Below are 56629 nucleotides of genomic sequence, written 5' to 3'. Positions count from 1 at the left end.
GTCCAGCAGGTTCACCGTCTGAAAGACCCCCTTGTAAAAGACGGCCCAGTTGTTGAACGCGCAGGGCAGCTCCTTGGCCTTTTGCAGGCTGTCCACCTGGATGAGGGACACCGGCAGGCCGTTTTCGCGGCAGTAGGCCTCCACCCGCTCCACGCTCCTCGCAACGTAGGGGCACTGCATGTCGTAGTAGACGGTCAGCTCCTCGCCCTCGATGCGCTCCCTCTTGGCGTTTGGCGCAAAGGAGGGCGCCGTCCCGTCAAAGGAGAGGGCCAGCAATTCGTACCCGCTGGCGGTGGTGTCCACCACCTCAAAGCCAACCCCCTTGGCGAAGGCCTGGTCGAAGAGCCAGGACTTCTGCTTGCTCGCCCCGAGCATGCAGACGCCGGAGCGCCCCCTTTTCCGGGCGTCTGCCAGGCAGTACTCCATCAGGGCGCGCCCGTACCCCTTGCCCCGGTGGGCGCCGGTGACCCACAGGCAGTACAGGTAGTCGTAGTTTTCGCCGACCACCGGGACCCAGGCCGTCTCCAGGGGCGCGTACTCGATGAAGACGGTGGCCTTTGCCTCGTCCAGCTTGCGAAAGACGTGCCCCTCCTTCAGCCGCTGTGCGAGCCACTGCCGCTTCGCCTCCACCCCCGGGTGGACCACCTTGCTGCGAATGATGCAGCACAGGTGCTCGTCGGCGAGGTTTTCCTCCGTTAAATTGATAAAACGCCCTTCCATCTGCGCCCCTCCCCCTTCTCTCGCCGGCCCATCCCTCTCCGGGCGGGCCGGTCTCTTTTGACCAGAATAGCACATCTGCCCTCCCTCCTCAACCCGACTCTCCCCCTTTTTCGACAGGGCGCACAGACAGGCCGGTGCCCTGTGCGCGATTTTATGGTATAATAGCTTTTGTATAGCCGTGAAGCCGGGGCCACCGGGCAGACACACAAATCGCCTCTGTCCCTCGCCCCATGGCCAACACCGCTGCGCACTTTGCACTTGTGGGCTCCTCTGTCCCAGCGCGCCCGCGGATCCGGGGCGGCCGGGCAGCTGGGACAGCCGGGCAGTTATGCGAATCGCATTTGCTCTACATCCCAAGGCCAACTCCAACCCCACCTCGCGTTTGTCGCTCCTGTCCTCCCCCGCCGCAGCGCGCCCGCGGATCCGGGGCGGCCGTGAAGCCGGGACAGCCGGGCAGTTGCGCAAACCGCATTTGCTCCCTGTCCCAAGGCCAATCCCACCCCGCGCTTGTCGCTTGTGGTATAATGGCCTTAAATGACCTTAAACAAACTTTGTCGGCTTTCCCGCCCCGGGGCAGATGGGACTGTTCCCCCCTGCTCCCCTCGCGGGGGCGGCCTCCCTCCCCGCAGGGAGGAGCGCCGCCAAGGGCCATTCTCTTTCCCGCCCCCGCGACCAGTCTCTTTTTGGGGGGCACACATCATCGGGCCCCGGCCCGCCACAATGGGGTATTGACTGAAATGTTAAAGAAAAACGACGAACTGGAACTGCTCATCACCGGCACCACCCACGACGGCAGCGGGGTGGGCCGGCATGAGGGCTTTGCCCTCTTTGTGCCCGGCGCCATCGAGGGGGAGCGGGTGCAGGTGCGGGTGCTCAAGCTGCTGAAAAACTACGGCTTTGCCCGGCTGCTGGCGGTGCTTGAGCCCAGCCCCGACCGGATCGACAGCGACTGCTCCCTCTGGCCCCGCTGCGGGGGGTGTGTCTACCGGCAGATGACCTACCGCAAGGAGCTGTCCATCAAGACGGCGGCGGTGGAGAGCTGCCTGAAAAAGGGGGCGGGGATGGAGCGCACCCTCCCCCCCTGCCTGCCCAGCCCCCGGCGGGAGGGGTACCGCAACAAGTGCCAGCTCCCGGTCGGCCTCGACCGGGAGGGGCGGGTGGTCTGCGGCTATTACGGCAAAAACAGCCACCGCATCGTCCCCCTGCAGAGCTGTTCCCTCCACCCCCCCGTCTTTGACCGGATCGCCGCTTGCTTCTGCCGCTTTTTGGAGAGCCACAAGATTTCGGTCTACAGCGAGGAAAACCAGCGCGGGCTGGTGCGCCACCTCTGCCTGCGCCTGGCCCAAAAGACCGGGCAGATCATGGTGACGGTGGTCATCAACGGGGAGCGGCTGCCCCACAGCGGCCAGCTGGTGGACGCCCTCACCCACCAGTTCCCCGACATCCGCAGCATCCATCTCAACCACAACCGCCGGGCCACCAACGTGATCATGGGGCAGGCGTGCACCCTCCTCTGGGGGGAGGAGCGGATCGTGGACGAGCTCTGCGGCATCCGCCTTGCCCTCTCCCCCCTCTCCTTCTACCAGGTCAACCGGGACGCGGCGGAGACCCTCTACACCCTCGCCGCCAAGATGGCCCAGCTGAGCCGAGAGGATATCCTCCTCGACCTCTACTGCGGGGTGGGCTCCATCGGCCTGACCATGGCCGGCCAGGTCAAAGAGGTGTACGGGGTGGAGGTCGTCCCCGCCGCGGTGGAGGACGCCCGGAAAAACGCCGCCCTAAACGGCATCGAAAACGCCCAGTTTTTCTGCGGCGACTGCAAAGAGGCGGTGGACTACTTTGCCCAAAACGGCATCTCCCCCACCGCGGTGGTCCTGGACCCGCCCCGCAAGGGCTGCGATGTCCACGTCATCGACGAGGTGGCCCGTCTCGCCCCCGACCGGGTGGTGATGATCTCCTGCAATCCGGCCACCATGGCCCGGGACGTGGCCCTCTTTGCCGAGCGGGGCTACGCCGCCCAGCAGATACAGCCGGTGGACCTCTTCCCCCGCACCGCCCACGTGGAGACGGTGGTGCTGCTGACCCAAAACAGCCAGGGGGCAAAATAGGGGTTTCTCCAGCTGTCCACCGCCTCGCTCCACCCGCGACCGATCCACCGCCAAACGAAGGGGGCCCGCCCCCTTCGTTTTTTGTATCTCCGCGCAGTCCAGTCGGATTGCGCCAGCGAGCCCGGCGCAGGGGGGAAAGCGGGTCATCCCATCGCCCTTTGACTTTTGAAAAATCTCTTTGGAGGAGCCTTTCCCCCTCTCCCCGCCAGCAGCGGGGTCGCTTTCGCTCAAAATTCCGGCCTGGTTTTTAGCCCCTTTCCCGCAGTAAAAAATTTCCCCTCTTTCGCGGCGCAATAACTCCAAAACGCCGGAGCTTATGGTATAATTTAAAGGCGAGATAAAAGTGCGCCGACACCTCTGCGCGCACCATCCATTTCAGCAAATGCCAGAGCGCGGAATTTACAAAGCGAGGGAACGTTATGAAGTCACTGCGGAAACTATGCACCGGGGCGTCAGCGGTCGCGCTGTCGCTTCTCATCTTTGCCGGCACTGTGCCGCTGCACACCTTTGCGTCAGACCCCGTGCAGGTCTCTGTCACATCCCAGGTGCAGGCAGAGTACCGTGTCCCCACGGGGACCGCTCTCGAGGAGATCGGCCTGCCCGACTCTCTGCAAATTGCCCCGAAAGCCGAGGGCGGCGCGGCCCCAAACACCGCGCCGGAAGAGGCCGCCCCCAACAGCGGCACAGCGGCCGGGGTGACATGGGTGGGGGACTACGACCCGAACACAGCGGGGACTTACCGCCTGACCGCCACCTTTCTGAACGGCACCTACACCGCCGACAATATGCCGGCGGTGTAGGTGATTTCCAGCGCTCCCCAAAAAACAGGCGCCGCTTTGCCGCGCGCCGCCGACCCCATCGAGGAGGCGACCCTGGAAGTCGACGGCCTCACCTTCACCTTTACCCTGTACCCCGACACCGGCGAGGCGACCCTGACGGATGTGTCCGAACCGGCCGCAGAGGGGACAGCCGTCGCGGTGCCCGACACGGTGCCTTACGGCGGCGCCTCCTACCGGGTGACCGATGTCTTCTGGGCGAAAAACCCGGTGTTTAATTCCAGCTCCCGCCGCAACAATGTGGGGAGCGTCGTTCTGCCGGACACAATGACGACGGTCAACCAGCAGTCGTTCCGAAAATTCCCCAATGTGACGGCCGTCACCATTCCCGGCTCCATCGCCGTCTTCGACGGCAGCTTTCAGTCCTGCGCCAAGCTGGAGGCGCTCACCTTTCAAGAGGGGGTGGAAGAGATCGCCTCCAACCTCATGGTGAGCGGCTGTACCGGCCTGACGCAGATCTCTCTGCCCAGCACGCTGAAGCTCCTCTCCCGGCCGGGGACCTTCTCAAGGGCCACGGCGCTGACGAGCATCGCCCTGCCGGACGGATTGAAACTGGGCGAGGGCTCGACCTTTTCGGGCTGCACCTCTCTGAAAGAGGTGCGCCTCCCCGCCTCCGTCGACACCATCCCCTCCAACACCTTCAGCGACTGCACAAAGTTGACAGCTGTCACGGCAGAGGGGGCCATCACCTCCATCGGTTCAAGCGCCTTTTACGACTGCGCCGCCCTCACCGCCATCCCGAGTTTGTCTGCGGTGACCTCTATCGACAGCTATGCCTTTAGCGGGTGCGATCAACTCGCCCAGGCGGTCGACCTGTCCCAGGTGAGCGCGCTGGGCAGCTACGCTTTTTACGAGTGCTACAACCTCACCTGCGCGCTCGATTTGTCAAAGCTGACCGCCATCCCCGACAAGGCGTTTAGCTACAGCGGCATCTCCTCGGTCAAATTGAGCGACCAGCTGACCTCTATCGGCGTCTGGGCTTTTTTGTACACCGACCTCACAGAGATAGACCTCCCCAGCTCCCTCGCCTCCATCGGCAGCTATGCGTTTTGGAAATGCTCCTCCCTGGAAACCGTCGTCCTGCCCGACTCGGTGACCTCGCTGGGAGAAAATGCCTTTCAGGGGTGCACCGCCCTGCGCACAGCGTATATCGGCAGCGGCGTGGAGACGGTCCCCTCTTCGGTTTTTGCCGACGACACCAGTTTGCAGACGGTCACCTTTAACGCCAGCGCCGACGATGTGACCGTGACCGCCGGGGCCATCCCCGACGGGGTGGAGGTGATCTACCTGGTCAAGTCCATCGGCGACGTGGGCGAGACCATCCGCGACGGGGCCGACGCGCCGACGCTGCAGCAGGCCATCGACGGCGCCCCCGCCGGGGAAGAGACCACTCTCCTCATCCAAAAGGACATCAAGCTCGACCAGGCGGTGACGGTGCCCGCAGGCAAAAAGATCCGCCTGCGCGCCGAGGGAGAAAACGGCTACACCATTACCGCCAACCAGGCCAATGCCCTGACCGACCTCATCGCCGTGGAGAGCGGCGCCACCCTGACCCTGTCGGGCAAACTCAAACTAAGCGGCCACTATCTGACAAGCGCCTACGGCCGCGGTACCATCGTCGACAGGGGCGCGCTGGTCGTGGAGGAGGGCGTCACCATCTCCGACTACAACATCAGCTCGTTCAACTCCGGCGCTGTTTTGGTCACAGGCGAGGGCGCAACCTTTGAAATGAACGGCGGTTTGATCGCCAAGAACAGGATCGTCGACGCGCAGATCGCGGGCGCCGTCCTGCTCCTCGACCGCGCCGAATTTGTCATGAATGGCGGCCGGATCGCGGCCAACCAGTGCTCCGGCGGCAACGCATTTCTGACCTCCTCCGGCGTGATGGTCACCGTCGGCTGCACCTTCTCCCTGCAGGGCGGGGAGATCAGCGAAAACACCGGTTACCGCGGAAGCGCCGTCTTCGCCTATTCCGACAGCGCCGCTTCCAGGGCGACTTTCCGGATGACGGGCGGCACCATCAGCGACAACAAGACCGCCGCCTACGGCCAGCTGACCTCCTCCGGCGCGGTGTTCATCCAAGACGCGGCCGACTTTTCAATGGAGGGCGGCGCCATCAGCGACAACACCGGCGGCAATGGGGCCGGCGTCTGCGTGGTGGACTCGGGGGTGCAATCCCACACCGCCCAGTACAAGACCTCCTTTGTCATGGACGGGGGCGTCATCTCCGGCAACCGGGCGGTCAACGGGATCAACGCCTCCGGCGGCGGCATCTATTCGTTCAGCAACTTCGTCGTCCTGAACGCGGGCATCATCAGCGGCAACTCGGCCGTACAGGGCGGCGGGATGTACAGCGAGGGCAACACCTCCAGCTACAGCACCATGGCCCTGAACAACGCCGTCATCACCGAGAACACCGCCACCTCCCTCGGCGGCGGCATGTGGTTTTGCCAAACCGGCGAAGCGGTGGTCAATGTCAAAAACGGCGGGGCGATATACGCCAACACAGCCGGCGGGGCGGGAGATGATTTTGTCATCGCCACTGTGAACGGCTCCACCGACCAGCACAATGCGACCCTCTCCAAGCGGCTGCTCGGCGGCGGCGCCGTCTCTTGGTACCGGGATGGCGGCGTCTACGTCCCCTCCCCCACGGCGATCACCTCGGTCAGCGCCTCTGTGCCCCGCTATGACCCGGAGAGCGGCGACAGCGAGCCCCTGGCAGTGGAAAACTCCAGCGAAAATCTGGCGCTGAAAGCCGTCGTCACCCCCGGCGCGTCGGCACTCGCAAACCGCAGCGCAAAGCTGTTCATCGTCGGCAACAAGGCGACGCGCGGCGGCGGGATCGGGGCCAACGGCGGCGTCGTGGTGGGCGAATACGACCCCTCATACCTCAAGACCATCACCGTGAAAAAAGTGTGGTCCCCCGCCTCCGCCATATCGTCAGACAGGGTGAAGATCCAGGTGCTGGCAAACGGGTATGCCCTGGATTCGGTGACCCTCACCGCGCAAAACGACTGGACGGGGGTGCTCGCGCACGTCCCCGCCGACCTGACCGACATCGCGGTAAAGGAAGAGGCCGTTTCCGGCTTCCAGATGAGCTACACCGTCGAGCGGGGCCAAGACGGGAACTGGCTGATCGTCGTGACCAACGCCCAAACGCCCTCAGGCGGCGAGACCCTGCTGCCGGCCAGCTACGCCGTCGCCGTGGAAAAACTCCTCGACGGCGCCCCGGCCGAGGACGGCGCCTTTCAGTTCGCGCTGAAAGACGCGTCGGGAAACACCCTTCAAGTAAAGGGCAACGCCGGGAAAGACGTGCTCTTTGCCCCCCTCTCCTTTGACCGCGCGGGTGTCTATACCTACTCTGTCGAAGAGATCGGGGGCGACGCCGACGCCGTCGAATACGACGCGTCTGTGTACACCCTCACCCTCACCATCGGCGAGGGGCAAGGGAGGTATATTGTCTCCTCTGCGGTGTGGTCCCTGGACGGCCGCCCCCTCTCGGAGACGCCGGTCTTCAAAAACTGCACCAAGAAGGGTGCGGACGGCGAAACCGCAGCGCCCGACTCCCCCGACGCCCCCTCTGCGCCGGCCGCGCCGTCTGAAACGGGCGACAGCAGCCGCGCCGGACTGTGGCTCCCCCTGCTCGCCCTCTCGGCCACAGGGCTGGCGGCCGCCGGCATCCGGTCCAAAAAGGCTCAGCGCGGCGGCAGGCGATACCGCCGGTGAGGGGCCCTTTGCGGCCGGGGAAACTCCGTCCAAAAATTGGGGGGAAAATTAGATGAACGCCATCAAAGCGCGGGCCAAGCAGCTAAAGGCCGACATTCCGGCCGTCTTTATCGCCCTTAAAGACAGGGAGACCCCCTTTCTCGCCAGGGCGCTCGCCGCCCTGACGGTGGGCTATGCCCTGTCGCCCATCGACCTCATTCCGGACTTCATCCCGGTGCTCGGGTATCTGGACGACCTCCTCCTGCTGCCGGCCCTGGTGGCCCTGACGGTCCGCTGCATCCCGGCCGACGTCTGGGCGCGGAGCAGGGAGCGGTCGGCAGAGGTCTGGCGGGACGGAAAGCCCAAAAGGTGGTGCTGCGCCCTCCCCGTCCTCCTGTTCTGGCTCCTCATCGCCTGGCTCGTCGTCAAGGCGGTGTGGCGCTAGGACCTTTTCCCGCCGAACCCCGCCCCGCCAAGTGGGCAGAGAGGAGACTTTTATGAAACTTCTGTTCCGACAGCGCTTTTTCTCCTGGTTTGACAGCTACGACATCTGCGACGAGTGGGGCGCCCCCCTCTTCACCGCAAAGGGGCAGCTCTCCTGGGGGCACCGGCTGGAAATTTACGACACCCAAGACCGGTATCTGGGGCAGGTCAAGGAGGAGGTGCTCACCTTTCTCCCCCGCTTCGCCCTCTATCTGGGAGAGCACTGCATCGGCCAAATCAAGCGGGAGTTCACCCTCTTTCGCCCCTCCTACACCCTCAACTGCAATGGCTGGCGGGTGGAGGGGGACTGGCTGGGCTGGAACTACCAGGTGCTGGACGCCGCCGGGCGGGAGATCGCCCGGGTCTACAAAGAGCCGCTGCACTGGACCGACACCTATGTCATCGAGGTGGCCGAGCAGGGGAACGCGCTGCTGGCCCTGATGATCGTGCTGGCCATCGACGCGGCCAACTGCTCAAACGGGTGATGCCGCCCGGCATTTCCAAAACACTTCTTTTCAAAGGAGGGCCCTTCGCCATGTCTCTCAAAAAAACCGCGTCCCTGCTGTGCGCCGCCCTGCTCCTCTTTGCGGCCACCGGCTGCCAGAAGCGGGAGGGGGCCGTAAAGGATCCCGTCGCCTCGATCGATTTTCAGCGCCCTGCCGCCCTCCTTCTAGAACTGGACAACAGCAAACCGGTCAAGCTGACCGCCAAGTGCCCCGGCAGTGTCAGCCTCTCGCCGGAGGACTTTCAGTGGGTCTCCACCAACCCGGATGTGTTGGCGGTGGCGATGGACGACACCTTTGTAAATCTCGTCAAAGGGGTGGCCACCCCCAAGGAGCCGGGCCTGGCGGAAGTCTACTGCCAGAGCGCCGACGGGAAAGTGCAGAGCCAGCCCCAGCTCTTCAAGGTAGTGCAGAGCAAACAGGAGGTGGCCGCCGACGAGGACAGCTGTACCGTCACCGCCCTGCAGTTTGCCGACTCCGAGGCCAGGTGGTTTTCCAGCGACACGGCAGGCCGCTCCGCCTCTGTCACCCTCCAATACGAGGCGGCCTTCCGCGAGGACTACCCCTACATCCAGCTGGAGAGTTCCCACCCCGAAGTCGCCGCCGCCTCTCTCCCCCAAAAACCCGTCCCCCTTCTCTCCGGCACGGGATACCGCCTCTCGGTCGAGCTGCAGATCCTGCAGGACGGCGAGACCGAGATCACCGCCCGCACCCCCGGCGGCGAGGTCGTGAGCATCCCCCTGAAAATCGTGGTGGGCAACAGCTATAACCCCGCCTCCATTGCGAAGAGCGACCTCAACACCTATCTGTTGAGCCACGTCCACTACCCCTCCAAGGGGGAATACGTGGTCAAGGGCGCTCGCCCCTCCTACATTCGCAAAGACCACCTCGTCCTGCGCTATCGCTATGTCGGCCAGGGGAGTTCCGTCACCTTCACCGACTTTGCCGCCGGCGAAGACGGCCGGGTGCTGGCCGACGGCTATATCAGCACCTTCAACGAGTCGGGCCAGGCGGCGCGCTGCGTCTTCTCCCTGGAGGTGCAGTACAGCGAGGACTGGAAGGACTATGACATCCTCAAGGAGGAGTACAGCGACCCCGACCTCGTCACCGGCGTCGGCGGCTGAGCGCCCCCGCCCTCTCTGAAGTTCAAATCCCCTCTCCCCCGGCGACAATGTCCACAAAATGCCCCCAAAACAGCTGTTCTTTTTGGTTCAGCTGTTTTTTTGTTCCCCGTTTTCCTGTATAATGGATTTATCTATCTGGTCAAGACAAAGGAGGACTCCCGCCATGCGCACCGAACAGGAGATGTACCGTCTCATCCTCGATACCGCCCAAAGCGACCCGCGCGTCCGCCTAGTGGCCCTCAACGGCTCCCGCGCCAACCCGCAGGCCCCCCGCGACGCCTTTCAGGACTTCGACGTGGTCTACTTCGTCACCGACATGGCCCCCTTCCTGGCCGACCCCAGCTGGATCGACGTATTCGGCGAGCGGGTCATCCTGCAGACCCCGGAGGACGGCGTCCTCTTCCCCCCTTCCCTCGGGGGCGCCTACACCTACTTGATGCTCTTTGCCGACGGCAACCGCATCGACCTGATGCTGCGCACCCTGGACATGCTGGAGGACTATCTCCAAGAGGACACCCAGACCGTCATCCTGCTGGACAAAGACGGCCGCTGCCCTCCCCTGCCCCCGCCGAGCGACCGCTGCCACTGGGTCGTGCGCCCCAGCCAGGCGGAGTTCTGGGCCTGCTGCAACGAGTTCTGGTGGCTCTCCCCCTACGTGCTCAAGGGCATCTGCCGGGGGGAGATCCTCTACGCCGCCGAACACCTGCACGCCCTGCAGGGCGAACTGGTGCGGATGCTCGGCTGGCAGGTGGGCTGTCAGACCGGCTTTTCAGTGAGTGTCGGCAAGTGCGGCAAGTACCTGGAACAATACCTTCCCCCCGAGACCTGGCAGGCCCTGTTGGCGACCTGCCGCTGTGACAGCTACCCCGCCTGCCGCCGGTCCCTCTTTGATTTGGGCCGCCTCTTCTCCCAGGCCGCAAGGGCGGTGGCCGCCGCCCTCGGCTACCTCTACCGGGAAGAGGAGGAGCGGCGGGTCACCGCGTACCTGAACCGCCTCCTGGACAGACCTGCCGGGTGACCCGTTCCCGGCCGGCCGCCATCCGAGCACCTCAAACAAGAAGTGGGAGCGTGTGATCATGCAACAGTGCAATCGGGGGCAGGGCCCCCTCTACCAGCTATACGAGGGGTTTTTGGCCCTGCGCCCCCTCTTTTCAAGCGATTCCAGCCCCCGACAGCGGGTGTGCTGCCTGGCTGAATTTGTGGGGCACTCTGTCCCGGTCTGCCGGGTGGCCTTTCTGCGGCTCGACAGCGCCCAAAAGCCCGCGGAGGCGGCCTTCTGGGGTGAGTCGCAGGAGCGGTGGGAGCGGTTTTATCCCCTCTTTCTCGAGCGCTATCTCCCCCCGCTGATCGACGCCTTTACCCGCGGGCAGCCGCCGGAGGACAGCGCGGTGGAGGAAATGGTGCGGGACATCCTCGGCGACCAGACGCCCCCCTACTCCCCCACCCTACTCCCCATCGAGCGGGAGGGCGCCCTCCTGGGCTTTCTCTACCTCGGCAAGGCGCGGGAAAAGGGCCCCTGGACCGAGGGGGAACGGGCTGCCCTCGGATCGCTGGCCGACATCCTCTCCCTCTTCTTTGCCCAACAGGGGCGGATGGACGACATCCGCCTGCAATCTTTCATCTTCGGCGCTCTGATGGACAGTTTGGAGGCCAACATCTACATCACCGACCCCCAGACCGACCGCATCCTCTACATGAACCGCACCATGAAAGAGGCGTTCTCCCTGAAAGAGCCGGAGGGGATGATCTGTTGGCAGGTGCTCCAATCCGACCAGGAGGGCCGCTGCAAGTTCTGCCCGGTGCAGCTGTTGCTGCAAGACCCCTCGGACAATCCCTCCTGCGTCTGGGAAGAGCACAACAGCCGCACCGGCCGCACCTACCAAAATTACGACAGCCTGGTGCAGTGGGTCGACGGCTCCCGGGTACACCTGCAGCAGTCGATGGACATCACCGAGCGCAAGGCCCTCTTCCAGGCCGCCTCCATCGACGAATTGACGGGGGTGCGCAACCGCCGCTCGGGCAAAAAGGCGCTGGTGCAGTCCATCTGGGCGGCGCAGCGGGCCGCCCTTCCCCTGGTGGTGGGCTTTTACGACGTCAACTCCCTCAAACAGATCAACGACCGGTACGGCCACCTGGAGGGCGACCGCGCCCTGCAGCTGACCGCCCAGGCCGTCACCTCCCAGCTGGACAGCGCCGACTACGCCTTTCGCCTCAGCGGGGACGAATTCTGCCTGGTGTTCTGGAACAGCGACGAGGCCGCCGCCCGGGCCAAGATCGAGGCGGCCAAGGACGCGCTGTCCGCCCTGGCGGAGGAGAACGGCCTCCCCTACCAGCCCGATTTCTGCTACGGGCTGGTGCAGGTGCCGCTGGACGAGGGGCTGGGGGCGGACGAACTCCTGTCCCGCGCCGACGAGCAGATGTACCGGCAGAAGCGGCTGCTGCACATCCAGCGGGCGGAGGAGCGGGCCGCCGTCGGCGAGACCGACGAGTCTGTCGAGGCCTTCACCTACGACAAGGACCGCCTCTACGACGCCCTGGTGCAGAGCACCGACGACTACGTCTACGTCTGCAACATGAAGACCGGCACCTTCCGCTACCCCCCGGCCATGGTGGAGGAGTTCGACCTCCCCTGCGAGGTGGTGAAGAATGCCGCCGCCGTCTGGGGCAGCCGCATCCACCCCCACGACAAACAGGCCTTTTTGGAGTCCAACCAGGAGATCGAGGACGGCCGCACCAGCTGCCACAACATCGAATACCGGGCCAAAAACCGCCGCGGCGAGTGGGTGTGGATGCGCTGCCGCGGCCACGTGGAGCGGGACGAGCAGGGGGAACCCGTCCTCTTTGCCGGCACCATCGCCAACCTGGGGCGCAAAAACAAGATCGACCACGTGACCGGGCTGCTCAACAAGTTTGTCTTTGAGGAGGACGTCAACCACTTTTTGCAGGAGCGCCCGGACCAGAGCTTGAGCGTGATGGTCCTCGGCCTCGACGAGTTCAAGCGGGTCAACGACCTCTACGACCGGGTCTTTGGGGACGAGGTGCTGCGGATCACCTCCCAAAAGATCCAGACCTTTCTCCCCTCCAACGCCACTGTCTACCGGCTGGACGGCGACGAGTTCGGGGTGATTTTCAGCGGGGGCGGCCGCGCGGGGCCGGAGCAGTTTTACGGCGCCCTGCGAGACATCTTCTCCCGCCAGCAGGAGTTCTCCGGCCGCAGGTACTACTGCACCCTCTCGGCCGGCTCCGCCTTCTACCCGGACGACGCGAACAACTACCTGGACCTCTTCAAGTACGCCTCCTATTCCCTGGAACACGCCAAGGCGCGGGGGAAAAACCAGCTGGTCCCCTTCTCCCCCTCCATCCTCCTCTCCAAAGAGCGCAGCCTCGACTTGATCGAGCACCTGCGCACCAGCGTCGAGCGGGACTTTGAGGGCTTCTCCCTGGCCTTTCAGCCCCAGGTGGACGCCCGCACCGGCGCCCTTTGCGGGGCCGAGGCGCTGGCCCGCTGGCAGTGCGCCGACTACGGCCCCGTCGGCCCCAGCGAGTTCATCCCCCTCCTGGAGGAGAGCGGGCTCATCCACCCGGTGGGCCGCTGGATCTTTGCCAGCGCCGTCCGCACCTGTGCCCAGTGGGTCGACCGCTTCCCCGACTTCTCCCTCAGCATCAACCTCTCCTACCTGCAGCTGTCCCAGCCGGACTTTCTCCCCTTTCTCCGCCAGACCCTGCTGGACATGGGGGTGGACCCCGCCCACATCGTCTTGGAGCTGACCGAGACCTACATCGCCTCCAGCGCGGACGCCATGTCCCAGACCTTTGAGGAGATCCGGAAGACGGGTATCCGCCTGGCCATGGACGACTTCGGGACCGGCTACTCCTCCCTCAACATCCTCAAGCGGGCGCCGGCGGACATCGTCAAAATCGACCAGGACTTTGTCAAGGGGATCCAAAACAGCCGCTTCGACGCCACCTTCATCCGCTTCATCGTCGCCCTCTGCCACGACGTGGGCATCCACGTCTGCCTGGAGGGGGTCGAGACCCAGGAGGAGTACCAGATCGTCCGCCCCATGGGGCTGGACACCATCCAGGGCTTTTACTTCGCCCGCCCCATGGCCCAGCAGGACTTTGAGCGCTGGGCCGCACTCGGCCGGCAGCAGCCCGACAACTGACCGCGCGAAAGGAGGTTTCCCCCTTGTCCCCTCTCTCGCTGTCCCTGTCGGCGCTGGCCGCCGCCCTCGCCCTGGCGATTTTGGACGGGTGCGGGCGCATCGACCTCTGCCGGCGCTGGGTGCTGGCCCTCGCCCTGCCGGCGCTGCCGCACCTGCCGCTGCTCCTCTTCCTCCTCTGGGGGTGGGCCGCTCCGCCCCTGACCAAAGGGTCCTCCCTGGCCGCCCTCCTTCTCCTCTGGCTCTACGGGGCCGTCCGCCTCAGCGCCTTCCCCACCCGCGCGCGCCGCGACGGGGAGACCGCCCGGCTGCGGGTCCTCTGGGACGGGCGGTTTCTCACCATGGCGGGCATCTACGCCCTGCTGGCGCAGATCCCCATCTGGTTTTTCTACCCCTGGCTGGCCCGGCGGTTTTCCCTCCCCTGGCCGCTGGTGACAGCGGACATCGCCGTCTCCCTCCTCCTGGCCGCGGCGCTCTGCGCAAACGGGGTGCTGCGGGTCCTCTGCACCTCCAAATGGCTCAACCTGGTGCGCCGGGTGGTGGTCATCCTGCTCCTCCCCCTGCCGGTGATCGGCCTCTTCGCGGCCTGGTACCTCTGCCGGCAGGCCCGGTTTGAGTACGACCACGGCTGTCTCATGGAGGGGGTGCGCCGGGTGCGGGCCGAGTCCGACCTCTGCGCCACCCGCTACCCCATCCTCCTTCTGCACGGGGTGGGCTTTCGCGACCTGCGCCACTTCTGCTACTGGGGGCGCATCCCCAAGGAGCTCACCCGGCTGGGGGCCCGCCTCTACTACGGCAACCAGGAGGCCTGGGGGACGGTGGAGCAAAACGCTGCCGACATCCGCCGGCGGGTGCTCTCCATCCTGGCCGAGACCGGCAGCGAAAAGGTCAACATCATCGCCCACTCCAAGGGCGGACTGGACGCCCGCTACATGATCAGCTGCCTGGGGATGGGGGCGCAGGTGGCCTCCCTGACCACCGTCTCCACCCCCCACCGGGGCTCCCAGGTCATCGACCGGCTGGTGAGGATGCCCGACGGCCTCTACCGCGCCCTGGCGCGGGCAGTCGACCGGGTGTTCGCCAGACTGGGCGACACACACCCCGACTTCTACACCGCCAGCCGGGAGTTCACCACCGCCTACGCCGCCCACCTGGCCCAAATCGCCCCCGACTGCCCCGGCGTCTACTACCAGAGCTGCGCCTCGGTGATGAAGGGGGCCCTCAGCGACATGGTCCTCGCCTTTCCCTACTGCGTGGTCAAGGCGGCGGAGGGGCCCAACGACGGGCTGGTGTCGGTCCCCTCGGCGGTCTGGGGCAACTTTTTGGGGGTCTTTCGCGCCGCCGGCTACCGGGGCATCTCCCACGGGGACGTCATCGACCTGCGGCGGGACGACTACCGCGGCTTCGACGTGCGGGAAGAGTACGTCAAACTGGTGGCCCGCCTGCGGGAGATGGGCTTTTGAAATTTTATGTAGAGAGGGCGGGTCCTTTTGGAAAGGGCCTGCCCTTTCTTTTCCCCGGCGCTTTTGATTTTGCCGGTTTTGGTGTATACTCATAGCGAAGAACACAATGATTTGGGAGGAACTGCCATGAAAGCGAGGATGATCCCTCAGGAGATCGCTCTCCTCTACCATTTGGGAAAGGGCACGCCCCGGGGCCGCCGGGTGCAGGAGGTACTTGGCGACCTGGGCATCCCCTGCCGGGAGCTGGGGCCGGACGACCTCTGCCAGACCATCGGCTGGTGTGCCGGGCTGGCGGGATACCAGCCCACAGAGCCGCCCGCCCAGCCCCCCGCCCCGGTGCGGGAGGAGGCCATCCTGCTGGGGGGCCTGACCAAGGACCGGCTCGACCACCTGCTGGCCCAGCTGAAGGAGAGCGAACTGACCATCGAGCTCAAGGCGGTCATCACCCCCTACAACCGGGAGTGGACCCTCTCCAAGCTCTTTTCTGAGCTGCAGGAGGAGCACCGCTTCTTTCTGCGGATCCAGCGCCTCACCCAGCTGACCGAACAGGCCGAGGCCCGGGCCGACGGGGACGCCGAACTGCGCGCCGCTGCCCTGGAGGGCCGCCGGATCTTGGAGGCCGACAAGGCCCCCGAACCCCTGACCCTGCAAAACGCCATCGAGGGGCTGGAAGCGGCCCTCTCCCGGCTGTGACCCATCCCGAGGGACTGGCCCGGCGCCTCTGCCGAGAGGAGCTGGGCCGGTCCCTTCTCGCCGTCGAGGAGATCTGCGGCCTGGGCAGCGTCAACCGGGTCTTTGCGCTGCGCCTCGCCGGGGGCGAAAAGCTGCTCCTGCGGCTGCGGCCGGGGGCTCTCCAAGAGTATCAAAAGGAAGTCTGGTACCTGCGCGCCGCCGAGGCGGCGGGCCTACCGGTCCCCCGCCCCCTCCTCTGCGGGGCGGAAGAGGACACCGCCTACCTGGTGGAACAGTTTGTGGAGGGGCGGCCCGGCACCGCCCTCTCGGGGGAGGAGGCCCTCTCCCTCTGGCGGGAACTGGGGCGCTTCGCCCGGGCGCTGCACCAAATCCCGGTGCAGGGCTTTGGGCTGGAGTGGGCGGGGGACAACCGCTTTTGCGACTCCTTCTCCCCCACCCTGGAGCGGCAGATCGCCTACAACCTCTCCTGCCTGACCGAGGGCGACCCGGTGCTCGCGCTGGGCGGCTATCCCCGCTCGGCACAGGGGCCGATCCGCCGGCTGTGGGCAGGGCTGGATCCCCGCCGCATCCCCCTGGGGCTCTGCCACGGGGACCTGTCGCCCCGCAACCTCCTCTGTGGGCCAGGCGGCACCACCCTGGTGGACTTCGGCTGCGCCGCGGTCCACGCCTGCCCCGACTACGAGGTCTCCTCCCTGGAGGGCCATTCGGGCGACCAGTGGCAGGCCTTTTTGCAGGGCTACGGCTGGAGCGAAGCCCGCTGGGCGGACCACCGCCCCCGCTACGCGGCCCTTCTCCTGCTGCGGCGGATGGACACCCTGCGCTGGTATCTGGGCACCCTCCCCCCGGGGGAGATCGACCGCCAAGACCCCCGGCTGCAAGACCACCTGTCGCAGCTGCGGGCGGCCCTCGAGACAGCCGCCCCCTATCTGGACTGACCTTCTCTGGCCACGATTTTTCGGGCCAGAGGCGAGGACCGCGCCCCGCTCACATCAAAGGCGCGCGAGCAAGACTATCAATGAAATGACGGTATACACCGGCCCGAAAAGGGCGTCACACAAGCCCGGCCCCGTGAGGGCGTCGGACTCGATTTGCCGCTTCCCCCCGCCGCAGACATAAAAAGCAATGGCCATCGGTGATTCAAGACATCCGCTCGCGTCATCCCTCTCCAGAGAGCGCCTTCCTTTTCCCGCCCTCGGCCTCCCTTGCAGAAAACCTCGCTCCAAGCATTTTACCCCCCAGCAGAACCAGGCGATAACAGAAAGCCCCATGCCAAAGCAATTTGTCCCCTAGCAGGACCATAGAACAGCAGAACTCCCCCTTCCAAAGCAACCTGTTCCCCGACAGAACTAAGGAACAGCAGAAAGCCCTATGCCAAAGCAATTTCTCCCTCAGCAGAACTTGAAGGCGGCCCCTCCCTGCCAAAGCAACTTGCCCTCCGGCAAAAGCAGGGAGCAGCAGAAGCTCCCCGCCAAAACAGCTCGTCCTCCCGGCAGAACTAAGGAACAGCAGAAAGCCCATGCCAAAGCAATTTCTCCCTCAGCAGAACCGGGGGCAGCTGCCCCCTACCAAAGCAATACGTTCCCCGACAAAAGCAGGGGACAGCAGAAAATCCCATGCCAAAGCAACGCGTCCCCCTCGGCAAAACCAGTGGCCCTCAAAAAGCCCCAAACCAAAGCCGCCTGTCCCCCACCAAAACCAGGGTGCGGCCGCTAAAGCGATAAAGAGGAACGGCCTGTCGCCCCAGAGCGGCAGGCCGTTCCTCTCCTCATCCGGGTGGGGCCTTTCCCTCCGCCCCTGCCCAAAGACGGCAGGCAGGCGCCCCCCCCTTTTCGCGCCCCGCTGAAAATGCCGGTCAAAACCGCCCCGCCTGTCCCCCTTGCGGCGGCCGCCCCGTCACGAGTAGAGCAGCAGCCCGGCCACCCCGCTCGCCAGCATGACGAGCATGGGGTTTGGCTTCCACCTTCGCAAAACCAGAAGGGCGATCGAAAAGATGGCCAGGGCCGTCCCGTTCAAGAGGGAGAAGGCGTCGGAAATGGGCACCGACTGCGCCCCCCAAAGCGCCGTCAGGACGATCGTCGCCGCCGCCGAAACGATCAGCCCTAAAGAGGCCGACTTCAGCCCGTTCAACACCTCAAACACGTAGATCGAACTCTGGTGCCTTTGAAAAAAGCGGTGCAGCAGCAGGCAGATGACGATGCCGCAGAGGACGCAGCCGACCGTCGCCGCAACGGCCCCGGCGATCCCCCCCACCTGCAGCCCGACAAAGGTCGAGGTGTTGACGGCCAGGGGCCCCGGCGTCATCTGGGAAATGGTGATGATGTCGGTGAACATTTTGGAGCTGATCCAGCCGGAATTCGCCACCACCTGCTCGCGGATCAGGGGGATGATCGCATACCCGCCCCCGATGCTGAACAGGCCGATTTTGAGAAAGGTCCAAAACAGCCGCAAAATCGCGCTCACTGCACTCCCCTCCTCTTCCAGACAGCCCGCGCAATGCAGAGGAGGCAGCAGGCAAGCAGTATGTAGACAGCGCCGATTTGAAAGACAAAGTTTGCCAGAAAGGCGACTGGGATCATGGCGGTCAAAAAGGCGGACTTCTCCTTCACGATCATGGCGCACATGTCCACGATCAGGTCCACCATCAGCGCCGCCACCCCCGCCTCCATCCCCTTCAGCACGGCGGCCACCACCGCGTTGGCGATAAAAACCCTGTAAAAGGCGGACACGACCCCAAGGATGAGGAGCGGGGGGAGGATGGCCGCAACACAACTGACCAGCACGCCCCCCAAACCGGCCACCTGGTAGCCCGCCAGCGCCGAGAGGTTGATGGCGATCGCCCCGGGCGAGGACTGGGCAATGGCGGCCATGCTCATCAGCTCCTCCTCTGTAAAACACCGCTTTTTCTGCACAAAATACCGGCGCACCATCGGCACGACGATGTAGCCCCCTCCAAATGTAAAGGCGCTGATGAACAGATTGACGCCAAACAGCCAGGCGTAGGTCCTTGTCCTTTGCTTCAAAAAAATCATCCTTTCTCGCGACGCGCAGCACACGAGAACTATAGCACTTGTTTTGCAATCTGTAAAATGATATAATTTTGTGCATTCAATCGTTTTTACTCATGTGTAGGGAGGGAGATCATGAACCTTCGCCACCTGGAAATCGTCGAGGCAGTCGCAGAGACCGGCTCCTTTACGGGGGCCGCCAAAAAGCTGTTCATCACCCAGTCGGCCGTTTCGCACGCCGTGGCGGAGTTGGAGGCGCAGGCGGGAACGGCCCTTTTTGACCGCCTGCCCAAAGGGGTGTCCATCACCCCCTGCGGCCGCTCTCTCTTAGAGGAATCGCGGGGCATCCTGATCGCCTGCCGGAATCTGGACAGGCGAATGGCCCATCTGGAGGAGGATACCCCCCTCCACCTCGTCTCCAGCATCACCATCGCCACCTCTCTGCTCCCCGCCATCCTGGAGCGGTTTTGCGGGACATACCCCCAACTAAAGGTCTCCGCCAGGGTGGTGAGCGCGGACGCCGTCATCGATGTTTTGCGCCATGGGGATGCCGACATCGCCTTCTGGGAAGGCCCGGCCCCCAGAGAGGGGTTTTCCATCATCCCCCTGGGCTCCTACCGGCTGAAAGCCGCCTGTTCCCCCCGTCTCTCCCTCCCCCGACAGCCCCTCTCCCTGCCGCAGCTCTGCCGGTACCCGCTGCTCCTGCGGGAGCGGGGAAGCGCCATCCGCGACACCTTTGACCGCCTCCTGGCGGCGGAAAGCCTCGCGGCAGAGCCCACCTGGGAGAGCGTCAACTCCCTCGCCCTGGTGAAGGCGGCGGAGGCGGGGCTCGGCGTCGCGGTCCTCCCGGAAAACCTCCTCTCGGAACCGGTGTCGGCCGGGCGGCTCCAAGAAATCGAGTTGCGCGCCGCGGCGATGGAAAACCAGATGTTTGCCATGTTTCACCAAAACCAGTACCTCACCAAACCCCTCCAACTCCTGCTGGACACCGTCCAAAATTGCCTCGCCCTCGACTCGCCGGGCCTGTAAAGGCTCTCCCCTTCTCTCCCATTATCCTTCCCCTCACCTTTACCCCTTCTCCCGCCGCTTGCCTCTTGCCCCGCCTCCGACCCGCACGCAAAACAGCACCGCCGGGCAAGCCCCGCAGAGCGCAAACGCCCCTGCCCCGTGCAGGACAGCACCGCTGGGCCAGCCGCGCGGGGCACAAATCCCCCGCCTCTGTCCCCCGCACGCGAGACAGCACCGCCGGGCGCCCGAAGAGGCGGCCCAACCGGGGCGATCTCCCCTTTTCCTGCGCACCGCTGCCGGCGGCGGGAGGATTGGTCCCCAACCACTAAACCCCAAATTGAGCGGGCTTTTCTTTTTTCTGCCCTTTTTTTGCCGTTTGTGGTAAAATGGAAAATGTGTATCCGTCGAACAATCAAACGGCGCTCCCTTTCGCCCTCGCGCCCCGCATCCCCTGGCGAAAAGGAGCGGTTTGTCCCGGGCCGCTGCGCCCAGGGGAAAGGAGGACTGCGTCCATGCAGACCAAAGAAGCCATCGTCTTTCCCGACTACCCCAACAGCCTGTTGGGGGCCATCTCCTCCGTCCTGCGCCACTACGGGGTGCAGGACACCCACGCCACCCTGCCCGAACTGGACCGGGCCCTGCAAAACGGCCCCCGCAACGTGGTCTTTATGATTTTTGACGGCCTGGGGGTCGACATGCTCGAACACAACTTGGCCCCCGACGACTTCTTTCGCCGCCACCTGTGCCGGGAGCTGACCTCGGTCTATCCCTCCACCACCGCGGCGGCCACCACCACCTACAACTCCGGCCTCTCCCCGCTGGAACACGGCAGCCTCGGCTGGTCGCTCTACTTCAAGGAGTACTGCCGCTGCATCGACATCTTCCCCAACCAGGACAGCTTCTCCGGGGAGGAGATCGCCGGCGGCCGGGCAAACGACCGCTTCCTCTCCTACAAGACCATCTACGAGCAGATCGCCGAGGCCGGCAGCGGGGTGCACACCTATAACCTGCAGCCCTCCTTCATCCCCTTCCGGGAGGGTCCCCACACCCTGGTGCACGCCGACGACGTGCAGACCTACTGCGACACCATCGCCGAGATCTGCCAAAACGGCCAGCAAAACTTCGTCTACGCCTACTGGTTCGAGCCCGACTCCACCATGCACAAACAGGGCTGCTACACTGACGGCGTCAAGGAGATGGTCCGCCGCTTTAGCGCCCAGGTCGAGGCCATGTGCGCCCAGCTGGAGGACACCCTCCTCATCGTCTCGGCCGACCACGGCCTGCGGAATGTGGAGCCCCAGCCGGTCTACCTCAACGAGATCGAGGAGCTGGCCGAATGCCTGCTCCTCCCCCCCTCGATGGACGCCCGGGCCGCCTCCCTCTTTGTCCGCCCCGACCGAAAGGCCGACTTCCCCGCCCTCTTCCAAAAGCACCTGGGGGCGGATTTTTTCCTCCTCACCCGGGAGGAGGCCTTTGCCCGCCAGATCTTTGGGCCGGGCGCGCCCCACCCCAAATCGCTGGATTTTGTGGGCGACTTTGTGGCCTGCGCCGTGGGGGACCGCTACCTCAAATACCGCACCCCCAACGCGCCGGGCAAGGGCCATCTCTACTACGGCCACCACGCCGGCCTCACCGCCCCGGAGATGGTCATCCCCCTCATCCTCTGCGAAATGCCCTAGCCCGCCCTCCCCACAACCGTAAAAAAAGGAGCCTATCCATGCCAAAACCCATCCCCAAAAAAGGCGGACAAGCCCGCCGCAAAGGGCCTGTGCCCCAGCCAAAAGGGCGACCAAATCCCCTGCAAAAGGGAAAGCCCGCCCCCGCAAAGGAGGGCCGCCAAGAGCTGCCCACCCAGGTCCTCACCTGCACCCGGCTGGACAGCCGGGGCCGGGGGCTCTGCCTCTGCCGCGGGCGGGAGATCGCCGTCGCCGGTCTCCTCCCGGGGGAGGTGGCCGAGGTGGCCCTTTCCCGCCGCTTCGGCGAGTACACCGGCGAGGTGCGCGCCCTGAAAAAGGCCGCCCCCCTGCGGCAAAAGCCCCCCTGTCCCTACGCCGACCGCTGCGGCGGCTGCCAGCTGCTGCAACTGCAGTACGAGGGGCAGCTGGCCGAAAAGGGTTCCCGGGCCGAGGCGCTGCTGGGCCGCTTTGGGCCGGTGGCGCCCATCCTCTCCGCGCCCGACCCGCTGGGCTACCGCTGCAAGGCCCATCTGGCCGCCGGCAGGGACCGGGGCGGCCGGCCGGTCACCGGCATCTATCAGGAGCACAGCCACCGGCTGGTGCCGGTCAAGCATTGCCTGCTCCACCACCCCCTGGCCGACCGGATCATCGCCACCGTGCGGGAGTTGATGAAGCCCTTTAAAATCGCCCCCTTCGACGAGGACACCGGCGAGGGCTTTCTGCGCCACATCCTGGTGCGGGTGGGACAGCAGACCGGCGAGGCGATGGTGGTGCTGGTGGCGGCCTACACCCTCTTTCCCGGGCAGGGGGGCTTTGTCCGCGCCCTGCGGGAGCGCCACCCGGAAATCAAGACGGTGGTCCTCAACGTCAACAACCGGGAGACCAGCGCCGTGCTGGGGGAGTACGAAAAAGTGCTCTACGGCCCGGGCTTTATCGAGGACGCCCTCTGCGGGATGCGCTTTCGCATTTCCCCCCGCTCCTTCTTCCAGGTCAACCCCCGCCAGACCGAGCGGCTCTACACCGCGGCGGTGGAGATGGCCGGTCTCACCGGCAGCGAGTCGGTGGTGGACGCCTACTGCGGCATCGGCACCATCGGGCTGCTCGCAGCAGGGCGGGCAAAGCAGGTGCTGGGCATTGAGCGCAACCGGGACGCAGTGCGCGACGCCATCGGCAACGCCCGCAAAAACGGGGTCAAAAATGCCCGCTTCGTCGCCGCCGACGCCGGGGAGTACCTGGTGCAGATGGCAGAGGATGGGCAGCGGGCCGACGTGGTCTTTATGGACCCCGCCCGCGCCGGCAGCACCCCCGACTTTTTGGAGGCGCTGGCCGCCATCGCCCCCGCAAAGATCGTCTACATCTCCTGCAACCCCGAGACCCAGCAGCGGGACGTGGACGCCCTCTGCCGCGCCGGCTACCGGGTGAGCCGCATCCAGCCGGTGGACATGTTCCCCCAGACGGCGCACCTGGAGTGCATCTGCCTGCTGGAGCGGTGAGGGAACCGCCGGCGCGGAGTGCCGGCTCCCCCCTCGGGCCGACTCCGGCCCAGCACTGATCAATTTAGGAGGATCTCTCTCAATGCTGAAGAAGTATCTGCTCATCTTTTTGATTTCCATGGTCCCGGTGGTGGAGCTGCGGGGCGCCATCCCCTACTCCCAGGTGATGGGGCTGCCCCTCCTCCCCTCCTACATCGTCTGCATCATCGGCAACATGCTCCCGGTGCCCTTCATCTACCTCTTCGCCCGCAAGGTGTTGGAGTGGGGCTCCACCAAGCCGGTGATCGGCAAACTGTTCGCCTGGTTTTTGCGCAAGGGGGAGCGGGGCGGCCAGAAGCTGCAGGCCAAGGCCGGCCGCGGCCTCTTCGTGGCCCTGCTCCTCTTCGTGGGGATCCCCCTGCCCGGTACCGGCGCCTGGACCGGCACCCTGGCCGCCAGCCTACTGGACTTCGACTTCAAATCCAGCGTCCTCGCCGTCATGGGCGGGGTGCTGCTGGCCGGCGTCATCATGGGGCTGGCCAGCGCCGGGCTGCTGGGGGCCTTCGGCTTCCTCGCCGCCTAACAAGCCACACAGAGGGCCGCTCCCGTCAGCCGATCGGCCGGGGGCGGCCCTCCTGTCCGTCAAACTGCAAAAAAGGAGGGAGAGCAGATGCACCCACCCCGCCGTACCGCCCTCTCGGGCTTTGGCCTCAAGTGGCTCGCCGTCTGCACCATGCTTGTCGACCACATCGGGGCGGCCATCCTGGAGCCGGTCTTCCTCCTCCCCCTCTACGGGCTCTACAAGGGCGGCGGCGCGGGTCTCCCCGGCTGGTACGAGCCCCTGCTCCTGGCAGATATGGCGCTGCGCGCCGTCGGGCGGCTGGCCTTCCCCCTCTTCTGCTTTTTGCTGGCGGAGGGGTTTTGCCACACCCGCGACCGGCGGCGCTACGCCCTGCAACTGCTGACCTTCGCCCTCTTGTCGGAGATCCCCTTTGACCTGGCCTTCGCCCTGACCCCCTTTGCGCCGGACTACCAAAACGTCTACTTCACCCTCTTTTTTGGGGTGTTGTCCCTGCAACTACTGGTCTGGCTGGAGGGGCGAGCGCTGCTCCAGGTGCTGGGGGTGGGCCTCTGCTGCCTGGCGGCGGCCGGGCTCTCTGCCGACTACGGGGCCATGGGGGTGCTGCTGGTGGCCCTCTTCTACCTGACCCGGCGGCAGCCGGCGGCGCGGGCGGCAATGGGGTCCGCCGCCCTGCTCTCCCTGGGTGCCTCGGAGATCCCGGCCCTCTTCTCCCTTCTCCCCATCTCCCTTTACAGCGGCGAAAAGGGGCAGGGGCCCAAGTGGTTTTTTTACTGGTTTTACCCCTTGCACCTGCTGCTCCTCTGGGGGGCCGGCCGCCTGATTGCCGGGGCCGTCGCCCTCTGAAAAAAAGTCCGCCAGTGTTCCCCTTTCCCCCACCACAGGGCAAAAAGGAAGGCCCTCCGTCCCGGGGAGCACAGCAGCCGCACAGGCTGTCCCTGCCAGGGCGTCTTTCCCCCCAGCTCTGCGCAGCCGGGCCAACGAGCGCTCTCCGCCCCTCTTTCCCGCCAACGCCCCAACCTCTACTACCTCGTCGGCTGAAGCTGTCTCCCCTTTCGCAGCCAGTCTCTCACCGGCCCCATGCGGCCGGGCCATCGAGTGCTTTCCACCCCTCTTTCCCGCCAACGCCCCAACTCCTCCCGCCTCTCCAGCCAATGCTGCCTCCCCTTTCGCAACCAGTCTCTCACCGGCCCCATGCAGCCGGGCCAACAAGTGCTCTCCGTCCCTCTTTCCCGCCAACGTCCCCACCTCTACTACCTCGTCGGCCGGAACTGCCTCCCCTTTCGCAGCCAGTCTCTCACCGGCCCCACGCGGCCAGGCCAACAAGTGCTTTCCGCCCCCTTTCCCCGGACAAACTCCACCCAAGAAAAGTCGGCTTTTCTCTTTTCAGTCGCGCCGGGGCGTGCTATAATGGGATAAATAGCGGTGTACAGGGGAAAACGTTGCCCCCCGTCCCCGCAAAAACAGGTTGGAGGAATCGCAGATGAAGGTGCAACAGCTCCTGCGCAGAAAGCGCGCGCAAAAGGGGTTCACTCTGGTCGAAGTGATCGTGGTGCTGGTCATCCTCGCCATCCTGGCGGCCCTGCTCATCCCCTCCATGGTCAAGTGGATCGACAAGTCCCGCTGGGCCGAGGCCGAGAGCCGGATGAATCTGGTGCGCAAAGCAGTCGTCTCCACCGCTGTCGAGGCCTATGCCAGCGACAAGTTCACCCCTGCCGACATCAAAGACCGCACCGTGGACGTGGTCAATGGCGAGGGGACGCTGGTCTCTCCTCCCGGGGCCCTGCAGGACTACTTTGTCAGCCATTTGAAAGAGTATTTGGGCGAGGACCTGACCCTAAAAGACTTTTGGGTGTGGGGCCAGTGCAACCAAGACGGCACCGTCTATTCCCTCGACATCTTTTACTACTTGAAGGGGAGCAACAACCCCCTCCCCGCCCTCCACTACCACGAGGACGCCTCGGGCAGCTCTCTGACGAGGGAGGAGGCGTGATCCCCGCCAGTCTTTCAAAAAAGGGAGCGCAGCCTTTGGGCCGTGCTCCCTTTTTTCCGCCCTTGTATTCTCTTTTCCGCCGTGATAGGATAAGAGGGTAGCGTCCCTCCGACAGGCGCTCTGCGCGGCCGTCTGCCCCTTTGCGGGCAACGGCCGCGCCAAAGCTCAACGGCTCAGGACAGCCCTTGATTTCCAACTGCCCGGCACCCGCCGGGCCGACAAACACCCCCGGATAAAAGAGGGAGAGGAGGAAGCGCATTTGTCCACAGTGGAACTGGATTTTCCCGCCGTCGTAAAGGACGGCGAAGTCATCGGCTACGGCGGCAACCAGGAGTGGTTTTCGCGGGAGTGGCAGCGGCGCGCCGGGTGCGGCAGCGTCACCGGCGCCAACCTGGCCGCCTACTACGCTGCCCGCAGCGGCCATCTGGCCCCCCTCTACCCCGGCCGCCCGGGTGACTTTTCCTACCCCGCCTACCTCACCTGCATGGAGGAGATGTACCGCTACATGACCCCCGGCATCCACGGCTACCCCTTTGCCGGCCGCTTTGCACGGGACTTCGCCCTCTACTGCCGGGAGCGGGGGCGGCACGCCCAACCCGTCGGCTGCGGAAAGATGGCCTCGGCCGGCGACGGCTTCTCCTTTGTCAAAGAGAGCATCGACCAGGGCGACCCGCTGGCGCTGCTCATCCTCCACCACCGCGCGCCCGAGCTCAAGGACGACAACTGGCACTGGGTGACCGTCAGCGGCTACGCCGAGGGGGCGAATGGGCGGCAGGTCCTCCTCTCCGACTGCGGCGAGCGGGGGCTGGTCGGGGCGGACACCCTCTTTGAGGTGCACCCCAAAAACGTCATCCGCATGCTGCGCTTTTCCATCTCGTAGCCGCACAGGCAAAAAAGGGGGCGCCCCTGTCGCCCTGCTCGTGGCGGCAGACAGGCGCCCCCTCTTTTCAAAGAGGGAGGTCCCTTCCCTTTAGAAGCCCCAGCCCGCGTACTGAATGACCACGTCGACCACCGACTCCGACGCCTGCTGGCAGTCCACCAGCGGCACCAGGATGTCCAGCGGAATGGTTGTGGTGCAGCCACAGGCAGCCGGCGGGACCGGGTTGTAGTAGGTCTGGCTGACGATGTACTCGTGCTCCCGCTCCGGGTCGCGCACCTGCAAAAAGACAAAGTAGTCGTTTCCGCAAAGGCCCTCGACGTCGATGGTGACGTGCAGTTTCTGCACCGCCACCGGCGCGGGCACGCAGCCGCACACCGACGCGTGCTGGCACGGGTTCTTGGGGTCGGGCTCCACCGGGCCCAGCGTGGTCTTTAAAATCATGCTCACAGCAATTCCTCCTGTCGGGCAATTCGCCCCTGTATTGACACCCTCATGCTATGCCCGACTTGCACAGAGGGTGCCGAGACAGAAAAGCCCCGGGGCCCTGCCCCAGAAAGGAAACCGCCCTATGGATCTGCAGCCCCTTCTCTCCCCCCTGCCCGACGGCGACTGCCTCGCCCTGCTGCAGGGCGCAGCTGCCCCCCTCCTCGACTGGTACGACCAGAACCGGCGGCCCCTGCCCTGGCGGCTGGAACCCACCCCCTACCGGGTCTGGATTTCGGAAATCATGTTGCAGCAGACGCGGGTGGCGGCGGTCCTCCCCTACTTTCACCGCTTCCTCGAGGCGCTGCCCGACATCCCCTCCCTGGCCGCGGCCGACCCGGAACTGCTCCTCAAGCTGTGGGAGGGGCTGGGCTATTACAGCCGGGCGCGCAACCTGCAGGCCTGCGCAAAGGTCTGCATGCAACAGCACGGCGGCCAGCTGCCCGGCGACTACCGGGCGCTGCTGGAGCTGCCGGGGATCGGCCCCTACACGGCAGGGGCCATCGCCTCCATCGCCTTCGGCCTCCCCGTCCCCGCGGTGGACGGGAACGTCCACCGGGTCTTTGCCCGCCTCCTCAGCGCCGAGGGGGACATCGCCGCCCCGGCGGTGAAAAAGGCCCTCTTCGACCTGGCGGCACAGGCCGTCTCCAGCGACCGCCCGGGCGACTTCAACCAGGCGATCATGGATCTGGGGGCCACCGTCTGCCTCCCCAACGCCCTGCCCCTCTGCGCCTCCTGCCCCCTGCGGGAGTGCTGCCAGGCCCTGGCCCGGGAGACCCGCCACCGCCTGCCCAACAAGGCGGCCAAAAAGGCCCGCCGGGTCGAAAAGAAGACGGTGGTCCTGGCCATCACCTCCCAGGGCGTCCTCCTCCACAAGCGGCCGGACAGCGGCCTCCTGGCCGGTCTGTGGGAGTTTTTGCTGCTGGACGGGCACCTCACCGCCGCCCAGCGGGGCCAGGCCCTGGCCGAGCGGGGCATCCCCGCCGGGCGGGCCCGCCGGCTCGGTCAGGCCAAGCACATCTTCACCCACGTGGAGTGGCGGATGGAGGGGGTCGCCCTCTACTGCCCCCCCTTCCCCCCGCCCGACGGCTGCCGCTTTGCCTCGCTGAAAGAGGTGCGCCAGACCTACTCCCTGCCCGGCGCCCTGCGGGCCTATACCGATTTACTGGAGGAATTGCTTTGAAATTCACCGAACAGCTCGACCACTATACCCCCACCTGCCCGCAGGAGGAGAAGGACCGGGAGGTCATCCTCTCCTACCTGCGCTGCTTTGACAATCTGCTGACCCGCGACAACGAGTTCGCCCACTTCACCGCCTCCTCCTTCATCGTCAACCGGGAGCGGACCAAGACCCTGCTGTGCTACCACAACCTCTACGACTCCTGGGCCTGGACCGGCGGACACGCGGACGGGGACGACGACCTGCTGGCCGTGGCCATCCGCGAGGCGCAGGAGGAGACCGGCGCCCAGACCCGCCCCCTCTACCCCGGCATCTACACCCTGGACATCCTGCCGGTCTGGGGGCACGTCAAGCGGGGCCGCTACGTCAGCAGCCACCAGCACCTCAACTTCACCTACCTGTTGGAGGCGGACGAGAGCCAGCCCCTGGCCGTCAAGCCCGACGAAAACAGCGGGGTGCAGTGGGTGCCCATCGACCAGATGCTCACCTACTCCACCGAGCGGGAGATGCACCCGGTCTACCAAAAACTCATCGACAAGCTGCGCCTCTACGGCTGAACAGACCAAACCGCCCGCCCCACTCCAACCGACAAAACGGCTGGGGTGGGGCGGGCGGTTTTTGAGGGGCAAGCCTTTTAGTAGAGGGTCTCGGGCCTCTCCCGCTCCCGCCAGAGTTCGCCCAGGGCCTTCAGGTCCTCCCGAAAGGCCGCCGGCTCCTGCTCCGGCTTCTTTTCGATCTCCTCCAGCTCCACCAGGGCAAATGCCTGGGGGCCGTCGGCGCACCAGTCGGCCGCCAGTTCGCTGCGGGGGCAGTCCCCCGTCATCTGAAAAAAGGCAAAGCGGTTGCGGGCCCCCTGGGGGTCGGTCTCGGCGAGGATCAGCCGCCGCCCCCTCTTTTGGTTCTCAATGGCGTAGACCAGCCCCCGCAGCGGCCGCTCCTTGTAGCCGCGGATCAGCTCTCTTTTGCGCTCCTTTTCCATCAGTAGCCCATCTCCTTGAGGATGCGGGCGAGAACGGCAAACCGCTCGCCCAACATCTCGTCGTCCTTGGCGAGGGCGTCCTGAAAGAGGCGGATGTCCTCGTCGATACAGGCGTTGTCGGTGCAGACCGAGATCCGCATGGCGTCGCCCTGCAACCCCACCTGGTCCACCGAGGGGTCCTGCTCGTCGTACAGCTTGGGGTAGCGGTAGACGTCGCGGAAGTACTGCTGGGAGCGGCAGACCAGGATGGCCAGATCCAGCACCCGGTGCAGGGGCAGTTCCTCCGACTGGCGGGACCACTTCTCCCCGGTGTAGCGCCAGACCTTGGCCGAGATGTCCACCCGGCCCCGGTCGTTCCACTGGGCCAGCCCCAGGGAAAGGCCCTTTGCGTCGGTCTCGTAGGCACGGCGGCCGTCGATATTTTCGTAGTTTTCGGTCACGATGACCGGTTTGTGTTTGAGATTGGTTGGGATCTTCATCTCGTCGCCTCCTGTTCGCCTATCTTTAGTAATTTACTAAATTACTAATTTAGTAAATTTAGTGTACCCCTTTTCCTCCTCTCTGTCAAGGGCCCACTGCCGGCAGGGCCGGTGGCCCCACATCTGGGGGCCAAGCCCGGCGTTGCCCCCCACGCCTCACGGCGCGGGTACCGCCCGCCACGGACCCTGGGCCCACCCATTCCCACACCGTCACCCAGCCTGCCATCTGCTCCTCTCTACGTCGATTTGCGAGCGCATGTATGTCATCGGGATACCCCTCTGCCCCCGGCACTGCAACCCCCTCCCCGCTTCACAGCTCCGATTTCCGCCCTGTTTCCGCTGCAAAGAGGATGGGATAGTTGCAGTTCCAACTGGTACGCGCTGACATTCTTCTCCCTTCTTCTATCCCTCCTTTGGCGCAGTTGGCAGGCCGCGCTTTCACTGTGTCAAAAGGGATTTCCATGCTCTTCCGATCGCTGACGCTTTTCTGAACACCCCGGCACAACTGAAGGATCCTTCTACACAAAAAAAACAGGCAGCTCCTCGGGGGAGCCGCCTGTCTCTCAATTTTCTTCCCAAAGTGGGGAAACGCAGAGGGTCTTGCCGCAGCGGGGGCAGGTGCCCCCCTCTCCAGCTCGCCCTCCTCGTTGGGCCTCTGGCACATCTCCTGCAAAAAGGCGTAGTCGGCGGTGGAGGGCCCCCCGAGGAGCGCGGAGGTGAGCGCCTCCATCCCCTCTCTCGGTCACCGCCCGCGCCAGCAGCAGAACCGCCAGCTGGTCGGGGGGTTGCAACACCCGCGGGTCGCGCAGGGGACAGCCCGTCCGCCGCCGTGGCCGACCGCACCTTCCCCCTTCTGTTCTCTCCCTTCCCGCCCAGTTGCCCCCTGGCCAGAGCAGAGTGGAGGTCCGCCTGAAAAGACGGTGATTCCTCCCTTTCGGCTGCCCTAGTGGGCGCCGATTTCGTCCAGGTGCCGCAATATTGCCTGGGAAACGCCGCTCTCGGCGTTGGATGCGGTGCGGTACCGGGCCGCCTCTTTGGCCTCGGCAGAGCCGTTTTCCATGGCAAAGGACCAGTGGGCAAAGCGGAGCATCTCCAGGTCGTTGTCGGCGTCGCCAAAGGCCATGGTCTCCTCCGGGGCGATGCCCAGCTCAGCGCAGAGGGCCTGCAGGGCCACCCCCTTGTTGCAGCCGGCGGCATTGAGCTCCAAACTGCCGGGGATGGAAGAGGTGCGCACCAGCCCCGCGGTCTGGGAGATGGCCGCCTGTACCTCCTCTTGGGCCCCCTCCGGCAGGTAGAGGCCGTTGATCTTCTCGATCGGCCGCCCCCGCAGCTGCTGCCACACCCCTTGGGAGGGGGTGTTGTAGGAGCGCAGGTTCTCCAAAAAGCCAGGCGAGAGGCCGCACTCCCCCAGCCGCAGAAAGTCGCCCTCCTCTATGTAGCTGCGGCCCCCAGCGTAGAGCTCAAACACCCCGCCCCGCCGCCAGAGCAGCTGCACCACTGGCTCCCAACAGCCGGGCAGGATCTCCCGCACCGGCTCCACTTCGCCGGTGTCCGCCCGCCGCAGGGCCGCCCCGTTGGAGAGGATGGCGTACTGGGCCACGGCGATCTGCTCCGCCGCGTCGGCCAGGGCCTGCCAGGTGCGCCCGCTGGCAATGGCCACCACCGCCCCCCTGTCCCGGGCCAGCGCCAGCGCCTCCCTGTCCCGGCGGGAGACCCCCTTGTGGTCATCCCCCAACAGGGTGCCGTCCAAATCGGTGACGATCAGTCGTATGCCCATCTCGTTTCCCTCCACACTCTCGTTCTCTCCGTCCATTATATCACAAGCGCGCAACGCGTGCAGCGGTATTGGTCGTCGGGCAGGGGGCAAACGGCGTTTGCGCATCTGCCCGGCCATCCCCGGCATCATGGCTGCAAAGCGGCCGTGATACCCCATTCTCCGCCCCCGCCATTCCGGGGTGGCGGGCGCAAAAAGGGGCGGTGGGAGCAAAGTCGCTCCCACCGCCCCATCTGGTGGTAAAATCCGGCTGAAAAGGGCTACTGCTCCTCTTCCTCCACCGCGTAGACCTTCGTGGGACCCATCCCCGCCAGCTTGTAGACCATGGGGGTCAGCCGCGGCTTGAGGATGTCGACCCCCTTGCCCACCAGGAGGATGCTCACCAGGGTGCCAAAGCCCCAGGGTGCCTTCATCAAAAGCGCCAGGGCAAACATGACGGCGTAGACGATGTAGAGGCCGACGCCGTAGGTCTTTTTGAGCATCCGCTCCCCCACCGTGAGGGAGAGCATGTCCAGCGCCTGAATGCCCAAATCGATGGGCAGATAGTAGGCCAGGGCCAGGGTGATGAGCAGGTTGCCGATGACCGGGTAGAGATAGGCCACCCAGCCAGTGGCAAACTCGGCCCCCGCGATCGAGCGGATGACCCCGTTGAAAAAGTTGATGCAGGGCCCGGTGCAGAAGGCAAAGATGACAGAGCCCACATTGACCATCTTGCGGTCGATGAAGATGAAGGCCACGACGATGGAGACGTTGCAGATCATCGACACGTCCCCCACCTTGAGGCCGGTCAGGTTGCCGATCCCCTGCTGAAAGGCGGTAAAGGGGTCGCTGCCCAGGTTGCCAAAGACGCAAAGGGAGATCCCCAGCGCCATCAGCGGCACCGCCGGGAGCATGACCAGCGTCCGCCGCAGGTACCCCTTGACTTTATCACTCACGTTTTTTCCTCCCCCCGCCTGCAAAAACTCCCCTGCAGTGTGAGACACCGCAGAGGAGTTTATAACTCAGGTGGTGTTTTTGCCTATTTGCTGATCTCGGACAGGAAGCTGTTGCCCTCGACATCGGCCTTGACGCCCAGGTACTCGGCGACGGTGGCGGCAATGTCGCAGAAGCCGTAGCGGGTGCCCAGGTCGACGCCCGCCTTCACAGAGGGGCCGTAGGCCAGCATGGGCACGTACTCGCGGGTGTGGTCGGTGTGCTTGGTGTAGGCCGGGTCACAGCCGTGGTCGGCGGTGATGATCAGCAGGTCGTCCGGGCGCATCCCCTCCATGAACGCGGCGATCTGGCCGTCGAAATCGGTGGCCGCCTGGGCGTAGGCGTCCACGTTGCGGCGGTGGCCGTAGGCCATGTCAAAGTCCACCAGGTTCAGGAAGCACAGGCCGTCAAAGTCACGGCCCTGCATCTGCATCAGTTTGTCCATGCCGTCGTCGTTGCTGACGGTGCGGTTGGACTCGGTCAGCCCCTGCTCGGCGAAGATGTCGAAGATCTTGCCGATGGAGATGCACTCCTTGCCGCTGTCCTTGATGTAGTCGAGGACGGTCTTGCGGGGGGGCTTGATGGAGAAGTCGTGGCGGCGGGAGGTGCGCTTAAAGGCCCCCGGCTCCCCGACAAAGGGGCGGGCGATGACCCGGCCCACGGCATGTTTGCCCTTGAGGATGTTCCGGGCGATCTCGCAGTAGCGGTAGAGCTCTTCCACCGGGACGATGTCCTCGTGGGCGGCCACCTGGAACACGCTGTCGGCAGAGGTGTAGACGATCAGGTCGCCGGTCTTCATGTGGTGCTCGCCGTAGTCGTCCAGCACCTGGGTGCCCGAGTAGGGCTTGTTGCAGACGACCTTGCGGCCGGTCTGCTCCTCAAACGGGTCCAGCACCTCGCGGGGGAAGCCGTCGGGGTAGGTGGGCAGGGGGTCGGCGGAGGTCACGCCGGCGATCTCCCAGTGGCCGATGGTGGTGTCCTTGCCGTTGGAGCGCTCGCGCAGGCGAGCAAAGCTGCCCACAGGGGCGGCCTCCTTCTCGCCGCAGGTGACACCCTCGATATTGAACATCCCCAATTTTTTCAGGTTGGGGGTGTTGAAGTTGGGGGACTTGGAGATGGAGCCCAGGGTGTTGGCGCCGACATCGCCGAATTTGTCAGCATCCGGCTCCTCGCCGATGCCGAAGCTGTCCAGCACGATCAAAAATGCTCTTTTTGCCATATCGCTTATTTCTCCTTTGCCAAAAGATTTGGATGATGGTTTCATTTTAGCACGGCAAAGCTGCCAAAACAAGGCATATTGCAAAAGTTGCCCTCTTTCTTCAAAGAATTTCGAGTTTGTTCATCCCCTTTAAGAAAACGCTTTTACAAAATACACAAAATCACTCTCTTTTTGTTGGCGATTTCTCCCCGCCCCTTTTGCCCCCTTGCTGGGCGCGGCAGGGGCCCCTCCCTCTGCCAGGCGCAACTGTCTCTCTCCCCGCCCAGTGCTGCGGATGTCCTTCCCTCTGCACCCCGTCGGGCCCGATCGGCCTCTCTCCTCCCATTCATCCGCCGCTCCCCCTGTCGGAAGCGGCGGGCACTCTTCTCTCCCTGCCAGGTGTGATTGGCACCCCTCTCCCCGCTGGGCACAGCGGGCATCCCTTTTTCCTCTCGTGCACACACGGATACTTCTTCTCTCTGCCGTGTGCAAAGCCCCCCTCCCCCCTGTTGGCAAACCGGGCGCACCTCTCCTCCGCCGTGCACGGCGGGCACCTCCTCTCCCTGCCGGGCACAGCACGTGGATGCCTCTTCTCCCTGCCGTGTGCAACAGTCCCCCTCCCCCCTGTTGGCAAACCGGGCGCGCCTCTCCTCCGCCGTGCACGGCGGGCAACCTCTCTCCGTGCACAGCACGCGGATACCTCTTCTCCCTGCCGTGTGCAACGGTCCCCCTCCCCCCTGTTGGGCAAACCGGGCGCACCTCTCCTCCGCCGTGCACGGCGGGCAACCCCTCTCCCTGCCGGACATAGCACGCGGATGCCTCTTCTCCCTGCCGTGTGCAACGGCCCCCTCCCCCCTGTTGGGCAAACCGGACGCGCCTCTCCTCCGCCATGCACGGCGGGCAACCCCTCTCCCTGCCGGGCACAGCACGCGGATGCCTCTTCTCCCTGCCGTGTGCAACGGCCCCCTCCCCCCTGTTGGCAAACCGGGCGCGTCTCTCCTCCGCCGTGCACGGCGGGCGCCCCCTCTCCCTGCCGGGCGCAGCAGATGCCCTCTCCCTGCGCGACAGGCGCACCCTCCCCGTGCTGAAATGCGCTGCTTTCCCCTTTCCCCGCTGGAGCGCGCACAGTCGACGCACCTCCCCACCAGGGGACAACCCGCGTTTCTGCAACCACCCCATCCAGCGTCGAACAGGGAAAAGGAGGCCCACCAAAGGCCGCCAAAAAGGGAGGGCGGAGAGGAGCGCCGCCAATCCCAATGTGCACCGGTGCGCGGGGGACAACTGGATTGCCAGCGCCCCACGGCCCGCAAATGGGCCCCCCCGCGTCCGCCGCAGCGCAGGGCCCCGAAAAAGGGGAACCGGCAGCTACAGCGGGCTCTTCCTCCCCGCCGGGCATGGCGATTGCCTCGGCAGTCCTCCCCGACTAGAGGATAGAACTCGTTTTATCGGCCCCCTGTCCAGCGGCGAGCGGGAAAAAGGTGGCCCACTAGGGGCCGCCAAAGGGGGACTTGTACAGAGGGCCGCCGCCCGCCCAGGTATGCACCCGGTGTGCGGGGCACAACAGAAATTCCAGTGTCCCGGCACCCAGCGGCGGCTCCCCTCCCGGCCATCGCGCCCGGGGTCCAAAGAGGGGGGAGCAGTGGCTGCAGCAGGGCCACGCTGTGAAGAACAGCGGGTTTCGTCCCTTCCATCCCCTCGCCGCCGCTCCCCTCCGCACGCCGATCCAGGCGAAGGGGCCCTTCAAAAAGCCGGCACGCAGCGAGGACACCCCCTCGTCAGTCGGCCTGCCGTTCCTCTTTCATGGCCCGGTAGCCGATGAGGACGGTCCATACGTAGGCGCAGGTCTTGGGGATCATCAACATCCCGATGGCGGGCACGGCATCGGCCCACAAAACCACCGGAATGTAAAAGCCAAAGCTCAAGACGATGGTCAGCCACATCCAGCGAAACGCCCTGTCCCCCGCCTCTTTTGCGCTGCGGTAAAACAGCGCGATGACGAGGAGACCCAGCGCTGCGAAGGGGAGATTGCGGTAGATCCCCCAGGACAGGGGGCCGAGGCGCTCAGCCACCCGTTTTGCGGGAACAGGCAGAGGGCGATCCGCGCCCCGGCCAGGAGGTAGACGGCGGCCGTCGTTCCCCTTCTTCCCACAATGCGGTAGCGGTTGCGCCAGACGTAGTAGAGAAGGACGTAAAAGACGGTCATGGTGATGGAGGTCACCCATTTCCCGACCCCCAGGGCCGCGGTAAATTGGTCGAGCCCTGTGGTGCAGAGGGCAATCATGCGGGGCACAAGGTGAAACGAGTCCCCCGCCCCCAGCACAATGGCCATGACGCCAAACAGTCGGTACTGCTTCTCTCCCCCGCTCTTGATTGCCATGGCGATCCCCACGGTCACGACCAGGGTCAGATACACCACATCAAAAATCGTCTCAACAATTGCCTGCAAAATACCTCTTCCTTTCGGCTTTAAAAATTCTATTTCAAGAGCAGATCGCTCTCAAACAGCGTCAAAAGGACGCGCTCCCCTGCACAGCCCAGGCGGAGACTGGCGGCGGGGTCTTCCCCCTCAAATGCCGCCTGCCCTCATTGTGAACATTGTTCATGTTGGCCCTCAAAAAATCCCCGCCGTACCGGGGAACTTTTGCGTCAGTAAATGGCCCGTCTGATCACTTCCAGCGCGGCCGCCTGGCCGTCGCTCTCCCGCAGCAGGGCCGCCAGGATCATGGAGAAAACCAGCTCCACAAACTCGTCGCGGGTGAAGGTCTCGTCAAAAGCGTCGGGGCGCACCTGTCTATCGCCCTCCAAAACCGCCTTCAGGTGCTCCTGCATGTGCCGCCAGGTCTGGGCCATCAGCTGCTTGGCCTCGGCCTTTTCCTCCCCCAAAAAATGCATGGCGTGTAGCGCAAAAAAGCCGGGATAGGTCTGGTTGCCCCAGCCGATCCGCCCGTAGATCCAGCGGATGCAGGACAAAAAGTCCTCAAAGCCCTCCCCCTGTTTTGGAAGCCGGAAAATATCGCCCCAGATGCTCTCGACGGTCGCGGCCACCAGACCGGACTTAGAGCCAAAGTAGTTGTAGACCGAGCCGACAGATATGCCGCAGGCGGCGGCCACCGAGCGAATGTTGAGGGCCGTCCAGCCCTTTTTCATGATCGATTCTCTGCTGACAGCCAAAATGGCCTCTCTGGAAGTCACCGCCGGATGCACTTCACCACCTCCAATATGAACAATGTTCATTATAGAGAACTGCTGCCCCTTTGTCAAGGGGCTGCCCCCCTCTCTTTTCGGCGTCGCCTCCCCATTCCGGCCGGCGCTGCCTCCAAACGCGTCGGCGCGCAGCCGCGCGACAGCCCCCTCCATCCGCCGCGCCGGCAGCAAGGCGGCGAATGGGGGCCACAGCTGCTGGGAGAGGGCCCTCCCCCCACCGCGAGACGGCCGGAGGGGCCCCCCTCCCCTTCGCTCCGCCCCGCTTTTCAAGTTCGCGCCACCCCTCCCAACCGGGGTCCGGTGCAAACGGCCGCCCGCTGCGCGGCGACAAAAAATCCCTCCCGGTTTGCCCGGGAGGGATCGCTTCTAGTCCTCGCTCTTCAAAATTTCCGCCGCCTCTTCCACCGGCACCTCGATGACCTCGGCCTCTTTGTGGCGCTTGTTCATCTCGCGGTTGTGGTGGTCGCCGACCCCCAGCGGGGTGAGGATGAGCTTGTCGATGACCGGCACACAGGCGCTGATCCCAGGGCCGGTGAGGACAAAGGCGATGATGGTGCCCACGCTGACCACCCCGCCCATCAGGAACCCGGCGATGATGTAGCAGCCGTCCAGGGCGATCTTCATAAAGCGGTACTGAAAGGTCGGGTGCTTGTCCATGATGCGAAAGAGGATGGAGTCGGTGTTGCCGAACCCAAAGCGGAGGGAGACCACCAGCGCCAGCCCCAGGATCATGAAGACAAGGCCCAGGGCGATGTAGGCGCTGCGCACCCAGAGGTTGTTGTGCTCGGCGACAAAGCTGCGCATAAAGGGCTCGTAGAGGCCCAGGGCAACCGAGAAGAAGATGGAGTTGATGACCGTCCCCACGTTGATGTACTTGAAGGCAAAGAGGATGGCCACCACCAGGGTGACGTTGTTGTTGATGGTCGAGGCCATGCCGATGCCGAAGTGGAAGGTGTGGTCCAGCCCGTCCAGCCAGACGGAGATGGGGTCGCTGCCCAGGCCGCTGCAGATAAACAGCCCCACGCCAAAGGCCGAGACCGCCGCCGCGATAAACATCAAAATCGTCTTGACCAGCACCTGTTTGACGGTCATATTCCCCAGTTTGTCATTGTAAAGCTGTTTGAGCCACATCTTGTTTTACCCCTCCAAAAATCCCAGTTCTCATCACAGGCCGTTATTCCTCATAATAGCAGTGAAGGTTTCACAAGTCAACAAAAAATGCCCGGCAAACGGTCTTTGTACCGCACTTTTTTCTCCCGTCCCCCGCGGGGGAAAACGGCTCCCCTTCCCCTTGCAAAAAACGCTCTTTTGTCAAATCGTTTTCTCATCTTCCCCGCCCTCTGCCGCCAAAAACAAAAAGAAAGCGCTTTCCTTTTTGTTTGCGGGGTACTATAATAACAAGCAGATTGCCACCATCACCAGAGAGATAGGAGCGATGCACTTTGAGAAAGACAAAAATCATCTGCACCCTGGGCCCGGCCACCGACCGGGAGGGCGTATTGGAAAATATGATCAAGGCCGGAATGGACGTGGCCCGGGTCAACTTCTCCCACGGCAGCCACGAGGAGCACGCCAAGCGGCTCGAAAAGCTGGTGGCCCTGCGGGAGCTGCTCAACCTGCCCATCGCCACCATGCTGGACACCCGCGGCCCCGAGGTGCGCACCAAGTGCTTCAAATCCGGGCCGGTCGAGCTGAAAAAGGGGCAGAACTTCGTCCTCACCACCCGGGAGGTGGAGGGGGACGAGAACATCGTCTCGGTCACCTACCAGGGGCTGCCGGGGGACCTGAAGCCGGGCGACACCGTCCTCATCGACGACGGCAAGGTGGAGCTGCGGGTCCTCTCCACCGACGCCACCGACATCGCCTGCGCCGTGCAGAACGACGGCCCGGTGGGCGATCACAAGGGCATCAACCTCCCCGGCGTCAGCCTGCGCATGCCCTATATGTCCGAACAGGACGCCGACGACATCGAGTTCGGCATCCGCGCCGGGTTCGACTTCATCGCCGCCTCCTTTGTCCGCTCGGCCGACGACGTGCTGCAGATCCGCAAGCTGCTGGACAAACACCGCTGCAAGAGCATCAAAATCATCTCCAAGATCGAAAACGCCGAGGGGGTCGCCAACATCGACGACATCCTGCGGGTGTCCGACGGCATCATGGTGGCCCGGGGCGACATGGGGGTCGAGATCCCCCTGGAAGAGATCCCGGTCATCCAAAAGATGCTCATCAAAAAGTGCTACAACGCGGGCAAGCAGGTCATCACCGCCACCCAGATGCTCGACTCGATGATGCAAAACCCCCGCCCCACCCGCGCCGAGGCCACCGACGTGGCCAACGCCATCTACGACGGCACCAGCGCCATCATGCTCTCGGGGGAGACCGCCGCCGGCAACTACCCGGTGGAGGCGGTCAAGACCATGGCCCGCATCGCCTGCCGGGCGGAGGAGGACATCCGCTACGACAACCGCTTCCGCGCCCGGGCCATCTCCGACAAGCTCAACATCACCGACGCCATCTCCCACGCGGCCTGCACCTCGGCCTACGACCTGGAGGCCAAGGCCATCATCGTGGTCACCAACTCCGGCACCACCGCCCGGATGGTCAGCAAGTACCGCTCCTCCATCCCGGTGATCGGCTGCTCGGTCACCGGCACCGTCTGCCGGCAGATGAACCTCTCCTGGGGGGTCACCCCCCTGCTGCTGCCCGAGTGCGACGACCTGGACGACCTCTTTGAGCTGGCGGTGGAGGCCGCCAAGGGCGCCGGGCTGGTGCGCGACGGCGACCTAGTGGTCATCACCGCCGGCACCCCGCTGCGCCAATCGGGCACCACCAACCTGCTCAAGGTGCACATCGTGGGCGACGTGCTGATTTCCGGCAAGGGCATCAGCGACGGCAAGGTGGTGGGCAACCTCTGCGTCTGCAAGGACGAGGACGAGGCCCTGCAGAAGTTCAAACAGGACGACATCCTGGTCATCCCCGAGACCTCCCCCAAGATCCTCCACCTGCTGAAGATGGCCTCCGGCATCATCACCGAGGAGAAGTTCGACGACTGCTACACCGGCATCGTCGGCTCGGCGCTGGACATCCCCGTCCTCATCGACGCCGCGGGCTGCACCGAGACCCTCAAGAGCGGCACCACCGTCAAGCTGGACGCCACCAAGGGCATCGTCTCCTCCAGCACCCTGGAGAGCTCCCTCAACCGGGAGGAGTGACCGGCCATCCGCCAATAAAAGAGAGCGGGCTGTCTTATGGCAAGACAGCCCGCTCTCTCTTTGTCTAGCCGTCGATTTCCACGCAGGAGAGATACCGAAAGCCGCCGTCCTCCGCGACCCGGGCCGTCAACCTCTTTTTGCCCTGGGGCGTGCCGTCCTGGCTCTTAAAAATGAAGAACTCGATGTCGATGGTGTCCCCCCGGATGTCGAAGCGGTCCAGGGCGGTCACATACTGCTCGGTCTTGTCGTAAGGGAGGATGGCATAGGCCCCTCTTGCCGGCAGGTAGGAAAACGCCGCCCTCGTCTGCTCCGCTGTCATCCCAAAGCGCTGGGCAGTATAGGCCTCCACCTCCTCCTGGGAAAAGAGATAGCCGTAGGGCTCCTGGCTGTATATCCTCTCGCCGTACTTCTCCCCTTCCGGCTCCCGGCCGGCGTCGGGGTACTGGGGGTAGTAAAAGCTCCAGGCGAGCACCTCGTCCGCCTTCAACTGCTCGGGCGAGGTCCAGTCCCCCTGCAGGCCGCAGAGCATCCGGCCGTAGGGCTCCAAGTAGGTGGCCTCCACCCACTCGGCGCTGACTTTCTCGGGGAACCTCTCGGCGCGCAGGGCATCCTCCTCCGGCGTGCCGGAAGGGGGCGGTTCGCACCCCGCCAGGAGAAGGGCGGCCGCCAACAGCACCCCGCCCATCGCTCTCAAGTGTCTCATTGTCGTCCCTCCTTGCAAAGTCGTCGGGTCCGTCATCCTTTCCAATTTCAGTATACCGGATCCCCCCTTTCCTGTCCCGGACGGCGGGCCGATTTTAACCCTTTTGACACCATTTTTTACCCTTTTGTAAGGTCTGTGTAAAGTCCCCGTTATCGTCCCATCCTCAAAGCTGATGGATGTTGTCAAAGAAAACCCGACCCTGTGCATACCCCCTTGTCGATTTTACACAAACATCTCCTGTTTTTTACATTCCGATTGCCGCCCCCGTGGGCCGATGCTATATTGATGGTGCCATCTCAACGGCCGGTTTTCCCCCAAAAAAGAGAAAACCGATTTCGATGATCCGCCAAAGGAGGCCCTTTTTATGACCGTCTCCCTCTCTGCCTTTTTGCAGCAGCTCGTCACCAGTCCGCCCCTGCTCATCACCGTCCTGCTCACCCTGGGGGTCATTCTGGTCAACGGCTGGACCGACGCCCCCAACGCCATTGCCACCTGCGTCTCCACCCGCTCCATCAAACCCCGCCACGCCATCTGGATGGCGGCCGCCTTCAACTTTTTGGGGGTGCTGGTGATGACCGCCCTCAACGCCACCGTGGCCCAGACCATCTACAAGATGGTGGATTTCGGTGGCGACCCCCACCAGGCCCTCATCGCCCTCTGCGCCGCCCTCTTTGCCATCGTCACCTGGGCGACGGCGGCCTGGGCCTTCGGCATCCCCACCAGCGAGAGCCACGCCCTCATCGCCGGGCTCTCGGGGGCGGCCATCGCCCTGCACGGGGGGCTGTTGGGGATCAACGGCGGCGAGTGGGTCAAGGTCCTCTACGGGCTGGTCCTCTCCACCCTGCTGGGCTTTGCCCTGGGGTGGCTGTGCACCAAGGCCATCGAGTTCCTCTTTCGCCGCGCCGACCGCCAAAAGACCCTGGAGCCCTTTCGCTGGGCCCAAATCGGCGGCGGGGCCGCCATGGCCTTTATGCACGGCGCACAGGACGGGCAGAAGTTCATGGGCATCTTCATGCTGGGCATCTTTTTGGCCGGCGGCCAGGGGGACGCGCAGAGCTTTCAGATCCCCCTCTGGATGATGATCCTCTGCTCCCTGGTGATGGCGCTGGGCACCTCCATCGGCGGGATGCGGATCATCAAGGCCGTGGGGATGGACATGGTCAAACTGGAAAAATACCAGGGCTTTGCCGCCGACCTGGCCGGCGCGGGCTGCCTGCTCCTCTCCTCCCTGACCGGGGTGCCGGTGAGCACCACCCACACCAAGACCACCGCCATCATGGGGGTGGGGGCCGCCAAGCGGCTCTCCTCGGTCAACTGGGGGGTCGTCAAGGAGATGCTCCTCACCTGGGTGCTCACCTTCCCCGGCTGCGGCCTCATCGGCTACCTGATGGCCAAGCTCTTTATCTGGATCTTCTGACCGCGCCACTGCGCGAAACCAAAAAGGAGGGACTTTCCATGGCCCACAAGAGAGAAAACGACTACTTTGAACTGCTCTGCCGCCAGGTGGCCCACTGCACCGAGGCCGCCGGGCTGCTGCAGGCCATCCTCACCAACTTTGACCCTGCCGCGCTGCAGGACCAGCTGGCCTCGCTCCACCAGGTGGAGCACCGGGCCGACTTGGTCAAGCACGAGATGATGGAGAAACTCCTCCACGAGTTCATCACCCCCATCGAGCGGGAGGACATCACCGCCCTGGCGCAGGAGATCGACAACGTCACCGACAACATCGAAGAGGTCGCCCTGCGCGCCTACATGTACAACATCTCCGCCGTCCTCCCCCAGGCGGTGCGCTTCGGCGAACTCGTCGGCCGCTGCTGCCAGGCCCTGGAAGAGGTCGTGAAGGAGTTCCGGCACTTCCGCAAGTCCCCCACCCTCTACCAAAAGATCGTCGCCGTCAACGAGTTGGAGGGGGAGGGCGACCAGCTCTACACCCAGGCGGTGCGCTCGCTCTACACCGAGGCGGCCGAACCGGCCGCCCTGCTGGCCTGGAGCGCGCTCTACGACCAACTGGAGAGCTGCTGCGACGCCTGCGAACACGTGGCGGACATCGTCGAGACGGTGGTCATGAAAAACAGTTGACCCGCCCCCACAGCCAAAAAAGGGCCCCGGCGCTGAATGCGCCGGGGCCCTTTTTCCCTTTTCGTCTCCGTCAGCCCTCTTCGGGCCGCCATCCCTTGCAGACGTCCACCCACTTTTCCGCTTTGGCCAGCGAAAAGAGGTCGTCACACCCCAGTTCGATGGCCGAATTGCTGCTGCCGCAGGCGGGAAAGACCGTCTCGAAGCGCCGCAGGGACTCGTCCAGGCAGACCAGGATGTCCTCCCGCGCCAGGGCAAAGGGACAGACCCCGCCCACCGCGTGGCCGGTCAGCTCCTCCACCGCGTCGGGGGCGAGCATCTTGGCCTTGCAGCCAAAGGTGTCCTTAAAGCGGCGGTTGTCCACCTTGGCGTCCCCCGCCGCGACGATGAGGAGGGCGCTCTCCCCCCAGACAAAGGACAGGGTCTTGGCGATCCGCGCCGGAATGGTGCCCACCGCCTTGGCCGCCAGCTCCACCGTGGCGCTGGAAACCGGGAACTCCAAGATCTCCCCCTCCCGCCCCAGGGCGGTCAGGTATGCTCGCACTGCCTCAATAGCCATCTCGCAACAACTCCTCTTCTTCTCTTCTCGGGCGGCCGGGCCGCCCCTACTCTACCAGCAGCCGCGCCCGCAGGGCGCCGATCTCGCCGTCGGTCAGGCCGATGGCACGCAGGTACTCCTCGGCTCCCCCCTGGCGGCGCAGTTCCGCCAGGGCCATCTCCATGTTTTCCGGCGCGGAGGAGAAGGCCCCCTCCGGAATGCCGCCGGGGGCCAACTTCTCCAGCGCGGCCCGCTGCTTGGCGAAGAAGGGGGCCATGTTGGCCTCGCTGGCGGCATAGTCGGCGACGATGACCGCCTCCTCCACCCCCGCCAGGGAGAGCAGGAGCATGGAGAGGACGCCGGTGCGGTCCTTCCCGGCGGTGCAGTGGTAGAGGACGCAGCCCTCGCGGCAGCCGGCCATCAGCGAGAGGGCCCGGGCAAGGGAGGGCTGGCTGTCCCGCAGCAGCGAGACGTAGAGCGCCCCCATGGAGTCGGGCAGCCCGGCGGTCTCCCCCGCCGCCAGGCTGGATTGGAGGTTGTCCAGCAGCGGCACCTCCTCACAGCGGATGTCCCAGTACCCCCGCAGGCTGCTGGGGGCGCGCCGGCACTCCTCCCCCGAGCGCAGGTCGATGGAGAGGCGCACCCCGTACCGGTACAGCGCCTCCAGGTCCCCCTCCCCCAGCCCGGCGGGCTGGTCGCTGCGCAGAAAGCGCCCAGCGCAAACAGCGCCCGGACCCGCCGGGTAGCCGCCCAGATCGCGGGTGTTGTAAGTCCCCTGCAGCGGCAGGGGGGCATTGGCCGAAATGAGAGCCATCTTCACTTCTCCCCTCTTTTGTATCTGCTCAAAAACCGCGGCGTGCACTTTTGCCCGCCATGGCTTTTCATTATACACCATTTTCTCGCCTTTCGCAGCCATTCCCCGAAAAAAGGGCGGCCGCGCTTTGGCGGCGGCGGGGCGGGGCGGAACGGCGGCCGGGCAAACGCCATAGTGTGAAACGGGACGGCGGAGAGCCGCCCTCTACTCTCAACAGACAAGGAGACAACTGCAATGTACCAAAACGATCTCCACGCCAAGGGCTGCGGCTCTTGCGGCGGCGACTGCGGGGGCGGCTGCACCGGCGAAACCGGCGGCAGATGCCCCCAGCAGCCCGCGATGGGCTATGTTCCCGACCAATCTTTCTCCAAGCTGTACACCCCCTCCACTGCGCTCTGCCGCGGCACCCTCTTCGGCGCCCTCGACAAGCCGTTTTCCGGAAAGGGGTGCCACTGCGATGAATAGAGAAAAAGAAAAGCTGATGAAGGTCATTCGGGAGAGCGACTTCGCCATCCAGGAATGCGCCCTCTACCTGGACACCCACCCCCGCGACAGCGCCGCGCTGCGCCTCTACGGCGACCAGCAGGCCCTGCGCAAAAAGGCGGTAGACGCCTACGAGCAAGCATTCGGCCCGCTCACCACTGCCGGCAACCAGTTTTCCAGCTGGCGCTGGATCGATGACCCGTGGCCCTGGGATTTGGAGGACTGACCGATGTGGACTTATGAGAAAAAGCTGCAATTTCCTGTGCAGATCAAAACGCCCAACCCGGCGATGGCCAAGGTCATCATCACCCAGCTGGGCGGCCCTGACGGCGAACTGGCCGCCAGCATGCGCTATCTCAACCAGCGCTACTCCATGCCCTACAAAGAGTGCAAGGGCATCCTCACCGACGTGGGGACAGAGGAGCTGGCCCACGCCGAGATGATCGGCTCCATCGTCCACCAGCTGACCCGCTGCCTCTCCATGGAGGAGATCAAGGAGGCGGGCTTTGACGCCTACTTTGTGGACCACACCACCGGCGTCTACCCCCAGGCGGCCGCCGGTTTCCCCTTCACCACGGCGGTGCTGCAGTCCAAGGGCGACGCCCTCACCGACCTCTTTGAGGACCTGGCCGCCGAGCAGAAGGCCCGCACCACCTACGACAACCTGCTGCGCCTGGTGGACGACCCCGACGTCATCGCCCCGCTGAAATTCCTGCGGGAGCGCGAGGTGGTCCACTTCCAGCGCTTTGGCGACGCGCTGCGGGTGGTGCAGGACAACCTGGACTGCCGCAACTTCTACGCCATGAACCCCGAGTTCGACAAATAGCTTTTCAGCCTCCTCCTCTCTCTCGCCCGCGCCGCGGCCCTCCGCCCGGCGCGGGCTTTTTTTGTCAAAAAGCCCCCTGTTTTAAATTTGACAAAAGGGGTTGTCCCATCCGGTCAACGTGCTATAATGGGAGCCAAGCCGGCCCGACCAGCGCCGCGCGAGAAGGGGGGACGCCGCTTGCATCCCACATTTTTTGCCCTGCCAAAAAGCCGGCAGATGCAGATCGTCAACGCCGCCATGGAGGTCTTTTCCCAGGGCGATTACCGCCACTGCGTCACCGACGACATCGCCGCCCGGGCTGGCATCTCCAAAGGGCTCCTCTTTCACTATTTTGAAAACAAGTTGGGCCTCTATCTCTACCTCTACCGGTACGCCCTGGACCTGGTGACCGAGCGGCTGCGCGCCCCCGCCATCACCCAGGAGCGCGACTTCTTCGACCTGTTGGAGAGGGCGACACTGGAAAAGCTGGCCCTGATGAGGGAGCACCCCTCCCTGTTCGCCTTCTTCTTTCAGTCCCGGGTGGAGAAGGACGAGGCCGTCCTGCAGGCCCTGGGGACCGTGTGGGACCCCCTCATCGACCAGAGCGCCGGGCAGATCCTCGCCCAGACCGACTGGAGCCGCTTTCGCGACGACGTGGACCCCAAGCTGGTTTTGGACCTGGTGCTCTGGAGCGCGGAGGGGTTTTCCAAGCTGCACGGCGAGCTTCGCTCGGGCGATTTGGAGGAGCTGAGCCGAGAGTACCTGCGGGCCCTGGATTTGATGCGCCGCCACTTCTACAAGCCCGAGTGGCTGGAGCCGCGGCAAAAGGAGCAGTGAGATGAACACCATTGAAATCGACAGGCTGACCAAGGACTACGGCCGGGGGCGCGGGGTCTTCGACCTCACCTTCTCGGTGGCACAGGGCGAGGCCTTTGGCTTTTTGGGGCCCAACGGCGCCGGAAAGACCACCACCATCCGCCACCTGATGGGCTTTAGCCGGCCCCAGTCCGGCTCCTGCCGCATCGGCGGGCTGGACTGTCTCACCCAGTCCCCCAGGATCCAAAAGGACCTGGGCTACATCCCCGGGGAGATCGCCCTCCCCGACGAGATGACCGGGCTGGAATTCCTCCGCTTTCTCGCCCGCTACCGGGGGGTGTCCGACTTCTCCCGCGCCGAGGCGCTGATGGCGCGCTTCGAACTCGACCCCCGGGGGCGCATCCGCCGGATGTCCAAGGGGATGAAGCAGAAAGTCGGCATCGTCTGCGCCTTCATGCACGACCCGGCGGTGCTGGTGCTCGACGAGCCCACCAGCGGTCTCGACCCGCTGATGCAAAACCGCTTCATCGAACTGGTGCTGGAGGAGAAGGCCCGGGGCAAGACCATCCTCCTCTCCTCCCACATGTTTGAAGAGGTGGAGCGCACCTGCGACCGGGTGGGCATCCTCCGCCAGGGAAAGCTGGCCGCGGTGGAGGGGATCGACCGGCTCAAGGCCGACCGCCGCCGCACCTACGTGGTCTCCTTTGAAAGCGAGGGGGAGGCCGCCGCCTTTGCCGCCGACGCGCCCGGGGTCAAGGGCGCCCGGGGGCGGCGGGTGACGGTGGAGGTGGCCGGCCCCTTCGGGCCCTTTACCGCCGCCCTGGCCCGCCACCCGGTGACCGGGCTGGAAGAGGTCCGCCTGACGCTGGAGGAGCTCTTCCTCCACTACTACGGGGAGGGAAAGTAATGCGCCTGTCACTGTTTCGGGAGGGGCACCGCTCCAGCTGGAAGCTGCTGGTCATCTTCGCCGCGGTGCTCTCCCTCTACATCTCCATGATCACCACCATGTTCGACCCCGAGATGGGGAACATCCTCCAACAGCTCTCCGACTCCATGCCCCAGCTGATGGCCATGGTGGGGATGCAGAATCCCGGCACCACCCTGGTCAGCTTCCTCTCCACTTATCTCTACGGCATGCTGCTGCTCGCCTTTCCCCTGGTGTACGAGGCCATCACCGCCAACCGGCTGGTGGCCCGCCAGGTGGAGCGGGGCTCCATGGCCTACCTGCTGGCCGCCCCCTCCTCCCGCACCCAGGTGGCCCTGACCCAGGCCTCGGTCCTCCTCACCGGCACCGCCCTGCTCATCGGCTACTGCACCGGCCTGGGCATCCTCTGCGCCCACCTCTTCTTCCCGGGGGAGCTGGACGTGAGCGCCTTTCTCCTCCTCAACGCCGGGCTCCTCCTCCTTCACTTCGCCGTCAGCGGCATCTGCTTTTTTGCCTCCTGCCTCTGCAACGAGGGGCGGACCGCCTCCCTCCTGGGGGCGGGCATCCCGGTCCTCTTTTTGCTGATGCAGATGCTCTCCAACATGGGCGGCAAGCTGGAAAACCTCAAGTACGCCAACCTTTTCACCCTCTTTGACCCCGCCGGCCTCATCGCCGGCAAATCCTCGGCCCTCTGGGGGCTGCCGGTGCTGGCGGCGCTGGGCGCCCTCCTCTACGGGCTGGGCGTCTGGGTCTTCTCCCGGCGGGACCTGCCCCTCTGATTGGGCGCACCCGCTCCGGGGCACCCTTTGGGGGAGGAGGCGAGAGCGATGAAACCACCCGTCTACCGCTTTGAGGCGGTCATCCAAAAGGTGGAGGGGCTCGACGGCGCCTATGTGGAGATCCCCTTTGATGTAAAGGCGGCCTTCGGCAGGCTGCGGGTGCCGGTGCACGCCACCTTTGACGGCTACCCCTACCAGGGGAGCCTGGTGCGCATGGGCGCGCCCGGGCACATTTTGGGGCTGCGAAAGGACATCCGCGCCGCCATCGGCAAACAGCCGGGGGACCGGGTGACGGTCGCCCTGTGGGAGCGCATCCCCCCCGAGCGCCCAACCAAATAGCCGCCCACCGGGGGCCGCGCAGAGGGCAGAAGCCGCCTGCGCGGCCCCCTTTTGCCCCCTTTTTCCAGAAAATAACCAGCTCTATTTGGTTGATTTCTCCATCTTTTTCCAGTATACTGGAGACAGAAGAACAAGACGAGGCCCCTTCCGGGGGCCCCGCCTTCTTTGTATCTCGCCCGTCCACCCCTTTTGTAAAGGAGGTCTGTGTAAAGGAGGTCTGCCATGACGACAAACGCCCTCTTGCTGGCGGCGCTGGCCCTGGCCATCGCCCTCTGCGCCCTCTGCACCAAGCTGTCCCACCGGCTGGGCATCCCCGCCCTGGCCCTCTTCTCCCTCATCGGGATGCTCTTCGGCTCAGACGGGGTCCTGGGTATCCCCTTTGCCGACGCCGCCATGGCCGAACAGCTCTGCTCCCTCGCCCTGGTGCCCATCCTCTTCTACGGCGGCTTCGGCACCAACTGGAAGACCGCCCGCCCGGTGGCGGGGCGGGCCATCCTCCTCTCCAGCGCGGGGGTCTTTCTCACCTCCGCCCTCACCGGCCTCTTCTGCCACCTGGCCCTGGGGATGAGCTGGTGGGAGGGGATGCTCATGGGCTCGGTGGTGGGCTCCACCGACGCCACCTCGGTCTTTTCGGTCTTGCGCTCCCACAAGTTGAATTGCAAAGGGGGGCTGGCCCCCCTGTTGGAGGTGGAGAGCGGCAGCAACGACCCCTTCGCCTACATCCTCACGGTGGCCATCCTCTCCCTCAAGGGGGGCGAGGGCTCCCTCGTCGGGCTCTTCTTGGCACAGGTGGGGGGCGGGGTCCTCTGCGGGTTCGCCCTGGGGGCAGCGGCGGTCTTTCTCATGAAGCGGCTGCGCTTTGAGAGCGAGGGCTGGCAGCCCATCTTCACCCTGGCGCTGGCCCTGCTCATCTACGCCCTCACCGGCCTTCTGGGGGGCAACGGCTACCTGGCCGTCTACATCGCCGGCATCCTGCTGGGCAACGCCCCTATCCCCCACAAGCGGCCCCTGGTCCACTTCTTCGACGGGGCGACCTCCCTGCTGCAAATCGCCATCTTCTTCACCCTGGGGCTGCTCTCCTTCCCCAGCGGGCTGCCGCGGGTCCTCCCCGCCGGGCTGGCCATCTCCCTCTTCCTGGCCCTCGTCGCCCGGCCGGCGGCGGTCTTTCTGCTGCTGGCCCCCTTTCGCATGCCCTGGCGGCAGAAGCTCCTCCTCTGCGTCGCCGGGCTGCGGGGGGCGGCGGCCATCGTCTTCTCCCTGGTGGTGGCGGCCGGCGCCCCGGGGCTGGAGCGGGACATCTTTCACATCATCTTTGTGGTGGCCCTCTCCTCGGTGACGGTGCAGGGAGCGCTGATCCCCTGGGCCGCCAAAAAGCTGGATCTGGTGGACCCCGACGGCACGGTGCTGGAGACCTTTACCGACTACCAGGAGACCGGCGCCGCCCGTCTGGTGCAGCTCCCGGCGGGGGCACTGCTGCAGGGCGCGCCCCGCTTTGTGGCCGACCTCCCCCTCCCCGAAGGGGTGCTGATCGTGGAGATCCTCCGCGCCGGGGAGACGGTGGTCCCCAGCGGCGGCACCCTGGTCAAAGAGGGGGACACCCTCACCCTCTGCGGGGAGGAGGAGAGCCTCTCCGCCCTCCTCTCGCCGGAGATACAGGGCTGATGTTTCGCCGGCTGCAAAAGGGGAGCGGCGCTGGAAAAATCCAGCGCCGCTCCCCTTTTTGGATGCGCGTTTTACAGTTTTACCGCCGGCACCGCCACCCGGGCGCCGGTCTCCTGCTCGGCGCCGAAGTTGAAGGACGGGCCGCTCTCCGGGGCAAAGCGGTAGCCGAAGGACTCGGGGCGGTAGCGCTCCACCGCCCGCTGCACCGACTCGATGGCCAGACAGAAGTCCTCCTCCCGGTCGTAGGGCTCGCTCTGGAAGTAGAAGAGGGCCCCGGCCGGCAGCTGGGCCAGCGCATACCCCTCCGGCACCTCACCACAGTAGTCCAGGGGCAGTTCCACCCCGGCGGCGATGTTGGAGCAGCCCTCCTTCACCAGCTGGGGCGGCAGCTCCAACAGGGCGGCGGTGTCCATCTTCTCGGGGATGCTGTTGAGCAGCCCCTCCCACTCGCAGCCCATCTCCTCGCAGAAGGAGAGGTAGTCCTCTCCCTTTTTGGAGCAGAGGTAGAGCAGCTTTCTGCGGGGTCTCTCCTGGACGGTGACGGTACACATCTTGATTTCTTCGCTCATCTGGCATTCCTCCTTGCGGCGGATCAGGGCCTGATAGTCCCTGATCGGGTACTGTACGAACAGGGGGATGGGGGACGGCGAGCGCCGGTAAGCGCGACGGGGCGACCGAAAAGCGGCTCTCAAAGGCCCGGGTAAACCCCTCGTGGCTGGCAAACCGGCTGTCCAGGGCGATGTCGAGCACCGGATCCCGGGTGTCCCGCAGCCGGGCGGCCCCCTGGGTCAGCAACACGGCCTGCAGGTACTCCCGCGGGGTCTGCCCCAGCAGCTCTTTAAAGAGGCGGTCTGCGTGCCGGCGGGAATAGCCGGCGGCGGCGTACATCCCCTCCAGGGAAAACTCGTCGCTCCCCGCCCAGCGGCGGATGTAGTCCTGCATCCGCTGGATGGCGGCGGTCTGTTCGGTCATCTCCATCTCTCTTCCCCCCTCTCACAGAATACCAGAGCGCGCCCCGCGGCGCTTGACCTGGTTGGACAACCCCTTTTGGGCCAGTGTAACACCCGCCCCCCTCCCCGGGCAAGGGCCGATTTTTTCCAGGGCGGCAAAAGGGGGCGCAGCCCCTGTTCGGCTGCGCCCCCCTCGGGCGATCTTCTATTTTACTCCCCTGTGCGGGCGAACTGGCTGTTGTAGAGCTCGGCGTAAAAGCCGCCCTTTTCCAGCAGGGACTGGTGGTTGCCCTGCTCCACGATCCTGCCGTCGCGCATCACCAGGATGCGGTCGGCCTCTTTGATGGTGGAGAGCCGGTGGGCCACGATGAAGCTGGTCTTCCCCCGCATCATCTCGTCAAAGGCCTTTTGGATGCGGATCTCGGTGCGGGTGTCGATGTTGGAGGTGGCCTCGTCCAAAATCAGCATCGGGGGCGAGGTCAGCATCACCCGGGCAATGCAGAGCAGCTGCTTTTGCCCCTGGGAGATGCTCCCCCCCTCCTCGGAGATGACGGTGTCATACCCCTGGGGCAGCCGCTTGATGAAGCTGTGGGCGTGGGCCGCTTTGGCCGCCGCGATCACCTCTTCCTCGCTGGCGTCGGGGCGGGCGTAGGCGATGTTTTCCCGCACCGTGCCGGTGAAGAGCCAGGTGTCCTGCAGCACCATCCCGTAGCAGGCCCGCAGGGAGCCCCGGGCGTAGTCGCGGATGTCCTTGCCGTCCACCGAGATGGCGCCCTTGTCCACGTCGTAAAAGCGCATGAGCAGGTTGATGAGGGTGGTCTTGCCGCAGCCGGTGGGGCCGACGATGGCGATGCGCTGGCCCGGCTCCACCCGCAAGTTGAAGTCCTCGATCAGGGGCTTTTTCGCCTCGTAGGCAAAGGAGACCCCCTCCACCGCCACCCGGCCCTCACAGGCCGCGGGGCGGGCGGATTCCAGCGCGTCGGGGGACTCGCTGGGCTCGTCGAGCACCGCGAAGACCCGGCGGGCCGAGGCGAGGGCCGACTGCAGCTCGGTCACCACCCCGGAAATCTCGTTGAAGGGCTTGGTGTACTGGTTGGCGTAGGCCAAAAAGCTGCTGATCTGGCCCACGGTGATGGCCCCGTTGATGGCCGCCACCGCGCCGATGATCCCCACCCCGGCGTAGACCACCCCGTTGACAAACCGGGTGCAGGGGTTGGTGAGGGAGGAGTAGAATTGCGCCTTCACCCCGCAGTCGTAGAGGCGGCTGTTGATCTCGTCAAATCGCTCCTGCGAGGCGGCCTCCCGGCCAAAGGCCTTGACGATCTTCTGGTTGCCCAGCATCTCCTCCACATAGCCGCCCATCTCGCCCCGCACCGCCGACTGCTCCCGGAACATGTTGTGGGAGCGCTTGGCGATGAAGCTGGCCACAAAGAGGGAGAGGGGGGTGATGAGCACCACCACCAAGGCGATCTTCACATTGATGGAGAGCATGAACGCCAGGGTGCCGAGGATGGTGATGACCCCGGTGAAGAGCTGGGAGAAGCCCTGGAGCATCCCGTCGGAGATCACGTCGATGTCCGACACCACCCGGGTGATGAGGTCGCCGTGGGAGTGGCCATCGATGTAGCGCAGGGGGACGGTGGAGAGCTTGGAAAAGGCCTGCACCCGAATGTCCTTGACGGTGTGGTAGGTGATTTTGTTGGTGCAGTAGGTCATCAGCCACTGGGTCAGGGCCCCCAGGGCGTAGACCCCGGCCAGCCAGCCGGCCATCCCCAGGATGCCGGTGAAATCCACCTGCCCGGGGCCGACGATCATGTCCACCGTCCGCCCCACCAGCACCGGGCCGGTGAGGGTACAGGTGACGGTGGCCACCGCGCAGAGAAGGGCCAGGGTCAGCAGCCACCAGTAGGGTTTTAGATATTTGAGGATCCGCCCCAGCACCGGGGTGCGGTCCTCCTGCCTGATTTTCGCCATCAGCGGCTCACCTCCTCTTCGCTGAGCTGGGAGAGACAGATCTCCCGGTAGACCGGGCAGCTCTCCAACAGCTGTTCGTGGCTCCCCACCCCGGCCAGGCGGCCGTCGTCGAGGACCGCGATCACGTCGGCATGGCGGATGGCGCTGGCCCGCTGGGAGACCACAAAGACGGTGCTCTCCCCCGCCTGGGCCGCCAAGGCGGCGCGCAGGGCCGCGTCGGTGCGGTAGTCCAGGGCCGAGGAGGAGTCGTCCAAAATCAGGATGTCCGGCCGCCCCACCAGGGCGCGGGCGATGGCCAGCCGCTGCCGCTGCCCGCCCGAGAGGTTCTTGCCCCCCTGCAAGATGGGGGTGTCATACCCCTGGGGCAGCTTTGCCACAAATTCGGCCGCCTGGGCGATGTCCAGCGCCCGGGCGATCTCCTCGTCGCTGGCATCGGGCTTTCCCCAGCGCAGGTTTTCCCGCACCGTCCCGGTGAAGAGGACCGATTTCTGGGGGACGATGCCGATTTTTTTGCGCAGGGCGGCGGTGTCGTAAGCCCGCACGTCCACCCCGTCGATGAGCACCCGCCCGGCGGTGGCGTCGTAGAAGCGGGGGATCAGGTTGACCAGGGTGGACTTGCCCGCCCCGGTGCCGCCGATGATCCCCACCGTCTGCCCCGGCTGCACCGTCAGGTCAATTCCCTCCAGGGCGTTTTCACCGGTGCTGTAGGCAAAGGACACCCCTTCAAAGGCCACCTTGGCGGCCCCCGAAAGGCCGCTCTCCTCCCCGCCGGGGAGGATGGAGGGCTCGGTCTCGAAAATCTCGTTGATCCGGCTGGCCGAGGCCGAGGCCTTGGTGAAGATGACCACCAGGTTGGCCACCACCACCAGGGCCAGCAGGATCTGGGTCATGTAGTTGACCAGGGCGATGATCTGCCCCTGGGTCAAAGCGCCGCTGTCCACCCGGAAGCCGCCAAACCAGAGGATGGCGATGATGGCGAAGTTGACGATGATGGAGGTGAGGGGGTTTAAGAGGGCGGACACCTTCCCCACCCGCACCGAGGACTGGGCCAGGTCGTCGCTGGCCGCGTAGAAGCGCTGGTTCTCGTGCTCCTGCTTAGAGAAGGCCTTGATGACCCGGGCGCCCTCCAAATTCTCGCGGGTGATGAGGCCGATGCGGTCCAGCTTTTTCTGGATGGTGCGGTAAAAGGGGATGGTCCGCTTCATCACCTGGTAGAGGACCAGGGCCACCAGGGGCCCCGCCACCAGGAAGATGAGCGACAGCTTCCAGTCCAGCCAGATGGCCATGACGGTGGAGCCGATGACCAGAAAGGGGGCCCGGATCACCAGGCGGATGAGCATTGCCACCGCCACCTGCAGCTGGTTGACGTCGCTGATGATGCGGTTGATGAGGGTCGAGGTGCCCAGCTTGTCGATCTCGGCGTGGGACAGGGTGCCCACATGGGCAAAGAGGTCGTGGCGCAGCCGGGTGCCCACCCCCTGGGAGGCCCGGGCGGCCGAGTACTGGCAGATGAGGGCGCAGCCCAGCCCCACCAGCCCCAGCAGCACGATCACCGCGCCGGTCTTGAGCACGTAGGGCAGGTCGCCCCGGGCCACCCCGTCGTCGATGATCTTGGCCATCAGCAGCGGCACGATCAGCTCGAAGATGGCCTCGGTCAGCTTGAAGAGCGGGCCGATGATGACCTGTTTTCGAAATTCCTTTAGATAGCGAACCAATTTCAGCAAGATGTTTTCCCCCACTTTTTTCGGGTTTTGCCGGGCCATTTGTTGCAAATCCCCGGCAAACTGTTATTATAATAACAAATGCGCAGCTATATGAAAAGGATTTTATTTGTATATTTTCCATTCAAATCCCATATAGTTTGCCCCGCCAGAGCGCGGGGATGAGGAGGTCGTTTCGTTGGAGTTAAAACAGCTAGCCGCCTTTGTCGCCGTGGCGGAGGAGGGCACCATCTCCGCCGCTGCCCGGCGGCTGCACATGACCCAGCCCCCCTTGAGCCACCAGCTCAAGCTGCTGGAGGAGGAGCTCTCCCTCACCCTCTTTGAAAGGGGGGCGCGCAAGGTGACCCTCACCCCCGCGGGCGAGCTGTTCTACCCCCGGGCCGCCAACATCCTGGAGATGGCGCGGGTGGCCCGCAAGGAGCTCTCCGACCTGGCGGTGGGCAAGCGGGGCACCCTGCGGCTGGGCACCGTCTCCTCCTCGGGCAGCGCCCTGCTCTCCAGCCGCATCCGCGAATTTCACACCCTCTACCCCGACGTGGACTTCTCCCTCCACGAGGGAAACACCTACCAGCTGCTGGAACTGCTGCGCGCCGGCATCATCGAGGTGGCGGTGGCCCGCACCCCCTTTCAGGCCGAGGGGTTTCACTGCAGCTACCTGTCCCCCGAGCCCATGGTGGCGGTGGCTGGGCCCGCTCACCCCTGGCCGGGGGAGGGGGCGCTCCCCCTCACCTATTTAAAGGGGCAGCCCCTCATCCTCTACCGCCGATTTGAGGACCTGATCGCCCGCCAGTGCGCAGCGGCGGGCTTTGCCCCCACCGTCCTCTGCAAAAACGACGACGCCCGCACCACCCTCATGTGGGTGGGGGCGGGGCTTGGCGTCGCCCTGGTGCCCCGCTCGGCCCTCAAAATCATGCAGGGATTGCAGGTGAGCTGCCGGGAGATCGACGACCCGGCCCTCACCACCCAAATCGCCGCCGTCTGGGCCAAAAACCGCCCCCTCTCCCCCCCGGCACAGGGGTTTGTGGAGGTCTTTTCCCGGGAGCGGGAGGTATGAGGAGGGGGCGGCGAGGCAGCTTTTCCCGCGCCTTCCAAAAGGCCGCTGCCCTCTGACGGCGGCCTTTTGGGCAAGGGGGTGAGGGACAGATGGCATGGCGGGGGTCTCCCCTGTGCGGAAGGGGGAGGGTCGCACGAGGCAAAGAATCCAAAAGCGCCGCCGGGCAGCCTGTGACAGGTTGCCCAGCGGCGCTCCTCTTTTTGGATGAAAGACTTCCCTCCCCCTCCGTGAAGGCGATGGGGCGTACGGGGAAGCCCGCGCCGCTCTCCGCCAACACCCTCACCTTGCCCAGCGTCATCCCCCCAGGCCCCGGCGCTGGTGCCGGAGGAGGAGACCGCAGGGGGATGTGCCCTTTCGGCGACGGGGACAGGGGCGGGATGTCGGGTTTCCGCCCGGATGGCGCAGACCAGGATCGGCCATTGGGCGATGGCCGGGCAGGGGCGCTCGGCCACCATCCCCGCCGAGGGACATGCCGTGGCGACGGGGGAGAGCGGGGGCGCAGCCAGCTCTTTTTTCGCCAAAGAGGCCGCTGCCAAAAAGCAGCGACCTCTTTGAAAAGGGTGTTGAAGGGGCCCTTTATCCGCTGACAGCGGTTGGCCCGAACGGCGGGATCAGAGGGCTTCCCCCTCCCTCTCCTCTTCCTTTTTCTCGGCGGAGAGGTCCCACAGGGCCATGAAGATCACCCCGCCCCAGCAGAGGATGGCGGGAACATCCAGCCCACAGCGGGCGAGGAAGGCCAGGGAGACGGCGCAGCCGCCCGCCAGGGCCAACAGCGCCACGTCCCCGAGGGTGAGGCCGCGTCTCCCCCGGCCCAGGAAAGTCTTGCGCCCCAGCCAGTAGAGCAGGGTGCAGAGGGCCCCTAGCAGGGCCAGCCAGTGGATGGGGCAGTGCCCGTCCGCCCCGCGGCCGCTGCCGCCGTCCATCCCGGTGTAGGGGGTGGCGCCGCCCGACGAATTGCCGTCGGGGGCCAGGTCACCGGCCGCGCCGGGTTTTAGCTGATATTGTAAAAAAAGGGAGGTGCGATTTCCGGCGGAGTCCTCCAGGGTGTAGGCGATCAGGTATTCCCCCGGCCGGGTGGTGTCGATGCCCTCCACCGC

The 56629-nt window shown here is 65.0% G+C and carries 50 protein-coding genes and 2 pseudogenes (1 of these 52 cut by a window edge); 32 read left to right on the top strand and 20 right to left on the bottom strand.

From position 1 onward, the window contains the following. Window positions 1–720: the 5' portion of a GNAT family N-acetyltransferase gene (locus KQI11_RS03965; protein WP_216401167.1), read on the bottom strand. The gene continues 33 nt to the left of window position 1, outside the view; 720 of the gene's 753 nt are visible here — the first part of the coding sequence; the start codon lies at window positions 718–720; its stop codon lies beyond the left edge, outside the window. A gap of 737 nt (window positions 721–1457) precedes the next feature. On the opposite strand from KQI11_RS03965, the gene rlmD (KQI11_RS03960) reads away from it, so the two are divergent. From rlmD (KQI11_RS03960) to KQI11_RS03910, 11 genes are all read left to right on the top strand, one after another. Beyond that, window positions 1458–2828: a 23S rRNA (uracil(1939)-C(5))-methyltransferase RlmD gene (rlmD, locus tag KQI11_RS03960; RefSeq protein ID WP_185915265.1), complete on the top strand. Its 1371-nt coding sequence runs from the start codon at window positions 1458–1460 to the stop codon at window positions 2826–2828. 419 nt (window positions 2829–3247) lie between these two features. Then, the gene (locus tag KQI11_RS03955) at window positions 3248–3628 is read left to right on the top strand and encodes a hypothetical protein (RefSeq protein ID WP_216401166.1); all 381 of its coding nucleotides are present in this window, start codon (window positions 3248–3250) and stop codon (window positions 3626–3628) included. 36 nt (window positions 3629–3664) lie between these two features. Next, entirely contained in the window at window positions 3665–7390 is a 3726-nt protein-coding gene (locus KQI11_RS03950; protein ID WP_216401165.1) for a leucine-rich repeat protein, read from the top strand. A gap of 52 nt (window positions 7391–7442) precedes the next feature. Next, window positions 7443–7814, top strand: a complete 372-nt coding sequence (locus tag KQI11_RS03945) for a YkvA family protein (RefSeq protein WP_216401164.1) — start codon at window positions 7443–7445, stop codon at window positions 7812–7814. Between the two features lie 52 nt (window positions 7815–7866). After that, complete coding sequence (locus tag KQI11_RS03940; RefSeq protein WP_216401163.1) at window positions 7867–8337, top strand: LURP-one-related/scramblase family protein; 471 nt, start codon at window positions 7867–7869, stop codon at window positions 8335–8337. 50 nt (window positions 8338–8387) lie between these two features. Then, window positions 8388–9479 carry a hypothetical protein gene (locus KQI11_RS03935; protein ID WP_216401162.1) on the top strand — a complete coding sequence of 364 codons (1092 nt, stop codon included), beginning with the start codon at window positions 8388–8390 and terminating at the stop codon, window positions 9477–9479. A gap of 163 nt (window positions 9480–9642) precedes the next feature. Beyond that, a complete protein-coding gene (locus KQI11_RS03930) occupies window positions 9643–10497 on the top strand; it encodes an aminoglycoside 6-adenylyltransferase (protein ID WP_216401161.1) in 855 nt (284 codons plus the stop codon). A gap of 58 nt (window positions 10498–10555) precedes the next feature. Further along, window positions 10556–13645: an EAL domain-containing protein gene (locus KQI11_RS03925; protein ID WP_286172525.1), complete on the top strand. Its 3090-nt coding sequence runs from the start codon at window positions 10556–10558 to the stop codon at window positions 13643–13645. A 23-nt stretch (window positions 13646–13668) separates the two neighbouring features. Continuing rightward, on the top strand, window positions 13669–15105 hold the full coding sequence (locus KQI11_RS03920; protein ID WP_286172524.1) for an esterase/lipase family protein: 1437 nt from the start codon (window positions 13669–13671) through the stop codon (window positions 15103–15105). Window positions 15106–15231: 126 nt separating this feature from the next. Continuing rightward, complete coding sequence (locus KQI11_RS03915) at window positions 15232–15798, top strand: DUF3783 domain-containing protein (RefSeq protein ID WP_216401160.1); 567 nt, start codon at window positions 15232–15234, stop codon at window positions 15796–15798. Next, window positions 15795–16733, top strand: a complete 939-nt coding sequence (locus KQI11_RS03910) for a phosphotransferase family protein (protein ID WP_216401159.1) — start codon at window positions 15795–15797, stop codon at window positions 16731–16733. Before KQI11_RS03915 ends, KQI11_RS03910 begins: the two co-directional genes overlap by 4 nt. A gap of 958 nt (window positions 16734–17691) precedes the next feature. On the opposite strand, the gene KQI11_RS03905 is transcribed toward KQI11_RS03910, so the two are convergent. Further along, on the bottom strand, window positions 17692–18258 hold the full coding sequence (locus KQI11_RS03905) for a chromate transporter (protein ID WP_216401158.1): 567 nt from the start codon (window positions 18256–18258) through the stop codon (window positions 17692–17694). Continuing rightward, entirely contained in the window at window positions 18255–18827 is a 573-nt protein-coding gene (locus tag KQI11_RS03900) for a chromate transporter (protein WP_216401157.1), read from the bottom strand. The genes KQI11_RS03905 and KQI11_RS03900 overlap by 4 nt, the downstream gene beginning before the upstream one ends. Before the next feature lie 111 nt (window positions 18828–18938). Between KQI11_RS03900 and KQI11_RS03895 the strand changes: the two genes are divergently transcribed. The 7 genes from KQI11_RS03895 to KQI11_RS03865 all read left to right on the top strand — a co-directional run bounded on the left by KQI11_RS03895 (window position 18939) and on the right by KQI11_RS03865 (window position 26412). Further along, the gene (locus KQI11_RS03895; RefSeq protein ID WP_286172523.1) at window positions 18939–19832 is read left to right on the top strand and encodes a LysR family transcriptional regulator; all 894 of its coding nucleotides are present in this window, start codon (window positions 18939–18941) and stop codon (window positions 19830–19832) included. Between the two features lie 491 nt (window positions 19833–20323). Then, window positions 20324–21490, top strand: a complete 1167-nt coding sequence (locus KQI11_RS03890) for an alkaline phosphatase family protein (RefSeq protein WP_216401156.1) — start codon at window positions 20324–20326, stop codon at window positions 21488–21490. Window positions 21491–21528: 38 nt separating this feature from the next. After that, window positions 21529–22980: a 23S rRNA (uracil(1939)-C(5))-methyltransferase RlmD gene (gene rlmD / locus KQI11_RS03885; protein WP_216401155.1), complete on the top strand. Its 1452-nt coding sequence runs from the start codon at window positions 21529–21531 to the stop codon at window positions 22978–22980. A gap of 82 nt (window positions 22981–23062) precedes the next feature. Continuing rightward, window positions 23063–23542: a COG2426 family protein gene (locus tag KQI11_RS03880; protein ID WP_021658946.1), complete on the top strand. Its 480-nt coding sequence runs from the start codon at window positions 23063–23065 to the stop codon at window positions 23540–23542. 87 nt (window positions 23543–23629) lie between these two features. Continuing rightward, a complete protein-coding gene (locus tag KQI11_RS03875) occupies window positions 23630–24385 on the top strand; it encodes a TraX family protein (protein ID WP_216401154.1) in 756 nt (251 codons plus the stop codon). 637 nt (window positions 24386–25022) lie between these two features. Further along, window positions 25023–25532 (top strand): prepilin-type N-terminal cleavage/methylation domain-containing protein, encoded by a 510-nt coding sequence (locus KQI11_RS03870; protein WP_216401153.1) that lies wholly within the window; start codon window positions 25023–25025, stop codon window positions 25530–25532. Window positions 25533–25800: 268 nt separating this feature from the next. Further along, window positions 25801–26412: a hypothetical protein gene (locus KQI11_RS03865; protein ID WP_353653919.1), complete on the top strand. Its 612-nt coding sequence runs from the start codon at window positions 25801–25803 to the stop codon at window positions 26410–26412. A gap of 90 nt (window positions 26413–26502) precedes the next feature. On the opposite strand, the gene KQI11_RS03860 is transcribed toward KQI11_RS03865, so the two are convergent. Beyond that, window positions 26503–26859 carry a hypothetical protein gene (locus KQI11_RS03860; RefSeq protein WP_185915281.1) on the bottom strand — a complete coding sequence of 119 codons (357 nt, stop codon included), beginning with the start codon at window positions 26857–26859 and terminating at the stop codon, window positions 26503–26505. A gap of 121 nt (window positions 26860–26980) precedes the next feature. Here KQI11_RS03860 and mutY point away from each other — a divergent pair, with 121 nt between their 5' ends. Both mutY and KQI11_RS03850 read left to right on the top strand, forming a co-directional pair. Then, window positions 26981–28078 carry an A/G-specific adenine glycosylase gene (gene mutY / locus KQI11_RS03855; RefSeq protein WP_216401152.1) on the top strand — a complete coding sequence of 366 codons (1098 nt, stop codon included), beginning with the start codon at window positions 26981–26983 and terminating at the stop codon, window positions 28076–28078. After that, complete coding sequence (locus KQI11_RS03850; RefSeq protein ID WP_216401151.1) at window positions 28075–28632, top strand: NUDIX hydrolase; 558 nt, start codon at window positions 28075–28077, stop codon at window positions 28630–28632. The genes mutY and KQI11_RS03850 overlap by 4 nt, the downstream gene beginning before the upstream one ends. 77 nt (window positions 28633–28709) lie before the next feature. Here the strand turns inward: KQI11_RS03850 and KQI11_RS03845 are convergent, their stop codons facing one another. The 8 genes and pseudogenes from KQI11_RS03845 to KQI11_RS03810 all read right to left on the bottom strand — a co-directional run bounded on the left by KQI11_RS03845 (window position 28710) and on the right by KQI11_RS03810 (window position 37812). Beyond that, window positions 28710–29054, bottom strand: a complete 345-nt coding sequence (locus KQI11_RS03845; protein ID WP_216401150.1) for a GIY-YIG nuclease family protein — start codon at window positions 29052–29054, stop codon at window positions 28710–28712. Next, window positions 29054–29533: a DUF6530 family protein gene (locus tag KQI11_RS03840; protein ID WP_216401149.1), complete on the bottom strand. Its 480-nt coding sequence runs from the start codon at window positions 29531–29533 to the stop codon at window positions 29054–29056. Before KQI11_RS03840 ends, KQI11_RS03845 begins: the two co-directional genes overlap by 1 nt. A 943-nt stretch (window positions 29534–30476) precedes the next feature. Further along, complete coding sequence (locus KQI11_RS03835; protein ID WP_216401148.1) at window positions 30477–31310, bottom strand: HAD family hydrolase; 834 nt, start codon at window positions 31308–31310, stop codon at window positions 30477–30479. Window positions 31311–31567: 257 nt separating this feature from the next. Then, on the bottom strand, window positions 31568–32242 hold the full coding sequence (locus KQI11_RS03830; protein WP_216401147.1) for a YczE/YyaS/YitT family protein: 675 nt from the start codon (window positions 32240–32242) through the stop codon (window positions 31568–31570). An 83-nt stretch (window positions 32243–32325) separates the two neighbouring features. Then, a complete protein-coding gene (locus KQI11_RS03825) occupies window positions 32326–33498 on the bottom strand; it encodes a phosphopentomutase (RefSeq protein ID WP_185915288.1) in 1173 nt (390 codons plus the stop codon). Window positions 33499–35252: 1754 nt separating this feature from the next. Continuing rightward, a pseudogene (locus KQI11_RS03820) lies at window positions 35253–35923 on the bottom strand (hypothetical protein). A 200-nt stretch (window positions 35924–36123) separates the two neighbouring features. Next, window positions 36124–36711 carry a TetR/AcrR family transcriptional regulator gene (locus KQI11_RS03815; RefSeq protein WP_216401146.1) on the bottom strand — a complete coding sequence of 196 codons (588 nt, stop codon included), beginning with the start codon at window positions 36709–36711 and terminating at the stop codon, window positions 36124–36126. Window positions 36712–37047: 336 nt separating this feature from the next. Further along, a complete protein-coding gene (locus KQI11_RS03810; protein WP_216401145.1) occupies window positions 37048–37812 on the bottom strand; it encodes a YczE/YyaS/YitT family protein in 765 nt (254 codons plus the stop codon). Between the two features lie 311 nt (window positions 37813–38123). Between KQI11_RS03810 and pyk the strand changes: the two genes are divergently transcribed. Further along, window positions 38124–39893, top strand: a complete 1770-nt coding sequence (gene pyk / locus KQI11_RS03805; protein ID WP_216401144.1) for a pyruvate kinase — start codon at window positions 38124–38126, stop codon at window positions 39891–39893. Window positions 39894–39957: 64 nt separating this feature from the next. Here pyk and KQI11_RS03800 read toward each other — a convergent pair whose 3' ends face one another. Then, on the bottom strand, window positions 39958–40596 hold the full coding sequence (locus KQI11_RS03800; protein ID WP_216401143.1) for a hypothetical protein: 639 nt from the start codon (window positions 40594–40596) through the stop codon (window positions 39958–39960). 364 nt (window positions 40597–40960) lie between these two features. On the opposite strand from KQI11_RS03800, the gene KQI11_RS03795 reads away from it, so the two are divergent. Together KQI11_RS03795 and KQI11_RS03790 are read left to right on the top strand one after the other, a co-directional pair. Continuing rightward, window positions 40961–42013 (top strand): inorganic phosphate transporter, encoded by a 1053-nt coding sequence (locus KQI11_RS03795; protein ID WP_216401142.1) that lies wholly within the window; start codon window positions 40961–40963, stop codon window positions 42011–42013. Between the two features lie 38 nt (window positions 42014–42051). Further along, window positions 42052–42675 carry a DUF47 domain-containing protein gene (locus KQI11_RS03790; protein ID WP_216401141.1) on the top strand — a complete coding sequence of 208 codons (624 nt, stop codon included), beginning with the start codon at window positions 42052–42054 and terminating at the stop codon, window positions 42673–42675. A gap of 70 nt (window positions 42676–42745) precedes the next feature. Here KQI11_RS03790 and KQI11_RS03785 read toward each other — a convergent pair whose 3' ends face one another. Further along, window positions 42746–43231, bottom strand: a complete 486-nt coding sequence (locus tag KQI11_RS03785) for a YbaK/EbsC family protein (protein WP_185915296.1) — start codon at window positions 43229–43231, stop codon at window positions 42746–42748. Window positions 43232–43277: 46 nt separating this feature from the next. Continuing rightward, window positions 43278–44024 carry a tyrosine-protein phosphatase gene (locus tag KQI11_RS03780; protein WP_216401140.1) on the bottom strand — a complete coding sequence of 249 codons (747 nt, stop codon included), beginning with the start codon at window positions 44022–44024 and terminating at the stop codon, window positions 43278–43280. Between the two features lie 234 nt (window positions 44025–44258). Between KQI11_RS03780 and KQI11_RS03775 the strand changes: the two genes are divergently transcribed. From KQI11_RS03775 to KQI11_RS03740, 8 genes are all read left to right on the top strand, one after another. Beyond that, on the top strand, window positions 44259–44489 hold the full coding sequence (locus KQI11_RS03775; protein ID WP_185915298.1) for a spore coat associated protein CotJA: 231 nt from the start codon (window positions 44259–44261) through the stop codon (window positions 44487–44489). Continuing rightward, window positions 44482–44733, top strand: a complete 252-nt coding sequence (locus tag KQI11_RS03770) for a spore coat protein CotJB (RefSeq protein WP_021658920.1) — start codon at window positions 44482–44484, stop codon at window positions 44731–44733. The genes KQI11_RS03775 and KQI11_RS03770 overlap by 8 nt, the downstream gene beginning before the upstream one ends. 3 nt (window positions 44734–44736) lie before the next feature. After that, window positions 44737–45333: a manganese catalase family protein gene (locus KQI11_RS03765; RefSeq protein ID WP_021658919.1), complete on the top strand. Its 597-nt coding sequence runs from the start codon at window positions 44737–44739 to the stop codon at window positions 45331–45333. 177 nt (window positions 45334–45510) lie between these two features. Continuing rightward, entirely contained in the window at window positions 45511–46149 is a 639-nt protein-coding gene (locus KQI11_RS03760) for a TetR/AcrR family transcriptional regulator (protein WP_216401139.1), read from the top strand. Window position 46150: 1 nt separating this feature from the next. Further along, the gene (locus KQI11_RS03755; protein ID WP_216401138.1) at window positions 46151–47035 is read left to right on the top strand and encodes an ABC transporter ATP-binding protein; all 885 of its coding nucleotides are present in this window, start codon (window positions 46151–46153) and stop codon (window positions 47033–47035) included. Further along, entirely contained in the window at window positions 47035–47832 is a 798-nt protein-coding gene (locus KQI11_RS03750) for an ABC transporter permease subunit (RefSeq protein ID WP_216401137.1), read from the top strand. The genes KQI11_RS03755 and KQI11_RS03750 overlap by 1 nt, the downstream gene beginning before the upstream one ends. Window positions 47833–47880: 48 nt before the next feature. Continuing rightward, a complete protein-coding gene (locus KQI11_RS03745) occupies window positions 47881–48171 on the top strand; it encodes a DUF1905 domain-containing protein (protein WP_216401136.1) in 291 nt (96 codons plus the stop codon). A gap of 222 nt (window positions 48172–48393) precedes the next feature. Then, on the top strand, window positions 48394–49833 hold the full coding sequence (locus KQI11_RS03740) for a potassium/proton antiporter (protein ID WP_216401135.1): 1440 nt from the start codon (window positions 48394–48396) through the stop codon (window positions 49831–49833). Window positions 49834–49904: 71 nt separating this feature from the next. Here KQI11_RS03740 and KQI11_RS13170 read toward each other — a convergent pair whose 3' ends face one another. From KQI11_RS13170 to KQI11_RS03725, 4 genes and pseudogenes are all read right to left on the bottom strand, one after another. Next, window positions 49905–50402, bottom strand: a complete 498-nt coding sequence (locus KQI11_RS13170) for a hypothetical protein (RefSeq protein ID WP_286172577.1) — start codon at window positions 50400–50402, stop codon at window positions 49905–49907. Window positions 50403–50553: 151 nt separating this feature from the next. After that, window positions 50554–50721 (bottom strand): annotated as a pseudogene (locus KQI11_RS13165) (helix-turn-helix domain-containing protein); the annotation flags it as partial. Between the two features lie 272 nt (window positions 50722–50993). After that, a complete protein-coding gene (locus tag KQI11_RS03730) occupies window positions 50994–52757 on the bottom strand; it encodes an ABC transporter ATP-binding protein (protein ID WP_216401134.1) in 1764 nt (587 codons plus the stop codon). Next, window positions 52757–54481 carry an ABC transporter ATP-binding protein gene (locus tag KQI11_RS03725; protein ID WP_216401133.1) on the bottom strand — a complete coding sequence of 575 codons (1725 nt, stop codon included), beginning with the start codon at window positions 54479–54481 and terminating at the stop codon, window positions 52757–52759. Before KQI11_RS03725 ends, KQI11_RS03730 begins: the two co-directional genes overlap by 1 nt. Before the next feature lie 175 nt (window positions 54482–54656). Between KQI11_RS03725 and KQI11_RS03720 the strand changes: the two genes are divergently transcribed. After that, entirely contained in the window at window positions 54657–55532 is an 876-nt protein-coding gene (locus tag KQI11_RS03720) for a LysR family transcriptional regulator (protein WP_216401132.1), read from the top strand. A gap of 611 nt (window positions 55533–56143) precedes the next feature. Here KQI11_RS03720 and KQI11_RS03715 read toward each other — a convergent pair. Next, on the bottom strand, window positions 56144–56629 hold a 486-nt coding region (locus KQI11_RS03715; protein ID WP_216401131.1), incomplete at its 5' end, for a DUF5011/hyalin repeat domain-containing protein.

The organism is Acetanaerobacterium sp. MSJ-12 (genome assembly GCF_018917875.1).
Classification (GTDB): Bacteria; Bacillota; Clostridia; order Oscillospirales; family Ruminococcaceae; genus Bittarella; species Bittarella massiliensis.
The sequence above is the reverse complement of the archived record's forward strand: the minus strand, read 5'-3'. Positions and strand labels throughout refer to the sequence as shown.

What these genes read in the sequence shown, in the direction of transcription:
- KQI11_RS03810 (WP_216401145.1), bottom strand. Translation starts at nt 37,812, where the DNA reads ATGTGGCTCAAACAGCTTTACAATGACAAACTGGGGAATATGACCGTC.
- KQI11_RS03730 (WP_216401134.1), bottom strand. Translation starts at nt 52,757, where the DNA reads ATGGCGAAAATCAGGCAGGAGGACCGCACCCCGGTGCTGGGGCGGATC.
- KQI11_RS03880 (WP_021658946.1), top strand. Translation starts at nt 23,063, where the DNA reads ATGCTGAAGAAGTATCTGCTCATCTTTTTGATTTCCATGGTCCCGGTG.
- KQI11_RS03890 (WP_216401156.1), top strand. Translation starts at nt 20,324, where the DNA reads ATGCAGACCAAAGAAGCCATCGTCTTTCCCGACTACCCCAACAGCCTG.
- rlmD (WP_216401155.1), top strand. Translation starts at nt 21,529, where the DNA reads ATGCCAAAACCCATCCCCAAAAAAGGCGGACAAGCCCGCCGCAAAGGG.
- KQI11_RS03795 (WP_216401142.1), top strand. Translation starts at nt 40,961, where the DNA reads ATGACCGTCTCCCTCTCTGCCTTTTTGCAGCAGCTCGTCACCAGTCCG.
- KQI11_RS03840 (WP_216401149.1), bottom strand. Translation starts at nt 29,533, where the DNA reads ATGAAGATCCCAACCAATCTCAAACACAAACCGGTCATCGTGACCGAA.
- KQI11_RS03835 (WP_216401148.1), bottom strand. Translation starts at nt 31,310, where the DNA reads ATGGGCATACGACTGATCGTCACCGATTTGGACGGCACCCTGTTGGGG.
- mutY (WP_216401152.1), top strand. Translation starts at nt 26,981, where the DNA reads ATGGATCTGCAGCCCCTTCTCTCCCCCCTGCCCGACGGCGACTGCCTC.
- KQI11_RS03765 (WP_021658919.1), top strand. Translation starts at nt 44,737, where the DNA reads ATGTGGACTTATGAGAAAAAGCTGCAATTTCCTGTGCAGATCAAAACG.
- KQI11_RS03870 (WP_216401153.1), top strand. Translation starts at nt 25,023, where the DNA reads ATGAAGGTGCAACAGCTCCTGCGCAGAAAGCGCGCGCAAAAGGGGTTC.
- KQI11_RS03740 (WP_216401135.1), top strand. Translation starts at nt 48,394, where the DNA reads ATGACGACAAACGCCCTCTTGCTGGCGGCGCTGGCCCTGGCCATCGCC.
- KQI11_RS03780 (WP_216401140.1), bottom strand. Translation starts at nt 44,024, where the DNA reads ATGGCTCTCATTTCGGCCAATGCCCCCCTGCCGCTGCAGGGGACTTAC.
- KQI11_RS03945 (WP_216401164.1), top strand. Translation starts at nt 7,443, where the DNA reads ATGAACGCCATCAAAGCGCGGGCCAAGCAGCTAAAGGCCGACATTCCG.
- KQI11_RS03875 (WP_216401154.1), top strand. Translation starts at nt 23,630, where the DNA reads ATGCACCCACCCCGCCGTACCGCCCTCTCGGGCTTTGGCCTCAAGTGG.
- KQI11_RS03825 (WP_185915288.1), bottom strand. Translation starts at nt 33,498, where the DNA reads ATGGCAAAAAGAGCATTTTTGATCGTGCTGGACAGCTTCGGCATCGGC.
- KQI11_RS03955 (WP_216401166.1), top strand. Translation starts at nt 3,248, where the DNA reads ATGAAGTCACTGCGGAAACTATGCACCGGGGCGTCAGCGGTCGCGCTG.
- KQI11_RS03755 (WP_216401138.1), top strand. Translation starts at nt 46,151, where the DNA reads ATGAACACCATTGAAATCGACAGGCTGACCAAGGACTACGGCCGGGGG.
- KQI11_RS03895 (WP_286172523.1), top strand. Translation starts at nt 18,939, where the DNA reads ATGAACCTTCGCCACCTGGAAATCGTCGAGGCAGTCGCAGAGACCGGC.
- KQI11_RS03815 (WP_216401146.1), bottom strand. Translation starts at nt 36,711, where the DNA reads ATGAACATTGTTCATATTGGAGGTGGTGAAGTGCATCCGGCGGTGACT.
- KQI11_RS03785 (WP_185915296.1), bottom strand. Translation starts at nt 43,231, where the DNA reads ATGGCTATTGAGGCAGTGCGAGCATACCTGACCGCCCTGGGGCGGGAG.
- KQI11_RS03800 (WP_216401143.1), bottom strand. Translation starts at nt 40,596, where the DNA reads ATGAGACACTTGAGAGCGATGGGCGGGGTGCTGTTGGCGGCCGCCCTT.
- KQI11_RS03790 (WP_216401141.1), top strand. Translation starts at nt 42,052, where the DNA reads ATGGCCCACAAGAGAGAAAACGACTACTTTGAACTGCTCTGCCGCCAG.
- KQI11_RS03900 (WP_216401157.1), bottom strand. Translation starts at nt 18,827, where the DNA reads ATGATTTTTTTGAAGCAAAGGACAAGGACCTACGCCTGGCTGTTTGGC.
- KQI11_RS03845 (WP_216401150.1), bottom strand. Translation starts at nt 29,054, where the DNA reads ATGGAAAAGGAGCGCAAAAGAGAGCTGATCCGCGGCTACAAGGAGCGG.
- KQI11_RS03745 (WP_216401136.1), top strand. Translation starts at nt 47,881, where the DNA reads ATGAAACCACCCGTCTACCGCTTTGAGGCGGTCATCCAAAAGGTGGAG.
- KQI11_RS03750 (WP_216401137.1), top strand. Translation starts at nt 47,035, where the DNA reads ATGCGCCTGTCACTGTTTCGGGAGGGGCACCGCTCCAGCTGGAAGCTG.
- KQI11_RS03775 (WP_185915298.1), top strand. Translation starts at nt 44,259, where the DNA reads ATGTACCAAAACGATCTCCACGCCAAGGGCTGCGGCTCTTGCGGCGGC.
- KQI11_RS03770 (WP_021658920.1), top strand. Translation starts at nt 44,482, where the DNA reads ATGAATAGAGAAAAAGAAAAGCTGATGAAGGTCATTCGGGAGAGCGAC.
- rlmD (WP_185915265.1), top strand. Translation starts at nt 1,458, where the DNA reads ATGTTAAAGAAAAACGACGAACTGGAACTGCTCATCACCGGCACCACC.
- KQI11_RS03915 (WP_216401160.1), top strand. Translation starts at nt 15,232, where the DNA reads ATGAAAGCGAGGATGATCCCTCAGGAGATCGCTCTCCTCTACCATTTG.
- KQI11_RS03925 (WP_286172525.1), top strand. Translation starts at nt 10,556, where the DNA reads ATGCAACAGTGCAATCGGGGGCAGGGCCCCCTCTACCAGCTATACGAG.
- KQI11_RS03940 (WP_216401163.1), top strand. Translation starts at nt 7,867, where the DNA reads ATGAAACTTCTGTTCCGACAGCGCTTTTTCTCCTGGTTTGACAGCTAC.
- KQI11_RS03935 (WP_216401162.1), top strand. Translation starts at nt 8,388, where the DNA reads ATGTCTCTCAAAAAAACCGCGTCCCTGCTGTGCGCCGCCCTGCTCCTC.
- KQI11_RS03930 (WP_216401161.1), top strand. Translation starts at nt 9,643, where the DNA reads ATGCGCACCGAACAGGAGATGTACCGTCTCATCCTCGATACCGCCCAA.
- KQI11_RS13170 (WP_286172577.1), bottom strand. Translation starts at nt 50,402, where the DNA reads ATGAGCGAAGAAATCAAGATGTGTACCGTCACCGTCCAGGAGAGACCC.